The sequence below is a fragment of the Ectothiorhodospira shaposhnikovii genome, from assembly GCF_022227765.1.
In the GTDB taxonomy this organism is placed as follows: domain Bacteria; phylum Pseudomonadota; class Gammaproteobacteria; order Ectothiorhodospirales; family Ectothiorhodospiraceae; genus Ectothiorhodospira.
Genome location: NZ_JAJMLZ010000007.1, coordinates 112,613 through 170,283 on the forward strand (window position 1 = coordinate 112,613; position 57,671 = coordinate 170,283).

General features: G+C 63.7%; 51 protein-coding genes and 1 tRNA gene (2 of these 52 running past the window's edge). 23 read left to right on the plus strand and 29 right to left on the minus strand.

The genetic code is table 11. From position 1 onward, the window contains the following. The 4 genes in view from LQD11_RS10975 to LQD11_RS10990 are tightly spaced (at most 55 nt apart) and all read left to right on the plus strand, a layout consistent with a single transcriptional unit that may run on beyond the window. A protein-coding gene (locus LQD11_RS10975) for a hypothetical protein (RefSeq protein WP_238617579.1) crosses the window boundary here: on the plus strand, nt 1–203 show its 3' portion. The gene continues 361 nt to the left of window position 1, outside the view; 203 of the gene's 564 nt are visible here — the last part of the coding sequence; its start codon lies beyond the left edge, outside the window; its stop codon occupies nt 201–203. A 55-nt stretch (nt 204–258) separates the two neighbouring features. Continuing rightward, nucleotides 259–651, plus strand: coding sequence for a hypothetical protein (locus tag LQD11_RS10980; RefSeq protein WP_238617580.1), 393 nt, complete (start codon nt 259–261; stop codon nt 649–651). Nucleotides 652–697: 46 nt separating this feature from the next. After that, nucleotides 698–1,336, plus strand: coding sequence for a terminase small subunit (locus LQD11_RS10985; protein ID WP_238617581.1), 639 nt, complete (start codon nt 698–700; stop codon nt 1,334–1,336). Continuing rightward, nucleotides 1,329–1,649 carry a hypothetical protein gene (locus LQD11_RS10990; RefSeq protein WP_238617582.1) on the plus strand — a complete coding sequence of 107 codons (321 nt, stop codon included), beginning with the start codon at nt 1,329–1,331 and terminating at the stop codon, nt 1,647–1,649. The genes LQD11_RS10985 and LQD11_RS10990 overlap by 8 nt, the downstream gene beginning before the upstream one ends. Before the next feature lie 291 nt (nt 1,650–1,940). Here LQD11_RS10990 and LQD11_RS10995 read toward each other — a convergent pair whose 3' ends face one another. The 3 genes from LQD11_RS10995 to LQD11_RS11005 all read right to left on the minus strand — a co-directional run bounded on the left by LQD11_RS10995 (nt 1,941) and on the right by LQD11_RS11005 (nt 5,104). Then, the gene (locus LQD11_RS10995) at nt 1,941–2,939 is read right to left on the minus strand and encodes a hypothetical protein (RefSeq protein ID WP_238617583.1); all 999 of its coding nucleotides are present in this window, start codon (nt 2,937–2,939) and stop codon (nt 1,941–1,943) included. 1 nt (nt 2,940) lies between these two features. Further along, entirely contained in the window at nt 2,941–4,626 is a 1,686-nt protein-coding gene (locus tag LQD11_RS15710) for a type I restriction-modification system subunit M (RefSeq protein WP_238617584.1), read from the minus strand. 388 nt (nt 4,627–5,014) lie between these two features. Continuing rightward, nucleotides 5,015–5,104: transfer RNA gene (locus tag LQD11_RS11005), tRNA-Ser, on the minus strand. A gap of 100 nt (nt 5,105–5,204) precedes the next feature. Between LQD11_RS11005 and mltF the strand changes: the two genes are divergently transcribed. After that, entirely contained in the window at nt 5,205–6,677 is a 1,473-nt protein-coding gene (gene mltF / locus LQD11_RS11010) for a membrane-bound lytic murein transglycosylase MltF (RefSeq protein WP_238617585.1), read from the plus strand. Here mltF and tadA read toward each other — a convergent pair. Then, the gene (gene tadA / locus LQD11_RS11015) at nt 6,660–7,160 is read right to left on the minus strand and encodes a tRNA adenosine(34) deaminase TadA (RefSeq protein WP_238617586.1); all 501 of its coding nucleotides are present in this window, start codon (nt 7,158–7,160) and stop codon (nt 6,660–6,662) included. The genes mltF and tadA overlap by 18 nt on opposite strands. A 74-nt stretch (nt 7,161–7,234) precedes the next feature. Between tadA and LQD11_RS11020 the strand changes: the two genes are divergently transcribed. Further along, nucleotides 7,235–8,098 carry an HDOD domain-containing protein gene (locus LQD11_RS11020; protein ID WP_238617587.1) on the plus strand — a complete coding sequence of 288 codons (864 nt, stop codon included), beginning with the start codon at nt 7,235–7,237 and terminating at the stop codon, nt 8,096–8,098. Nucleotides 8,099–8,119: 21 nt separating this feature from the next. Here LQD11_RS11020 and guaA read toward each other — a convergent pair whose 3' ends face one another. Together guaA and guaB are read right to left on the minus strand one after the other, a co-directional pair. Further along, complete coding sequence (gene guaA, locus LQD11_RS11025) at nt 8,120–9,706, minus strand: glutamine-hydrolyzing GMP synthase (RefSeq protein ID WP_238617588.1); 1,587 nt, start codon at nt 9,704–9,706, stop codon at nt 8,120–8,122. 5 nt (nt 9,707–9,711) lie between these two features. Next, nucleotides 9,712–11,172, minus strand: a complete 1,461-nt coding sequence (gene guaB / locus LQD11_RS11030) for an IMP dehydrogenase (RefSeq protein ID WP_238617589.1) — start codon at nt 11,170–11,172, stop codon at nt 9,712–9,714. A gap of 151 nt (nt 11,173–11,323) precedes the next feature. Between guaB and xseA the strand changes: the two genes are divergently transcribed. Then, entirely contained in the window at nt 11,324–12,658 is a 1,335-nt protein-coding gene (xseA, locus tag LQD11_RS11035) for an exodeoxyribonuclease VII large subunit (RefSeq protein ID WP_238617590.1), read from the plus strand. Between the two features lie 4 nt (nt 12,659–12,662). Here the strand turns inward: xseA and LQD11_RS11040 are convergent, their stop codons facing one another. Next, on the minus strand, nt 12,663–13,421 hold the full coding sequence (locus LQD11_RS11040; protein ID WP_238617591.1) for an HAD family hydrolase: 759 nt from the start codon (nt 13,419–13,421) through the stop codon (nt 12,663–12,665). 126 nt (nt 13,422–13,547) lie between these two features. On the opposite strand from LQD11_RS11040, the gene dksA reads away from it, so the two are divergent. The 10 genes from dksA (at nt 13,548) to acs (ending at nt 27,258) form a co-directional block, all read left to right on the plus strand. Then, complete coding sequence (dksA, locus tag LQD11_RS11045) at nt 13,548–14,003, plus strand: RNA polymerase-binding protein DksA (RefSeq protein ID WP_238617592.1); 456 nt, start codon at nt 13,548–13,550, stop codon at nt 14,001–14,003. Nucleotides 14,004–14,094: 91 nt separating this feature from the next. Next, nucleotides 14,095–14,955, plus strand: coding sequence for a tRNA glutamyl-Q(34) synthetase GluQRS (gene gluQRS / locus LQD11_RS11050; RefSeq protein WP_238617593.1), 861 nt, complete (start codon nt 14,095–14,097; stop codon nt 14,953–14,955). Between the two features lie 67 nt (nt 14,956–15,022). Beyond that, nucleotides 15,023–15,202: a hypothetical protein gene (locus tag LQD11_RS11055; RefSeq protein WP_008930735.1), complete on the plus strand. Its 180-nt coding sequence runs from the start codon at nt 15,023–15,025 to the stop codon at nt 15,200–15,202. After that, on the plus strand, nt 15,192–18,155 hold the full coding sequence (locus LQD11_RS11060) for a sensor histidine kinase (RefSeq protein ID WP_238617594.1): 2,964 nt from the start codon (nt 15,192–15,194) through the stop codon (nt 18,153–18,155). The genes LQD11_RS11055 and LQD11_RS11060 overlap by 11 nt, the downstream gene beginning before the upstream one ends. Beyond that, nucleotides 18,152–19,474 carry a sigma-54-dependent transcriptional regulator gene (locus LQD11_RS11065; protein ID WP_238617595.1) on the plus strand — a complete coding sequence of 441 codons (1,323 nt, stop codon included), beginning with the start codon at nt 18,152–18,154 and terminating at the stop codon, nt 19,472–19,474. Before LQD11_RS11060 ends, LQD11_RS11065 begins: the two co-directional genes overlap by 4 nt. A gap of 149 nt (nt 19,475–19,623) precedes the next feature. Then, nucleotides 19,624–21,552, plus strand: a complete 1,929-nt coding sequence (locus tag LQD11_RS11070; RefSeq protein ID WP_238617596.1) for a putative nucleotidyltransferase substrate binding domain-containing protein — start codon at nt 19,624–19,626, stop codon at nt 21,550–21,552. 266 nt (nt 21,553–21,818) lie between these two features. Beyond that, entirely contained in the window at nt 21,819–22,073 is a 255-nt protein-coding gene (locus LQD11_RS11075; protein ID WP_238617706.1) for a DUF4212 domain-containing protein, read from the plus strand. Between the two features lie 21 nt (nt 22,074–22,094). Beyond that, nucleotides 22,095–23,861, plus strand: coding sequence for a sodium:solute symporter family protein (locus tag LQD11_RS11080; protein ID WP_238617597.1), 1,767 nt, complete (start codon nt 22,095–22,097; stop codon nt 23,859–23,861). A 197-nt stretch (nt 23,862–24,058) separates the two neighbouring features. After that, the gene (locus LQD11_RS11085) at nt 24,059–25,099 is read left to right on the plus strand and encodes a DUF294 nucleotidyltransferase-like domain-containing protein (protein ID WP_238617598.1); all 1,041 of its coding nucleotides are present in this window, start codon (nt 24,059–24,061) and stop codon (nt 25,097–25,099) included. A 215-nt stretch (nt 25,100–25,314) separates the two neighbouring features. Further along, nucleotides 25,315–27,258, plus strand: a complete 1,944-nt coding sequence (gene acs / locus LQD11_RS11090; RefSeq protein WP_238617599.1) for an acetate--CoA ligase — start codon at nt 25,315–25,317, stop codon at nt 27,256–27,258. A gap of 63 nt (nt 27,259–27,321) precedes the next feature. On the opposite strand, the gene LQD11_RS11095 is transcribed toward acs, so the two are convergent. Then, nucleotides 27,322–27,915, minus strand: a complete 594-nt coding sequence (locus LQD11_RS11095) for an NUDIX domain-containing protein (protein ID WP_238617600.1) — start codon at nt 27,913–27,915, stop codon at nt 27,322–27,324. A gap of 102 nt (nt 27,916–28,017) precedes the next feature. Between LQD11_RS11095 and LQD11_RS11100 the strand changes: the two genes are divergently transcribed. Then, nucleotides 28,018–28,323 (plus strand): hypothetical protein, encoded by a 306-nt coding sequence (locus tag LQD11_RS11100; RefSeq protein ID WP_008930726.1) that lies wholly within the window; start codon nt 28,018–28,020, stop codon nt 28,321–28,323. 11 nt (nt 28,324–28,334) lie between these two features. On the opposite strand, the gene arfB is transcribed toward LQD11_RS11100, so the two are convergent. Beyond that, nucleotides 28,335–28,748 carry an alternative ribosome rescue aminoacyl-tRNA hydrolase ArfB gene (gene arfB / locus LQD11_RS11105; RefSeq protein WP_238617707.1) on the minus strand — a complete coding sequence of 138 codons (414 nt, stop codon included), beginning with the start codon at nt 28,746–28,748 and terminating at the stop codon, nt 28,335–28,337. A gap of 119 nt (nt 28,749–28,867) precedes the next feature. Here arfB and LQD11_RS11110 point away from each other — a divergent pair, with 119 nt between their 5' ends. Further along, a complete protein-coding gene (locus tag LQD11_RS11110) occupies nt 28,868–29,065 on the plus strand; it encodes a YjfB family protein (RefSeq protein WP_008930724.1) in 198 nt (65 codons plus the stop codon). Between the two features lie 67 nt (nt 29,066–29,132). On the opposite strand, the gene LQD11_RS11115 is transcribed toward LQD11_RS11110, so the two are convergent. The 6 genes from LQD11_RS11115 to LQD11_RS11140 form a co-directional block, all read right to left on the minus strand. Continuing rightward, the gene (locus LQD11_RS11115; protein ID WP_238617601.1) at nt 29,133–29,402 is read right to left on the minus strand and encodes an Lrp/AsnC family transcriptional regulator; all 270 of its coding nucleotides are present in this window, start codon (nt 29,400–29,402) and stop codon (nt 29,133–29,135) included. Nucleotides 29,403–29,525: 123 nt separating this feature from the next. Then, complete coding sequence (locus LQD11_RS11120) at nt 29,526–31,121, minus strand: peptide chain release factor 3 (RefSeq protein ID WP_238617602.1); 1,596 nt, start codon at nt 31,119–31,121, stop codon at nt 29,526–29,528. A gap of 77 nt (nt 31,122–31,198) precedes the next feature. Continuing rightward, nucleotides 31,199–31,600: a DUF3106 domain-containing protein gene (locus LQD11_RS11125; protein WP_238617603.1), complete on the minus strand. Its 402-nt coding sequence runs from the start codon at nt 31,598–31,600 to the stop codon at nt 31,199–31,201. A 143-nt stretch (nt 31,601–31,743) separates the two neighbouring features. Continuing rightward, nucleotides 31,744–32,130: a hypothetical protein gene (locus tag LQD11_RS11130; RefSeq protein WP_238617604.1), complete on the minus strand. Its 387-nt coding sequence runs from the start codon at nt 32,128–32,130 to the stop codon at nt 31,744–31,746. Continuing rightward, a complete protein-coding gene (locus LQD11_RS11135; RefSeq protein WP_238617605.1) occupies nt 32,127–32,732 on the minus strand; it encodes an RNA polymerase sigma factor in 606 nt (201 codons plus the stop codon). The genes LQD11_RS11130 and LQD11_RS11135 overlap by 4 nt, the downstream gene beginning before the upstream one ends. A 43-nt stretch (nt 32,733–32,775) precedes the next feature. Continuing rightward, the gene (locus LQD11_RS11140; protein WP_238617606.1) at nt 32,776–33,441 is read right to left on the minus strand and encodes a type 2 periplasmic-binding domain-containing protein; all 666 of its coding nucleotides are present in this window, start codon (nt 33,439–33,441) and stop codon (nt 32,776–32,778) included. A 274-nt stretch (nt 33,442–33,715) separates the two neighbouring features. On the opposite strand from LQD11_RS11140, the gene LQD11_RS11145 reads away from it, so the two are divergent. Then, nucleotides 33,716–36,760 (plus strand): ATP-binding protein, encoded by a 3,045-nt coding sequence (locus tag LQD11_RS11145; RefSeq protein WP_238617607.1) that lies wholly within the window; start codon nt 33,716–33,718, stop codon nt 36,758–36,760. Here LQD11_RS11145 and LQD11_RS11150 read toward each other — a convergent pair. From LQD11_RS11150 to LQD11_RS11165, 4 genes are all read right to left on the minus strand, one after another. After that, nucleotides 36,715–40,875 carry a chemotaxis protein CheB gene (locus tag LQD11_RS11150; RefSeq protein WP_238617608.1) on the minus strand — a complete coding sequence of 1,387 codons (4,161 nt, stop codon included), beginning with the start codon at nt 40,873–40,875 and terminating at the stop codon, nt 36,715–36,717. The two genes, LQD11_RS11145 and LQD11_RS11150, sit on opposite strands and share 46 nt — an antisense overlap. A gap of 114 nt (nt 40,876–40,989) precedes the next feature. Then, on the minus strand, nt 40,990–41,457 hold the full coding sequence (gene rimI / locus LQD11_RS11155; protein WP_238617609.1) for a ribosomal protein S18-alanine N-acetyltransferase: 468 nt from the start codon (nt 41,455–41,457) through the stop codon (nt 40,990–40,992). Beyond that, on the minus strand, nt 41,454–42,188 hold the full coding sequence (locus tag LQD11_RS11160) for a uracil-DNA glycosylase (RefSeq protein ID WP_238617610.1): 735 nt from the start codon (nt 42,186–42,188) through the stop codon (nt 41,454–41,456). The genes rimI and LQD11_RS11160 overlap by 4 nt, the downstream gene beginning before the upstream one ends. Nucleotides 42,189–42,194: 6 nt before the next feature. Next, nucleotides 42,195–43,745, minus strand: coding sequence for a 2-isopropylmalate synthase (locus LQD11_RS11165; protein ID WP_238617611.1), 1,551 nt, complete (start codon nt 43,743–43,745; stop codon nt 42,195–42,197). Between the two features lie 435 nt (nt 43,746–44,180). Between LQD11_RS11165 and folD the strand changes: the two genes are divergently transcribed. Continuing rightward, nucleotides 44,181–45,056 (plus strand): bifunctional methylenetetrahydrofolate dehydrogenase/methenyltetrahydrofolate cyclohydrolase FolD, encoded by an 876-nt coding sequence (gene folD / locus LQD11_RS11170; RefSeq protein ID WP_238617612.1) that lies wholly within the window; start codon nt 44,181–44,183, stop codon nt 45,054–45,056. Nucleotides 45,057–45,113: 57 nt separating this feature from the next. Here the strand turns inward: folD and cysS are convergent, their stop codons facing one another. Further along, a complete protein-coding gene (gene cysS, locus LQD11_RS11175) occupies nt 45,114–46,496 on the minus strand; it encodes a cysteine--tRNA ligase (RefSeq protein WP_238617613.1) in 1,383 nt (460 codons plus the stop codon). Nucleotides 46,497–46,647: 151 nt separating this feature from the next. On the opposite strand from cysS, the gene LQD11_RS11180 reads away from it, so the two are divergent. Then, nucleotides 46,648–47,220: a peptidylprolyl isomerase gene (locus LQD11_RS11180; RefSeq protein ID WP_050814174.1), complete on the plus strand. Its 573-nt coding sequence runs from the start codon at nt 46,648–46,650 to the stop codon at nt 47,218–47,220. A 10-nt stretch (nt 47,221–47,230) separates the two neighbouring features. Further along, entirely contained in the window at nt 47,231–47,950 is a 720-nt protein-coding gene (locus LQD11_RS11185; protein ID WP_238617614.1) for a UDP-2,3-diacylglucosamine diphosphatase, read from the plus strand. 12 nt (nt 47,951–47,962) lie between these two features. Here the strand turns inward: LQD11_RS11185 and LQD11_RS11190 are convergent, their stop codons facing one another. The 9 genes from LQD11_RS11190 to rpsR form a co-directional block, all read right to left on the minus strand. Continuing rightward, nucleotides 47,963–49,423: an HDOD domain-containing protein gene (locus LQD11_RS11190; protein WP_238617615.1), complete on the minus strand. Its 1,461-nt coding sequence runs from the start codon at nt 49,421–49,423 to the stop codon at nt 47,963–47,965. 80 nt (nt 49,424–49,503) lie between these two features. After that, nucleotides 49,504–50,733 carry a glycerate kinase type-2 family protein gene (locus LQD11_RS11195; RefSeq protein ID WP_238617616.1) on the minus strand — a complete coding sequence of 410 codons (1,230 nt, stop codon included), beginning with the start codon at nt 50,731–50,733 and terminating at the stop codon, nt 49,504–49,506. A 23-nt stretch (nt 50,734–50,756) separates the two neighbouring features. Continuing rightward, nucleotides 50,757–51,962: an O-succinylhomoserine sulfhydrylase gene (locus LQD11_RS11200; RefSeq protein ID WP_238617617.1), complete on the minus strand. Its 1,206-nt coding sequence runs from the start codon at nt 51,960–51,962 to the stop codon at nt 50,757–50,759. Between the two features lie 203 nt (nt 51,963–52,165). Then, complete coding sequence (locus LQD11_RS11205; RefSeq protein ID WP_238617618.1) at nt 52,166–53,416, minus strand: EAL and HDOD domain-containing protein; 1,251 nt, start codon at nt 53,414–53,416, stop codon at nt 52,166–52,168. 61 nt (nt 53,417–53,477) lie between these two features. Then, entirely contained in the window at nt 53,478–54,557 is a 1,080-nt protein-coding gene (gene alr, locus LQD11_RS11210) for an alanine racemase (RefSeq protein WP_338081488.1), read from the minus strand. Continuing rightward, on the minus strand, nt 54,557–55,951 hold the full coding sequence (gene dnaB, locus LQD11_RS11215; RefSeq protein WP_238617709.1) for a replicative DNA helicase: 1,395 nt from the start codon (nt 55,949–55,951) through the stop codon (nt 54,557–54,559). Before dnaB ends, alr begins: the two co-directional genes overlap by 1 nt. 116 nt (nt 55,952–56,067) lie before the next feature. Continuing rightward, the gene (gene rplI / locus LQD11_RS11220) at nt 56,068–56,520 is read right to left on the minus strand and encodes a 50S ribosomal protein L9 (protein WP_008930697.1); all 453 of its coding nucleotides are present in this window, start codon (nt 56,518–56,520) and stop codon (nt 56,068–56,070) included. 63 nt (nt 56,521–56,583) lie between these two features. Next, a complete protein-coding gene (locus LQD11_RS11225) occupies nt 56,584–57,492 on the minus strand; it encodes a DUF2232 domain-containing protein (RefSeq protein WP_238617619.1) in 909 nt (302 codons plus the stop codon). Nucleotides 57,493–57,535: 43 nt separating this feature from the next. After that, nucleotides 57,536–57,671: the 3' portion of a 30S ribosomal protein S18 gene (gene rpsR / locus LQD11_RS11230; protein WP_090208543.1), read on the minus strand. The gene runs 89 nt beyond the window's last position; only the last 136 of its 225 coding nucleotides appear in the window; its start codon lies beyond the right edge, outside the window; its stop codon occupies nt 57,536–57,538.

Below are 57,671 nucleotides of genomic sequence, written 5' to 3' on the forward strand. Positions count from 1 at the left end.
TGCCCGCTGATGCTGACGCCATCCCGATGGCTGACCGCCCCGGCCGCCTGGCCGAACTGGACGCCCGCGTGCGGGAGCTGGAAGCGGAGGAAGAACGCCTGATCGAGGAAGCCGAGGCCGCCGGGGTGGAGATCACCCGCCGACCCGACGCAAGCCCGGAAGCGATCCTCGCGGTTGAATGGCCCGAGGCTGCGGAAGCCTGACCCACGGCAGGGGTGGCCCCGGCTGCCCCACCGTCACCACTTGGAGGACCAGACCATGAACACGCCAACAAACTGGGCAGGCATGTTGCCCCGAACCCCGAGACAGCGACCGCAAGCGCAGACCACCACCGGCACCCCCGCCACGCCTTCCACCAGCAATGCCGGTGGCGGTTTCGATGCCTTAGCCGCCCGGACATACCGGGCCCGCCAGGAAATGGCACACGGAGCTTCTGTGGGCGCGACAGAGCCAAGCGCACCCATTGCCACGGGAGCCGACCAGGGCCAGGCCCTGGCGAACCTGGCGGCCAGAACGTACCAGCGCCGGGCGGCAGACCGTGCCGCGTTCCGCGAACGTGCCGCCGATGATGCCTTTCGCCTGGCAACGGAGCGCGGCCCGGACGGGGGGCGGGGGACCCTGGGGCCAGGGATGAGCCCTGCGGGGCGTTGAGGCGCGATTTAGCTAAAAAATATGGACCTCAAAAAATGGCTGTAGGTTGTTGTTCCAAGGGGGTTATCTGATGGGGCTGAAGCTGAGCAAGACCGACCTGGCGGCAGCCTTGGACGTGTCGGTGAACACCGTCACGAACTGGCAGCAACGCGGATGCCCCGTGGAGGGACACGGCGGCAACGGCCGCCGGTATTCGTTCGATCTGGCAGACGTGGTGGGCTGGCTCACTGCCCGCCCCGGAAGCGGTGCCAGCGAGACAGCCGAAGCGGAGGCCGAAGCCCGCGCCAGCCTGGCCCGGGAGCGGGCAGAGCTGATGCGCATACGCCGCCAGCGCGGCGCCCTGGAGCTGGAGCGGGAACGCGGGGACCTGGTACCGAAACGCGCCGCCATGCAGGCAGCGGCACACGCGGCCGCCATCCAGCGGGAGGCCATGCTGCGGGTGCCGTACCGGCTGGCCCCGATGGTGGCCGGTATGGACCAGCGCGAGGCCTTCCTGGTGCTGACCGATGAAATCCGGGTGGCCATGGAGTCCGCGGCCAAAGCTATGGCGAAGCCAAAGACCGGCCCGGACGGCCACCCGCTGGCGGACCTGGGGGAGCTTGGCGGCTACCCGGACGACCAAGACTTGGAGACCTTCGGCAGCCTGCCGGAGCTGGAACAACTGGAGGGCACGAACGATGACTGAACGGGAGCCTTTGCGGCTGGTGATGAACATTGCCGCCGAAGACCGGGACGAAAACATGGCGGACCTGCTGGGCGCCTGGCGCCGGGGCTACACGCCACCGCCGCGCAACCTGACCGGCGCCGAAGTGTTGGCCAGGCTGCAAGCCCGGATCATCAACGCCAGCGACCACGAATTGCAGGCCTTGGCGGCCCTGATCCACGAAGACCCGATGGCGGCCCGGTTGCGCCTGCTGGATGCCATCCAAGACACCGAGACGGCGGCCAGGAAGGCGGCCGCACAGACCGACCGTTGCATGGCGGCGGTGGCGGGATAGAACCAGGCGGCAGCCGGTCCCGCCCCCTGCGGGGGAGTAGTGCCCCCCGCTGGTTTCCTCCCGGTTGCCGCCACCCGATAGGGGGAGAGTTTGGTTGCTTCGACCCCCTCACCTTGCCCGCCCCGGCTGCTGTCCGGTGGCGGGCTTTTTTTCGTCCTGCTGGACCGTGGACGCCACCACTAGAACACGCGACGATAACCCCGGCGGTGGTGTCGGCAAACCCTCACGCCGGCGGCGGGCCACTGCCACCAGGGCCGGTTCCCTTAACGGGGCCGGCCCAACCTTTAAGCTTTACTCGTCTGCTGGGGCTTTTGCGACGCCTTCCTCTTCCTCGTCAGGCGGCTCCGTCCCCGACACGAAAAAGTGGTGGTCCCCTGCCTCACTCAAATAGGCGGCGAGCCTTTCGCGGGCTCTTGCAACAGTCGTGAAGTAGTCCCGAAACTCCGCGGACACCGACTCCCCAACTTCCTTGGAGGTCGGCACTGGGACGGAGATCTCCAGATACCGCTTCCCCACGTCCTCTCGGTTTGTCTGCATGAAGATAACGCGGCGCCACTGGTCACGAACGACCTTAAGAGTCATAGCCCATAGCAAGTAAAACGCATCGAAATTCGCCTTCTTCCCTGGCCGCATGACGATAATTTCTTTAGTTAACAGGACTTGCTCCTGCCCCGGCATGAGAACGCAGAAATCACCAATATTTTTACTTGTGCGTTCCGGACAAAGGAGGTCGAATGCACGAAGATCAGGCTTTCCACCTTTCCAAAACTTCTGCGCAACCTGGTAAGGCACACGGTTCGTCGGGTTGATATTCACTAGCCCGGCACGAAGGTCCGAAACCTTGATATAGGGTACGTCTCCAACTCGTTGATCCGCAGAAGGGGAGCCGTGCCCGTTCTGTATTTCAATCACACCGCCTTCGAGAAGTTCCCCAATCGTAGCGGATGTGAAACCTGCGAATCGTTCCGTTTCCATTGCTTCATGAAAGGCTTCATCGAAGCGCCGGTCGTAATAGATCGGGACAGCGTTCCGCATGGAAACCGAATCGCGCGGGATGAACCTTAATGTATCGGTAGTCCTACCATCGACGAGGGCTTCCATGTCATCCAACAGCCGGTCGTTTACAGCGTCAACCAGTTCTTCCGTTTCCGGATCCTTAACTTGAACACGGTTACCTGTTGTCCTGTCAACCAAGGGAAGCAGTCGCCCCCCTTTCGTAAGCCCGCAAGTAGGCGCAGTGCTCACCATCACGCTTTCTTCTGAGAACCACCAAGGCTTATGAAGCGCCATTCTATTGCCCCTCTTCCGATTCGTTGTTTTCGTGCTCTGTGCCGTAACCAACCTTTTCAAAGATGTAGAAGTTGGTCTTAGCTCGACAGAATTCCTCGAATGCTTCCATTGCAATGTTCATCATTCCGCGAAGAACAAAGCGGCCTTCGAGCCAATCAGGCAACCAGCGGTATTTGTGCGAAAAGAAGTAAGTTTCTGGAAGAACGATACCAACGCGGCCTCCAACTTGAAGGAGCCTATGAGCTAACTCCAAATAAATCAGGCCAATCTCCAAATCAACATGCTCTTTCTTTTTGGCCCTCGAAGCTGAGGCGGCGGACTTGGTTATGGTATAGCCGGCCGCCCTCGCATCCGCGGCGCTTACCTTTAAGTCCTCCCCAAAAGGTGGATTCGTGAGCACTACGGTAAACTGCTCTGCGATTTCTCCCTCGTTGCTGGGGGAACCAAGCTCCTGTTGAATCTGAGGAAACTGGCTCCTCCATAGATGCCGCCTCACAGCGTCCCCGATTAGCGTGTGAGTTGACCCGTCTTGCATTGCAATCATCATTGCTTTGGTGAGCTTCACCCCTATCGGGTCCATATCGACGCCATATAACCCATCATTTGCGAACTTGACCATTCGCCATGCGTCGCCGTTTTGAAACTCTCGTTCTTGCACCTGCCTGAGTGCTTCGACCAGGAAGCCACCACTACCGCACGCCGGATCAATGACCTTGTCTTCTGAAGTAATGTCCATGGCCATGACACATGGCCGGATGATTCGCTGAGGTGTGAGAAATTGGCCCTCGCCAGACTTCATCGCCTGAGTTCTAAAAATCTGAAACGCTTTGGCAAGTAGGTCTACCTTGTCGCCCAGGATGCGCCAAGGTGCCAGCGTATCGACTACGGCAAAGACTGTTTCATCGTTTAGCCGGATATGGTCCACGTCATCCCGATGAAATACGCGAGTGCGTTGTTTGTTGAAGTAGTCCTTGAACTGATCCTGGATAGCCTTCGCCGTCAGCTTCACCATCGTGGCTTGGTCGCCGTATATCCGGAAGCTGACCGCCTTCTCACGGTTGCTCTTGACGCTTGCAACGTTGTCGCTTTCGACCTTCACGAGTAGGACGTGCAAGAGTTCGCGCAGCTGGTCTTCACGGCGGACCGAGCGCGAATCACCGGAGACCACAGTTGCGACGAGTCTTTTCAACGCGGTGGAGAGCTGCGCCTCCGTGGGTTCACGAAGGTCTTCCCAGGTAGGCGGGTGTTCTGGCGGCGCGGTAAGATCATCCCCCGGATGGGGAAGAGGTGCGTCCTTGACCTCAATCCAGTCGTTGGTGTGCGACTTGTAGACGGCCAGGCTGGCCGTACCATTAGTCCAATATCCCATTCGCACCACTGGCTCACTCGCCAGATAGCGCATGAGCTGGTCGCGGCCCTGGTCAATGGTGGGTTCTTTGAACTCGAAGATGACTTGCAAGGCGTGCGGTTGCCCAGAATCATCGGCGAAGGCCACAAGGTCCGCCCGACCGCACGCCTTAAATGATTGCCCTCTCTCCCTTTTCGTCAAATCGTGGGGCGTGTCCGGCACTCGCCATTCCGGTGACCACTGAAGACGGGCCTCCTTCCATCCAAGCCGCTTTAACTCCGCCACAACGTTCTGCCGGACAACCTCTTCCGGTCCCATCTGTTTCTGTTTCGTCGCCACAATTCACCCCGCGCGTTGTTCTAGATAGCGGGAGCATGGTATCGCGCTGGACAAAACGAGTCACCCGTTTTTGTACAGTTTACCCCAATTATTCGGTCATATAGCCAGCGTGCAACTGAGAAACATAGGCGAATCAATTAAATATGTCGCCATAATACTTTTTGCGAGCTTCTCGTTTTTCCGCCCCAGGGGCCATCCAGGCGCCCAGCCGCTAGTAGAAACCGAAAAGCACGGAGCAAGCGAGCAAAGTAAAACGCCCCGGAAGCCGAAGCCGCCGGGGCGTTTCCTGCTGGGCCGGAAGCACCGGCCACAAGCATTTCAGGGTTGTTGGTCACTTTGATGGACAGATTGGGAATCTGACTCTAAGTGATTGTTTCCCTTTGGAATATGGCGGAGAGGGAGGGATTCGAACCCTCGGTACACTCGCGTGTACAACGGTTTTCGAGACCGCCCCGTTCGACCACTCCGGCACCTCTCCAATACGGTCGAAAAGCTACCGACAGGGCACGACCACATCCCGGTGCGGCCCGACGGTAAAGTGGGTTATCATAGCCGATTACAAAATTTTTTTTAAGCCCTTGAAACGTCGCCGCCCCCGTTGGACGCTCAACCAGCGCCTGGAAGCGCTTGCCTTTGTGCTGCTGCTGACGCTGGTTCTGCTGTTTGCCTTCATACGGCCGATGACGGAACTGGAGCGGGTGCTCGCGCACGGCGAGCTGGTGGTGGCCACCCGCATCAGCACCACCACCTACCGACCGGGTCCCGAAGGTCCCGATGGACTGGAATATGACCTGGCCACCGCCTTTGCCGACAGTCTGGGCGTCCGTCTCAGACTGGTCACCCCGGAGCGATTCGATGAGATCCTGCCCATGGTGGCCAGCGGCCGGGTGGACATGGCGGCAGCCGGCATCACGGTGACGCGCGCCCGTCTTAGCAAGGTCAGGTTCGGTCCTGCCTACCATCAGGTCACGGAACAAGTCGTCCATCGCAATGGTGAACCTGCTCCCGAGTCACCGGAGGCGCTGCAACAGCATACACTGGCGGTCATTGCCGGCAGCAGTCATGTGGAAACCCTGCAGGCGCTCAAACAACAGTATCCCGACCTCCAGTGGGAGGAGCTGACGGACATCACGCCGGCGGAACTGCTCAGACAGGTCCGGGAAGGCGACAGGGCGCTGGCCGTCGCAGATTCCATCGAGTTGGCTTCCCTGCGCCGATTCTATCCGGAACTGAGAGCGGCCATGGACCTGTCCGAGCCCCACTTCCTGGCCTGGGCCTTCCCCCGGCACAAGGATCAGACCCTGGTCCAGGCCGCGGAACGCTTCTTCGAGGAATACGCCGCCGATGGCCGGCTGGCACAGTTGCTGGAACGGCATTACGGCCACATGGAAGTGCTGGATTACCCAGGCATCCTCACCTTCATGAACCGTCTTCGCGAACGGTTGCCCCGCCACGAACCCCTGTTTCGGGAGGCCGCGGAGCAGTTTGACATGGACTGGCGACTGCTGGCCGCCATCAGTTATCAGGAGTCCCACTGGAACCCCAACGCCGTCTCCAGAACCGGGGTTCGCGGACTGATGATGCTGACCCTGGCGACCGCCGGCCAGCTCGGCGTCCAGGATCGGACCGACCCACGGGAATCGGTATTCGGCGGTGCGGAATACTTCACCAATCTGCATGAGCGACTACCCATGGGCATCGAGGAGCCGGATCGCACCTGGATGGCCCTGGCGGCCTACAACGTCGGCATGGGCCATCTGCATGACGCCAGGCGCATCACCCGCTCACAGGGCAAGGACCCGGACCGGTGGATCGATGTCATGGAGCATCTGCCTCTGCTGAGTCAGCCCAACTGGTATCGTAATACCCGCTACGGCTATGCCAGGGGTTGGGAACCGGTCCAGTATGTGCAGAACATCCGCGGGTTCTACGACATCCTCACCTGGTTCACCACCCCAGAGCAGGGCCGCGAGCAGATATCGCCACGGGACCCGGGCCCGTCCAACCCCCACCCGCCGGATCCACTTGAGATATTACCCCTGGGATTGTGACTGTCCTGAACCAGCCGCACCCCCGGACTTGCGGCGAGCGCGAAAGAAAGACCTGAGACGCTCACCGCAGACATCCGCCAACACCCCGCCCGTCACCGTCAGGTCATGGTTGTAAAGCGGCAACCCCAATGCATCGGCGGCACCACCGAGCGCCCCCGTCTTGGGGTCATGGGCGCCGAACACCACCCGCTCCACCCGTGCATGCACCATCGCCCCCAGACACATGACGCAGGGCTCCAGGGTCACATAGAGCGTCGTGCCGGGCAGACGGTAATTCCCCGTCGCCACGGCCGCGGCCCGCAGAGCCTGGATCTCCGCATGGGCGGTGGGATCGCACTGGGTGATCGGACGATTCCTGCCCTCCCCCAGTACCTGCCCGTCCCTGACCAGCACGGCACCGACGGGGACCTCTCCCTCGTCGCTGGCCCGGTCGGCCAGTACCAGCGCCCGTGTCATCCAGTAGCGATCCTGTTCCTCGTCCATCATCACTCCGCACGCGCCTGGAGCGCAGTTATGTCATACTGGAAACCCTTGTCACTCTCCCGTCCCTGCCCCACGTGAACAAGCGTCTCGACCCCAAAGAAATCGTCGACGAGTTCATCAGCGACCTGCGCCAGGACCTGCAGAACAACGGCATCCAGATTCCCACCCTGCCGGACATCTCCATCCAGGCACTGTTCACCATCAACCGGGATGACAGCTCCATCGATGAAATCACCGCCGTGGTGGCGCGGGATACCGCCATGGCGGCACGACTGATCCGCTATGCCAACAGCCCCATCTACCGGGGACTGAGCCGCTGTACCACCATCAAGTCTGCCATCACCCGGCTGGGCCTGGAGAAAACCAAGAACGTGGTACTGACCCTGGCCATGCGGGACGTCTTCAACACCGGGCATCGGGGCATTCGCAGCCGCATGGAAGCGCTCTGGAACCACAGCGTGGAAGTGGCCATCCTCAGTTCCCTGCTGGCCTGGCAGTACCGGCACCTGGATCAGGAAGTGGCCCTGCTGGCCGGCCTGGTCCATGATGTCGGTGTCATCCCGATCCTGAACAAGGCCAAGAACATCGACGTGATCGTGGAAAACGAAAAGTACCTGGACATGATCATCGCCAGCCTGCACATGAGCGTGGGTCGCGCCATCCTCAAGGCCTGGAACTTTGATCAGCAGATGATCGACGTGGCGGCCGAGCACGACAACCTGAAACGGGACCCCGGCGACGACGCCCCCATCGACTACGTGGACATCGTCCAGGCCGCCAACATCGAAAGCTATCAGTCCACCGGCCATCGCCTGGCCAAGGTAGATCGCCTGAGTGTCCCATCACTCAGGCGCCTGGGCTGCACCCCCGAAGATCCCACCCTGCACTGGGACGCCGATCAGGCCGTCATGGAACAGGTGAGCCGGATCTTCATGTAGGACCCGGCCCTTTCAGCGGGATCACTCCCACTCAATCGTCGCCGGCGGCTTGCCGGAGATGTCATAGACCACGCGGGAAATGCCCTTCACCTCGTTGATGATGCGCCGCGAGACCTTGTCCAGGAACTCGTAGGGCAGGTGCGCCCAGCGGGCAGTCATGAAGTCGATGGTCTCGACGGCGCGCAGGGCCACCACATAGTCATAGCGACGACCGTCCCCCATCACGCCGACGGATTTCACCGGCAAAAAGACCGCAAAGGCCTGGGACACCTGGTCATACAGGCCGGCACCGCGCAGTTCCTCGATGAAGATGTGATCCGCCTGGCGCAGCAGGTCCGCGTAAGGCTTGGTGACCTCGCCCAGGATGCGCACCCCCAGCCCCGGCCCCGGGAAGGGATGCCGGTAGACCATCTCCGACGGCAGCCCCAGTTCCACGCCGATGCGCCGCACCTCGTCCTTGAACAGTTCCCGCAACGGCTCCACCAGACCCATCTTCATGGTCTCCGGCAGACCGCCCACGTTGTGGTGGGACTTGATCACATGGGCCTTGCCGGTCTTGGAACCGGCGGACTCGATCACATCGGGATAGATGGTGCCCTGGGCCAGCCAGCGGGCATTCTTGAGCTTGGCGGCCTCTTCGTCGAAGACCTCAACGAACAGGCGACCGATGATCTTGCGCTTGGCCTCGGGGTCCGACTCCCCCGCCAGGGCCTCAAGGAAACGGGCTTCCGCATCCACCCGGATCACCCGCACGCCCATGTGACGGGCAAAGGTGGCCATGACCTGGTCACCTTCATGGAGACGCAAAAGGCCGGTATCGACGAACACACAGGTGAGCTGGTCGCCGATGGCCTTGTGCAGCAGGGCACCCACCACGGAGGAGTCCACGCCGCCGGACAGGCCCAGGATGACCTCGTCGGTGCCCACCTGTTCCCGCACCCGTTGGATCATGTCATCGATGATGTTGCCGGCGGTCCAGAGATTCTCGCAACCGCAGATATCATGGACGAACCGGGACAGGATACGCTGCCCCTGGCGGGTATGGGTCACCTCGGGATGGAACTGGACGCCGTAGAAACGACGCGCCTCGTCGGCCATGCCGGCCATGGGGGCCGAGTCCGTGGAGGCCATCAGGGAGAAACCTTCCGGCAGGGCGCAGACCCGGTCACCATGGGACATCCAGACATCCAGCAGGCCATGGCCTTCGGGGCTGGTGTGGTCTTCGATGTCCGTCAGCAGGCGGGTATGGCCGTGGGCCCGGACCTGGGCATAGCCAAACTCCCGATGATCGGAACTCTCGACCCGCCCGCCCAGTTGGGCCGCCATGGTCTGCATGCCGTAGCAGATGCCCAGCACCGGCACCCCCAGTTCGAACACGCACTGGGGAGTGCGGGGCGGATCGCTTTCGATCACGGACTCCGGACCGCCTGAGAGAATGATGCCGCTGGGGTTGAAGTCGCGCACGGCGGCGGCGTCCATGTCCCAGGGGTGGATCTCGGAATAGACCCCGGACTCCCGCACCCGCCGGGCGATGAGCTGGGTGTACTGGGAGCCGAAATCGATGATGAGAATGCGATGGGCGTGAATATCCGGGGCAGACAGGGGCATCTTCTTCAATCCATCCGGTAGTTGGGGGCTTCCTTGGTGATGGTCACGTCATGGACGTGACTTTCACGCATCCCCGCCGAGGTGACCCGCACGAAACCGGGACGGGTCCGCATCTCGTCGATGTTGCTGCAGCCCACATAGCCCATGGAGGAACGCAGTCCCCCCACCAGCTGATGGATGATGGCCACGATGGTGCCCTTGTAGGGGACACGACCCTCGATGCCTTCCGGCACCAGCTTGTCCACCACGCCGCTGCTTTCCTGGAAATAACGGTCCGAGGAACCCTGCTGCATGGCGCCCAGGGAACCCATGCCCCGGTAGGACTTGTAGGAACGGCCCTGATACAGCTCCACTTCACCGGGCGCCTCTTCGGTACCGGCAAACAGGCTGCCGAGCATGACGCAGTGGGCACCGCCGGCAATGGCCTTGGCAAAATCGCCGGAGAAGCGCACGCCGCCGTCGGCGATCAGGGGCACGCCCGTACCTTCCAGGGCCTGGCGCACGTTGTCGATGGCGGTCATCTGGGGGACGCCCACGCCGGCCACGATACGGGTGGTGCAGATGGAGCCGGGGCCGATACCCACCTTCACGGCATCCGCGCCCGCCTGTGCCAGAGCACGGGCGGCCTCGGCGGTGGCGATGTTGCCGCCGATGACCTGGACGTCCGGATAGGTTTTCTTCACCCAGGCCACCCGGTCGAGCACGCCCTGGGAATGGCCGTGGGCGGTATCCACCACTACCACGTCCACCCCGGCTTCCACCAGCGCGGCACAGCGCTCCTCGGTACCGGCACCCACGCCCAGGGCCGCCCCCACCCGCAGACGACCGCGGTCATCCTTGCAGGCGCTGGGGAAATCGGTGGATTTCTGGATGTCCTTGACGGTGATCATGCCCCGCAGGTGGAACTGATCGTTCACCACCAGCACCTTCTCGATGCGGTGCTTGTGCAACAGGTGCTGAACCTCTTCCCGGTCGGCCCCCTCGCGCACGGTGACCAGACGTTCCTTGGGGGTCATGATCTCGGACACCGGGGAATCCATGCGGGTCTCGAAGCGCAGGTCACGACTGGTGACGATACCCACCAGATCGACGCCCTTGACCACCGGGACGCCGGAGATGGAGTTGGCGCGGGTGATGGCCAGTACGTCACGGATGCTGGTGTCCGGGGTGACGGTGATGGGATCGCTGATGACGCCGCTCTCGTATTTCTTGACCAGACGCACCTGCTGGGCCTGGGCCTCGATGCTCATGTTCTTGTGCACGATGCCGATGCCCCCCTCCTGGGCAATGGCGATGGCCAGACGGGCCTCGGTGACCGTGTCCATGGCGGCGGAGACCAGGGGAATGTTCAGAGTGATGTCGCGGGTGAGGCGAGTGGTGAGGTCCACGTCTCTGGGTAGCACCGCCGAATGGGCGGGGACCAGGAGGACGTCGTCGAAGGTGAGGGCTTCCTGGACGATGCGCATGATATGTCTCGGGGGGAGGTATTGTTGAATCGTACAATTATAGAGAGGCACCCGGGTGGGGTAAACCCGACCAGGCCTGTGGGGACTGGATATGATGCCGGTTTCCGTGGCATGGTTCCCGGTTATTTTCATCCACTACGGAGCGCCTGCCTTGCCCGAGCCGTCAACGGAAAAAGAGGTCTACAGCGTCTCTCGTCTGAATCAGGCGGTGCAGGGACGCCTGGAGAGCGGTTTTCCCCTGCTGTGGGTGGAAGGGGAACTGTCCAATCTGGCCCGACCCGCCTCCGGTCACTGGTATTTCTCCCTCAAGGATGAAGGGGCCCAGGTGCGCTGCGCCCTGTTCCGCAACCGGGCCCAGGGGGTGCGCTTTCGACCCCGGGACGGCATGCAGGTACTGGCCCGGGCCAGGGTCAGCCTCTATGTGCCCCGGGGTGATTATCAGCTCATCGTCGAACACCTGGAGGAAGCCGGGGACGGCGCCCTGCGACGGGCCTTTGAGGCCCTGCGTCGCCGGCTGGAGGCCGAAGGGCTGTTCGACCCCGCCGGCAAACGTCCCCTGCCCCGGTTTCCCCGCCGCGTGGGGGTGATCACCTCCGCCACCGGCGCGGCGGTCAGGGATATCCTGGCGGTCCTCGGGCGCCGCTTCCCGGCGCTGCCGGTGATGATCTATCCGGTGCCGGTACAAGGCGGCGAGGCGGCCCCGCGCATCGCCGCGGCCCTTGCGACCGCCTCGGACCGCGGCGACTGTGACGTAGTGATCCTGGCCCGGGGCGGCGGTTCCCTGGAGGACCTTTGGGCCTTCAACGAGGAGATCGTGGCCCGCGCCATCCGCGCCTGCGCCATCCCCGTGGTCAGCGGCATCGGCCATGAAACGGATATCACCATTGCCGACCTGGCCGCCGATCACCGTGCCCCCACCCCGTCGGTGGCCGCCGAGCTGGTCAGTCCCGACGGCCGTGAACTGCTGCAGCGGGTGAATCAACTGGAGCGGCTGCTGTGTGAACGTTTTTCCCGTCGGCGGCAGGCACAGGGCCTGCGGCTTCAGGGCCTGGAACAACGATTGCGGCACCAGCATCCCGAGCGGCGCCTGCAGGCCCGCGCCCAGCGCCTGGATGAACTGGAATCCAGACTGCGCCAGGCCCTGGCCCGGCGGCTCCGGGAGCAACGCATCGAGTTGGCCCATCTGTGGACCCGCCTGGGGCAGTGTTCTCCCCGGACCCGCCTGACCGGCATGGTGCATCGGCAACAGGATCTATCCCTGCGCCTGGAGCGGGCCATGGCCCTGCGCCTGGAACGCCTGCACGCCCGGGTATCCCTGCAGGCACGGACCCTGGATGCGGTGAGTCCCCTGGCCACCCTGGGCCGGGGTTACAGCATCCTGCTCAGTGCCGAGGGTCAGGCCATTCGCGCCCCGGAGCAGGTGAAGTCCGGTGAACGACTGGAAGCCCGCCTTGCCCAGGGACGGCTGTGGTGTCGGGTGGAATGATTGTTCAGGGAAGCAGGGCATCCAGATAACCGACATCGACGATTCCGCGCTTTGGCCCCTGCCCCCGAACGACCCGCCCGGGCATCTCCGGCTCCCCTAGATGCTCCAGCACCGCGGCGGCCCCGGAAAAATCATCCTCCACCGTATATCCGCTCACTGTGATCACCGTGACAATCCCCGCTCCCCGCGAGGCCCGCAGCCCCTGGGCGGAATCCTCGATGGCCACACAGTCCCGGGCCGACAGACCCAGGCGCTCCAGCACGTGATGATAGATATCGGGCGCGGGCTTCTTCGCCGGCACCACGTCGCCGGCCCCGATCACCCGGAACCAGTCCAGTGATGCCTCTCCCAGGTTGGCCCGCAGCAGGGACTCCACGTTGGTCAGTGATGTGGTGGTGGCGATCGCCAGCAACAACCCCGCCGAGCGCGCCTCCTCGATCAGCCGCAAAACCCCCGGCCGCAGGGGGATGCCACCCCGCTCCAGCATGGCCACGAAGTGCCGGGTCTTGCAGGCGTGCAGATCACCGATGAACCGGTCCAGGTCGGCGGGCGGCGTGAATTCGGGCGCGAATGCATCCAGGTAATGGCGGATCCGCTCCTTGCCGCCGGCCACCTGCAGCAGCCGCCCGTAGAGCGGCACGGTCCAGTCCCAGTCCAGCCCCATCTCCCGGAAGGCGGCATTGAAGGCGGGACGGTGGCCATCCCGTTCCGTATCCGCCAGGGTACCGTCCACATCGAATATCAGGGCCTTCAGATCAGACATGCTGTCTCCGGTGGTGATCATCGTGTTCATGGGGTCGGCCGGGCGGGCCGTTCGGCCTTTTGCTTGCGCCCGGGCCGATTCTCTGGTATCTAGACTCGCCTTTTGACACTCAGGAGTTTGCGAGCGATGGCCTCCAGCAAGAGTACGCCAAACGGTTCCGGCAGTCTTTCCCAGTCTGGTCAGGGTATCGCCCCCTACCAGCCGGCCGAGGGCGAGGAGTACATGTGCAAGCCCCAGAAGGATCACTTCCGCACCATTTTGCTGGCCTGGAAGCAGGACCTGATGGAAGAAGTGGACCGCACCGTGGGCCACATGAAGGAAGACGCCGCCAACTTTGCCGACCCGGCGGACCGCGCCACCCAGGAGGAGGAATTCAGCCTGGAACTGCGCACCCGCGACCGGGAACGCAAGCTGATCCGCAAGATCGACGAGGCCCTCAAGGACATCGAAAGTGGCGACTACGGTTACTGCGAGGCCTGCGGCGTGGAAATCGGTATCCGCCGCCTGGAAGCCCGCCCCACCGCCACCCTGTGCATCGACTGCAAGACCCTGCAGGAGATCAAGGAAAAGCAGATGGCCTGATGACACAGCCGGTCAAGGCAATACGGCTGACAGCACCTTCCCGTGAGCAGGCGCCGCCCTGCCACGGGAGGGTCTGATTCGCCGGTCATCCATGACCTACATCGGTCGTTTCGCCCCCTCCCCCACCGGCCCCCTGCACCAGGGTTCCCTGGTCGCCGCTGTCTTCTCCTTTCTGGATGCCCGCGCCCACCAGGGCACCTGGCGGGTGCGCATCGAAGACCTGGACCCACCCCGGGAACAACCCGGCGCCGCCGATGCCATCCTGCGCACCCTGGAAGCCCATGCCCTGCACTGGGACGAAGACATCCTCTATCAGAGTTCCCGCCTTGAGGCCTATGCCGAGGCCATGACGGCGCTGCGGCACAAGGGACAGGCCTATGACTGCGGATGTACCCGCCGTGAGATCGCCGCCTCCGGCCTCGCCGGACTGGAAGGCCCGGTCTATCCCGGCACCTGCCGTCGGGGACTGGCCCCCGGACGGGCTCCCCGTGCCCTGAGGGTACGTACCCACGATGATCCCATCGGCTTCCACGATCGCTACCACGGCCTTGTCAACCAGCGCCTGAGCCGGGAGATCGGTGACTTCGTGATCCGCCGCGCCGACGGACTCACGGCCTATCAGCTGGCGGTGGTGGTGGATGATGCCTTTCAGGGCATCACCCATGTGGTCCGGGGCAGCGACCTGCTGGACTCCACCCCCCGCCAGATCCACCTGCAGCGACTGCTGGCACTGCCCACGCCGGTCTATCTGCACCATCCCCTGGTGCTGAATACCACCGGCGACAAGCTCTCCAAGCAGACCCACGCCCCGGCGGTGGACGACGCCACCCCCCTGACCAACCTGGCCGCCGTGATGGGCTTTCTCCACCTACCCCTGCCCCGGGACTGGCGGGATGCCACCCCTGCCGCGCTGCTGGACCATGCCCTGGCGCACTGGCCCTTCCGGACCTGATGCTGGCCTGAACCGGCCGGATGCTGCATCCTTGCGGGTTTGAAGGATCCATCCCAGGACCCAATCCATGTCATCCCAGGACAAGACACTGCTGCTGTTCCTGCTCGGCGTGCTGCTGTTCGCATCGCCGCTGGTGGCGTGGTGGACCCGTTCGGGCGCCCCCTGGTATCTGCCCTACCTGCTCTGGGGCGGGATCATCGCCCTGGCCTGGGTGGTGCAATGGCGACGGGGTCGCCATGATCTCTGAGATCGGTCTGCTCTACGCCGTCGGGGTCGCCTACCTGGCGCTGCTGTTCTTCATCGCCCACGCGGCGGAAAAGGGCTGGCTGCCGGGCCGACTGGTGCACCACCCGCTGGTCTATACCCTGTCCCTGGGGGTCTACGCCACGTCCTGGAGCTTCTACGGCAGCGTGGGGTTTGCCAACACCGAAGGCTATCAGTTCCTCACCATCTATCTCGGGGTCACCCTCGCCTTCCTGCTGGCACCGTTGCTGCTGGCGCCCCTGCTGCGTCTGGTGCGGGAGTATCAGCTCACGTCCCTGGCCGACCTGTTTGCCTTCCGCTATCGCAGCCAGTGGACCGGGGTCATCGTCACCCTGTTCATGCTGGCGGGCATCCTTCCCTACATCGCCCTGCAGATCAAGGCGGTCACCGAATCCGTTTCCGTGCTGACCCGGCAGGACACGCCTCACCTGCTGGCCCTGGGTTTTTGCGCCACCCTGATGCTGTTCGCGATCCTGTTCGGCGCCCGCCACATCACCCCCCGGGAAAAGCACGAGGGCCTGGTGGTGGCCATCGCCTTCGAGTCCGCCGTCAAGCTGCTGGCCCTGCTGGCGGTGGGCGGCTTTGCCCTGTTCGGGGTCTTCGGCGGCTTCGGTGGACTGGATGCGTGGCTGACCGCCCACCCGGAGGCCCTGGAGGCCCTCTATGAACCGGTGCGCGAAGGCCCTTGGATGACCCTCATGGTGCTGGCCTTCGCCGCCGCCTTCCTGCTGCCGCGGCAGTTCCACATGACCTTCGTGGAGAACATCAACCCCCGCTCCCTGCAGACGGCCACCTGGGCCTTCCCCCTGTTCCTGCTGCTGCTCAATCTGCCCATTCCCCTGATCCTCTGGGCCGGTCAGGCCACCGGCCTGCAGACCGCGCCGGACTATTACGTGCTGGGGCTGCCGGTGGCGGCGGACCAGGGCTGGCTGGCCCTGTTCACCTTCATCGGCGGGATTTCCGCCGCCAGCGCCATGATGATCGTCACCACCCTGGCCCTGGCCGCCATGTGCCTGAATCACCTGATCCTGCCGGCCCATTACCGCCAGCAGTCCCTGCCCCGGAACAATCTCTACGGCTGGCTGTTGTGGGGCCGGCGGGTGCTGATCCTCCTCATCATCGGCATGGGTTACGGCTTTTACTGGCTGCTGGAATTCAACCAGGGCCTGGCCCAGATCGGCCTCATCTCCTTCGTCGCCGTGGCCCAGTTCCTGCCCGGCATCCTGGGCCTGCTGTTCTGGCCGCGGGCCAACCGGGTGGGCTTCATCGCCGGCCTGATGGGCGGCATCCTGGTGTGGCTGCTGGCCCTGATCGTCCCGCTGATTCACGACTCCGGCCTACCCATGGTGGATTTCAACCTGATGCGCTGGATGGGGGCCGAGGAGGAAAACCGCTGGGCTTTTGCCACCTTCTGGTCACTGACCCTCAACAGCCTGCTGTTCGTTGCCGGCTCCCTGCTCACCCGGCCCACCCGGGAGGAACTGGAGGCCTCCCAGAGCTGCCGTCGGGAACAACTCACCCCGAGCCGGTTGCTGGGGGACGGCGAGATTCGCAACGTGGAACAGCTGCGCACCAACCTGTCCCAGGTGATCGGTCCGCAGACCGCCGCCCTGGAGATCCAGCGCGCCCTGGGCGACCTGAAGCTGGACCCCCGGGAACAACGCCCCAACGAACTGCGCAAGCTGCGGGCACGGCTGGAACGCAACCTGTCCGGCCTGATGGGGCCTCTACTGGCGCGCATGATTGTGGACAATCGCCTGGAAGTCCCGCCCCAGACCCAGGTAGCCCTGGCGGACAGCCTGCGCTTCGTGGAGGAGCAACTGGAACACTCCACCGTGCGTCTCAAGGGACTGGCGGCGGAGCTGGATACCCTGCGTCGCTATCACCGCCAGGTACTCCACGAACTGCCGCTGGGAGTCTGTTCCATTTCCTCGGGGGGCGACATCCTGATCTGGAACAACACCATGGCCGCCATCTCCGGCATTTCCTCCTCCTATGCGGTGGGACAGACCCTGGACGGACTCAAGGACCCCTGGGACGGGGTGCTGCGCACCTTCATCAACGGCGATGACCGGCACCTGTACAAGCTGCAGCTCACCGTGGACGGCCGCCAGCGCCGGCTGAACCTGCACAAGGCCGCCATCGAGTCCGCCGGGCTGGGCAGTTCCGTGGCCCATGGCCTGGGGGGGATGGTGGTGCTGGTGGAGGATCTGACGGAACTGCACAATCTGGAAAGCGAGGTGGCCCACAACGACCGCCTGGCCTCCATCGGCCGTCTCGCCGCCGGGGTGGCCCATGAGATCGGCAACCCGCTGACCGGCATTGCCTCCCTGGCCCAGAACCTGCGGTACGAAAAGGACCCCGCGGAGGTGGACCTGACTTCCCGTCAGATCCTGGAACAGACCCGACGCATCAACGACATCGTTCAGTCCCTGATCACCTTCAGCCATAGCGGTGAGGTGCCCCGCATGCGGCCCGCGCCGGTGAACATGCGGGCCTGCGTGGACGAAGCGATTCATCTGGTACAGTTGAGCGACAGCGGTCGGGACATGCGCTGTTTCAACGAAGTGCCCGACACCCTCATCGCCCGGGGCAACGCCCAGCGCCTGTTGCAGGTCTTCGTCAACCTGATCAACAACGCCCTGCAGGCCGGCCGTCCCGGCGACCGCATCGTCATTCGCGGCGAGTACGTCCTGGGCAGCGTGGAGATCCAGGTGGAGGACGAGGGCAGCGGCATTCCGGAATCCGTGCTCGACCGGATCTTTGAACCCTTCTTCACCACCAAGCCCCCGGGCGAAGGGACCGGTCTGGGGCTGTCGGTGGTATACAGCATCATTCAGGACCACGGCGGCATGGTCTACGCGGACAACCTGCCCGAGGGCGGAACCCGCTTCCATATCCGGCTGCCGGCCGTCGAAGAGGAGACCCTGGCTTGAACCGAATCCTGATCCTGGAAGACGAAGCGGTGATTCGCCGTGCCCTGCGGCGTCTCCTGGAACACGAAGGCTATCGCATCGAAGAGGCGGCCTGCATCGCCGACGCCCGCCGGCTGTGCGAGGCCTCCCGCTTCGACCTGCTGATCTGCGATCTGCGCCTGCCCGACGGCGAAGGCATCGAGATGCTCGGCCACTGCGGCGACACCCCGGTACTCATCATGACCAGCTATGCCAGCGTCCGCTCCGCCGTCGATGCCATGAAACAGGGGGCCACGGACTATATTGCCAAGCCCTTCGACCATGACGAGATGCTGTTGTGCGTGGCCCGCATCCTCAAGCAGCGGCAGCTGGAGCGGGAAAATGCCCAGCTCCAGTCCCAGCTCGGCCAGGTCTATCCGGTGGAGGGCATGGTGGGCGAGTCGCCCGCCATGCAGCAGGTATGCAGGACCCTGGACAAAGTGGCGCCCACCGATGCCACGGTCCTGATCCGGGGCGAATCCGGCACCGGCAAGGAACTGGTGGCACGGGCCATTCACAAGAAGAGCCGCCGCGCCCAAGCCCCCCTGGTCTCGGTCAACTGCGCCGCCATTCCCGAAGGACTGCTGGAATCGGAGCTATTCGGTCATGAAAAGGGGGCCTTCACCGGTGCCGCCCAAAGCCGCCAGGGATTGGCGGAAGCCGCCGACGGCGGCACTTTGTTCCTGGACGAGATCGGTGAACTCACCCCGGCTGCACAGTCCCGGCTGCTGCGGGTGCTGCAGGACGGCGAGATTCGAAGGGTCGGTGCCAACAGCAGTCGCAAGGTGGACATCCGCCTGCTGGCGGCCACCCACCGGGATCTGGAGCTGATGGTGCGGGAAGGGGACTTTCGCGAGGACCTCTACTACCGGCTCAAGGTCATGGAAATCGGCCTGCCGCCCCTGCGTGAACGGCTGGAAGACCTGCCCCGGCTGGCGGATTTTCTGCTGGAAAAGGCCTGTCGGCGTCTCAAGCAGGCACCGGCACGACTGGCACCGTCGGCCCTGGCGGCCATGCAGGCCCATCGCTGGCCCGGCAACGTGCGGGAGTTGGAAAACGCCCTGGAACGGGCGGTGATCCTGGCCGACGGCGACTGCATCGCCGCCGAACACCTGGGCCTGACCCCCGGACCGAGCCAGGAAGCGACCCCGGACACCAGCCTGGAGGACTACTTCCGCCGCTTCGTGCTGGAAAATCAGGCCCGGATGACCGAAACGGAACTGGCCCGGCGGCTGGGCATCAGCCGCAAGGCCCTCTGGGAACGGCGCAACCGCATGGGCATCCCCCGCCCCAAAGCCTGAGCCTGCCTGTTACCTTGGGTAACATCCGTTACCCAAGGTAACAGGCATCCCGCACACACCCGTCACAAGTCCTTGTTTCCACAAGGAACAAAAACCTGGCACGCCTTCTGCAATGGTAGCCGTCAAGACCACGGCCATCCATGGATACCATGCAGACAGATCCAGGCAACAGCGCAGACCGGCAACGGGGCGTCCTCATCCCCGTGATGGAATTCCTGGGGCGCCACGAGCCCTTTGCCCGGATGGACCCGGTCCATCTGGAATTCCTTGCCAAACGCCTGCGTCTGGTCTTCTACACCCGTGACGAGCAGATCCTGAACCCCAAGTCCGGGCCCGCCGACCGATTCTTCATCGTCAAGCAAGGTCGGGTACTGGGAGAGTCCCTGGACCCCAACGGCAATCCCGTCAGCACTGCCTGGGTGCTGGCACCGGGGGAATGCTTTCCCATCGGTGCCCTGCTGGCCCGCCGGCCGGTGAAAACCCGCTACCGGGCCGCCGAGGACACCTTCTGCTTCGAGATGGACCGGGACGATTTCAATCATCTGCTCAAGATGTGCCCCGAGTTCCACGATTTCTGTACCCGCCGCCTGGCCAGCCTGCTGGACACGGTGCAGCGTCACGTGCAGTTCAGCACCGCCTCGGGGCTGGGCGGCGACACCTCCCTCAACACCACCGTCGGCGAACGCCTCCAGCGCGAACCCGTCACCTTCCGGCCGGACGCCCCCATTCGCCGGGCCCTGCAGGCCATGCAGGATGAACGCATCGGCAGCGTCATCATCACCGATGACGAGCAAAGGCCCCTGGGCGTCTTCACCCTACACGACCTGCTCAAGCGGGTGGCCTTGCCCGAGATCGGCCTGGATCAGCCCATCAGCGCGGTGATGACCCCCGATCCGGTCACCCTGCCCTCCAGCGCCTTCGCCTTCGAGGCCGCCATGCTGATGGCCAGCCACGGCTTCCATCATCTGTGCATCGTCGACCGGGGCCGGCTGCGGGGCGTGATCTCCGAGGGCGACCTGTTCTCCCTGCAGCGGGTCAGCCTGGCCAACCTGAGCCGCTCCATGAGCCAGGCCGAGGACGTCAATGCCCTGGCCCGCCTGGGCACCGACGTGCACTTGCTGATCGGCCAGATGATTGCCCAGGGCGTTCGGGTGGACCAGATCACCCAGATCATCGCCATGCTCAATGATCAGCTCACCCGCCGCATCATCACTCTCTGCCTGCATGAAACCGGCGGCGACATCCCCGAGTTCGACTGGCTCTCCTTCGGCAGCGAGGGCCGTCAGGAACAGACCCTCAAGACCGACCAGGACAACGGCATGCTGTTCTTGCCCCAGGACGGCATGACTGCGGACCAGATCCGTGCCCGGCTGCTGCCTCTGGCGGAACGGATCAACGAGGCCCTGCGGATCTGCGGCTTCCCCCTGTGCCGAGGGCGGGTCATGGCCAGCAGCCCGGAGTGCTGCCTGAGCCTGGAAGAATGGCGTACCCGTTTTTCCCGCTGGATCGACCAGGGCACGCCCGAGCACCTACTCAAGGCCAACATCTATTTCGATTTCCGGGTGCTCTACGGCGGCGAGCAGCCGGGTGCCGGGCTGAGGGCCTGGTTCCTGGAAAAAACTTCAAAGAATAGCCGTTTTCGCCGCCAGATGGCGGAAAACGCCCTGCGCCTGCGCCCCCCGCTGGGGCTGTTCGGTGACTTCAAGGTCAGTTCCGGCGGCGGGCGCCACCCGCGCAGCCTGGATCTCAAGGTCAACGGCACCACCCCCTTCGTGGACGTGGCCCGCATCTTCGCCCTGGCACTGGAGATGCCCGACAGCAACACCACACGCCGTTTCGAGGCCTGTGCCGAGGCCGGGGTGATGAAGCGGGAAGATGTGGCGGCCTGGCTCAACGCCTACCACTACATCCTGCTGCTGCGCATGCGTAATCACCATGAGCAGGCCCAGGCCGGCCAGCCCCTGAGCAATTTCATCAACCCCGAGCGTCTGGACGAACTGGAACAGCGGATTCTCAAGGAGGCATTCCGGCAAATCCGCAAACTGCAGTCACGCCTGGCGCTGGAATATCAGCTGTAAGGACATCAGGGCAGAACCCGGGCCCAAGGGAATGCAGAGCCCATCACCCACAACAGGACAAGGAACCCAACCCCTTGATTCACGCATTCAAGATGGAGGCAAGACCACATGCAGTCCGACCCTAACCCGGCATACCGAATGTATCGGAGGAGTCCATTATGAGTGAAAAAATGAGAGATCTTCTCAAAAAGATCCTGGCGGAAGAAAGCGGCATCAGCGCCAAGACCCGGGAGCAGATTCAACAGACCCTGGCTTCCGCCGGTAGCCTGGAAGAGCAGAGAAGCGCCTACTGGAAGGCCAATCTGAGCATCCTCGGCTGGTGTCTGGGGGTGTGGTTCATCGCCGGCTACCTGCTGCCCATCTTCATGGTGGACGCGCTCAACACCATGTCCATCGGCGGTTACCCGCTGGGCTTCTGGATGGCGCAGCAAGGCTCCATCTACACCTTCCTGGTGCTGATCTTCTTCTATGCCTGGTGGATGAACCGCCTGGACAAGAAGTTTGACGTCCACGAAGAATGATAACGACTGGGGGATAATCCTATGGATCTTAAATTAATGATCTACCTGGTGGTCGGTGCCACCTTTGCGCTGTACATAGGCATCGCCATCTGGGCCCGGGCAGGCAGCACCGGGGAATTCTACGTGGCCGGCAAGGGCGTCAACCCGATCGCCAACGGCATGGCCACGGCGGCCGACTGGATGTCCGCGGCCTCGTTCATCTCCATGGCGGGTCTGATCGCCTTTTTGGGCTACAGCGGCTCGGTCTACCTGATGGGCTGGACCGGCGGCTACGTGCTGATGGCCCTGCTGCTGGCGCCATACCTGCGCAAGTTCGGCAAGTTCACGGTGCCTCAGTTCGTGGGGGATCGCTTCTACTCCAACGGCGCGCGCATCGTGGCGGTGATCTGCCTGCTCATCATCTCCATCACCTACGTGATCGGGCAGATGCGCGGCGTGGGTATCGCCTTCTCGCGCTTCCTGGAAGTGGACATCCTCTGGGGCCTGATCGCCGGCATGAGCATCGTGTTCGTGTACGCCGTGCTCGGCGGCATGAAGGGGATCACCTACACCCAGATCGCTCAGTACGTGGTACTGATCTTTGCCTATACCGTGCCCGCGGTGTTCATCTCCATCCAGCTCACGGGTCACTTCCTGCCCCAGACCGGCCTGGGCGCCACCCTCTCCGGTGACGACAGCCGTTACCTGCTCGACGCCCTGGACGGCATGATGGTGGATCTGGGCTTTGCCGAGTACACCACCAACGCCAGCTTCAGTACCCTCAACATGTTCCTGCTGACCATGGCGCTGATGATCGGTACCGCCGGCCTGCCCCACGTCATCATCCGTTTCTTCACCGTCCCCCGCGTGCGTGACGCCCGCAAGTCCGCCGGCTGGGCCCTGATCTTCATCGCCCTGCTCTACACCACCGCTCCGGCCGTGGGTGCCATGGCCATGTACAACCTGGTGAACACCCTCTACCCCGGCGGTGTGGGCAACGTCAGCGAAGCCATGGTCTACGACGAGCGTCCGGACTGGATGCGTACCTGGGAAAACACCGGCCTGCTGGTATTCGAAGACAAGAACGAAGACGGCCGCATCCAGTACTACAACCAGAACAACCCGCCGGCCTTCGTGGCCGAGAACGACCTGCAGGGCAATGAACTGGTGCGTCTGGACCGCGACATCATGGTGCTTGCCAACCCGGAAATCGCCAGCCTGCCCAACTGGGTGATCGCGCTGGTGGCAGCCGGTGGTATCGCGGCGGCTCTGTCCACCGCGGCGGGTCTGTTGCTGGCCATCTCCTCGGCCATCTCCCATGACCTGCTCAAGGGGGTGTTCATGCCCAAGATCTCGGAGAAGAACGAGCTCATGGCAGGACGCATCTCCATGGCGGCGGCCATCCTCCTGGCCGGTTATCTGGGGCTTAATCCACCAGGCTTTGCGGCCGAGGTGGTGGCACTGGCATTCGGCCTGGCGGCATCCTCCCTGTTCCCCGTGCTGATGCTGGGTATCTTCTACAAGCGGATGAACAAGGAAGGCGCCATCGCCGGCATGCTCACCGGTCTGTTCACCACCCTGATCTACATCTTCCTGTACAAGGGCTGGTTCTTCATTCCGGGCACGGCCATGCTGCCTGACAATGCCAGCGGCTGGATCATGGGCATCTCGCCCCAGGGCTTCGGTACCATCGGTGCCATTCTGAACGTCACCGTGGCACTGATCGTCTGCAAGCTGACGGCTCCGCCGCCGAAGGAAATCCAGGCCCTGGTGGAAAGCGTGCGCGTGCCGCGCGCCGACACCGCCTGATCTTCCACCCAACCGGGGGACCCGCACCGCGGGTCCCCTCCCCATGCACCGGATCAAGATGTCTGTGCCGGCGCCATCCCGAAAGGCGTGACGCCCACACAGACTGCTTGTTCAGAACCTGGCCGAGGCAATGGCCAGAATGACGTCGGATGGGCATGATATGGGGTTTCCCCGCATCAGCCCGGAAGACAAGACGGATGGATGTAAAGACGCTGATCAGCCAGGTGAAGGAGGCTGAGGCACGACACGACCTTGAGCAACTGGGGCGCCGACTCCCGGCACTGCAGATCCGGCTGATCCGCGACAGCGCGGACGCCAACGCACTGGGGCATGCCATCTCGGACCTGGCGGACGCCTTCACGGGGCGTTTCATCCAGCTGGCGGAGGCCTCCCTGGGTCCTCCCCCCATGCCCTATGCCTGGGTAGCCTGCGGATCACAGGGGCGGCGGGAGCAAACCGTGCATACGGATCAGGACAACGCCCTGATCCTGGCAAGGGCCGCGGATCGGGAGGCGTCAGGGTATTTCGGCGAACTGGCCGAACAGGTCGCGACGGGACTGGATGCCTGCGGGTTCGTTCTCTGTTCGGGAGAAGTGATGGCCCGCAACCCGGAATGGCGTCAACCGCTGGAACACTGGGAGCGCAACTTCAGGGGATGGATCGAACAACCGGAACGAAAATCCGTGATGCTGGCGCAGAACTTCCTCGATCTTCGCTGTATTCACGGAAAAATCGATCTTCTGGAGCAATTGCGCCGTCGTATCCTGACCATGATCCGGCACAACGCGGGATTCATGGCGGCGCTGGCCATGGAAGCCCTGCATGACCGACCACCGCAGTGGTTGCCCGGCGGCCGGCTGTCACGACTGATGCGGCAATCGCCGGTGCTGAACATCAAGCGGGCCGGCATCATGCCCATCGTCGGCCTGGCTCGTCTGCTGGCCCTGGCGGACGGTGTGATGGTGCTGGGAACACGCGAACGTATCCGTGCGGCGGTCGCCAGCGGTCGACTGAGTGAGTCCGGCGGACGGGATCTGACAGCCGCCTGGGATTGCATCACCTTGATGCGCGCCCGACACCAGGTGCATTGCCTGGAACAGGGCGGGAAGGCGGACAACCGGCTTGATGTCGGCAACCTGTCGCAGCCGGAGCGGCGACAGTTGCGGGAGGCATTCAAGGTGGTGCGACTCATCCAGAACACGACGGGGCGGCGCGTTGCCGGTTTTTTGCTCCAATAAGGTGCGGATTCGCACAGGAATGTGGCAGCAATAATAAGCCCGGGTTATTCTGGAATAAGTCCGGTCATTGCCGGCCATGACAGGAACCAGGCATCCAGGGCCAACGCACGGCGACAGGACACAGACAGCACAGTCCGTAGAGACCCGGGAACAGGATTTCTGCCGACCCCGATGGTGGTTGGCTACGTTTCAAATGTCTTTTTGAGGAGGAACCCATGTCGGAAGTGAAGATTCACGAAGTACCGAAAGACTTTGCCGCGAATGCCCATGTCAACCTGGAGCAGTACGAGTCCATGTACCGCCGGTCGGTACAGGACCCCGATGCCTTCTGGGCCGAACAGGCCAAGACCTACCTGGACTGGTTCCAGCCCTGGGATTCCGTGCTGGAAGGCAACTTCGAGGGCGAAGCCCGGGTCACCTGGTTCAAGGGCGGCAAGCTGAACGTGGCCCACAACTGCCTGGACCGCCACCTGGATACCCGGGGTGACCAGGCCGCCATCATCTGGGAAGGCGACGATCCTTCCGAAGACCGCACCATCACCTACCGTGAACTGCACGCCGAAGTCTGCAAGTTCGCCAACGTGCTCAAGGCCAAGGGCGTGAACAAGGGTGATCGGGTCTCCATCTACCTGCCCATGATCCCCGAAGCCGCCGTGGCCATGCTGGCCTGCGCCCGCATCGGTGCCGTGCACTCCATCGTCTTCGGCGGCTTCTCTCCGGATGCCCTGCGCGACCGGATCCAGGACGCCGAGGCCAAGGTGGTCATCACCTCCGACCAGAGCCTGCGCGGCGGCCGCAAGGTGCCCCTGAAGGCCAACGCGGACAAGGCCGTTGCCCAGTGCCCCAGCATCACCACCATGGTCGTGGTCAAGCGCGGCGGCGAACCGGTGGAATGGAAGGAAGGCCGTGACGTGTGGTACCACGAGGAAGTGGCCGCCGCCGCCGCCGACTGCCCCGCCGAGCCGATGGACGCCGAAGATCCGCTGTTCATCCTCTACACCTCCGGCTCCACCGGCAAGCCCAAGGGCGTCATGCACACCACCGGCGGCTATCTGCTGCAGGCAGCCATGACCCACAAGCTGGTGTTCGACTACAAGGACGGCGAAGTCTACTGGTGCACCGCCGACGTGGGCTGGGTCACCGGTCACAGCTACATCATCTACGGCCCGCTGGCCAACGGCGCCAAGAGCCTGATGTTCGAAGGCGTGCCCAACTATCCGGACAACGGCCGTTTCTGGCAGGTGTGCGACAAGCACAACGTCTCCACCTTCTACACCGCCCCCACCGCCATTCGCATGCTGATGGGTGCCGGTGACGAATTCGTCACCAAGCACAAGCGCTCCACCCTGCGCCTGCTGGGCACCGTGGGCGAGCCCATCAACCCGGAGGCCTGGGAGTGGTATCACCGGGTCGTGGGTGACGGTCGCTGCCCCATCGTCGATACCTGGTGGCAGACCGAGACCGGCGCCCACATGATCGTCAACCTGCCGGGTGCCGTGGACATGAAGCCCGGCTCCGCCACCAAGCCCTTCTTCGGCGTGGAGCCCCTGCTGGTGGACGACCAGGGCAACGAGATCACCGAGACCCCGGCGGAAGGCAACCTGTGCATCAGAAATCCCTGGCCGAGCATGATGCGCAGCCTGTGGGGTGATCACAAGCGTTTCGTCGAGACCTACTTCAAGATGTACCCGGGTCTGTACTTCACCGGTGACGGCGCCCGTCGTGACGAAGACGGTTACTACTGGATCACCGGTCGCGTGGACGATGTGCTCAACGTCTCCGGTCACCGCCTGGGCACCGCCGAGATCGAATCCGCCCTGGTGCTGCATCCCAAGGTGGCCGAGGCCGCGGTGGTGGGCTATCCCCACGACATCACCGGTCAGGGCATCTACGCCTACGTCACCCTGATGGCGGGCGAGGAAGGCGACAAGGCCCTGGCCGATGAACTGGTGAAGCTGGTGCGCACCGAGATCGGGCCGATTGCCAAGATCAACCTGATCCAGTTCGCTCCCAGCCTGCCCAAGACCCGTTCGGGCAAGATCATGCGCCGCATCCTGCGCAAGATCGCCGCCAACGAACTGGAGAACCTGGGTGATACCTCCACCCTGGCCGATCCGGAAGTGGTGAACGTCCTGATCGACAACCGCCTGAATAAGTAAGCCAGGTCGGGCACAACAAGGATGGTTGCGACGGGGGCACGGCATGCCGTGCCCCCGTTCAATTTACCCGCCCCAACGCTCCCTGAGGCCATCCCGATTCAAGCGCAGCCACTGCAGGGCGATGATGGTCATGGCCGTATCCACCTGCATCCGGTCCAGGCGGTCAAATGCCTCCTCCGCGGGCAGCACATGCACCCGGATCTCTTCTCCCTCGTCGGCCAGGCCATGGACGCCTCCGGCCTCTCCCAGATCCGCGCGCGCCACGAACAGGGAAATCCGTTCCGAGGAACTGCCGGGCGTGGAATAGTAGTCATGGATGTGCACCAGTTCATCCAGCCGGCAGTCCGCCTCTTCCAGCGCCTCCCGGCGTGCCACGGATTCCGCCCGCTCTCCCGCGTCCATGAGGCCGGCGATGATCTCCATCAGCCAGGGACCGTGGGGCGACTCGATGGCGCCCACCCGGAACTGCTCCACCAGCAGCACGACATCGCGTACCGGATCATAGGGCAGCACGCCGGCCGCATGACCACGGTCCAGGAGCTCCCGCTCGATGACCATGGGCTCTCCGCCTTCAAACCGGCCATGGGACAGACGCAACCGGCGCAGGTGGAAGAAACCCCGATACAGGTCTTCGAGCTTGAGTATTTCCCATTTCATGCAATGATCACCTATGAACGGCAAGGATATCGGCACGCCCATCACACCATGACGCCGTGCTACCCCTCGGGCAAGCCCCAGACATCGAGTATACTGAGAGCCATGAAAGACCTGCTCAAACTACTGGAATCCCTGATCGGCCGCGAGGCCACGGTGGACGGCATCCACTGCGAGGTGATAGAGATCCTGGAAGCGGGCCCCCGGGTGGTGGTGGGCCAGATGGATGGCGAACATGTGATCCAGCCGGACCAGCATGGGGAACCCCACCGGCGGGTACTGCAGACCTTCACCCTGCCGGTACTCAATGACGAGGCCACCGACATTCACCCCGTGATCATGACCATGGCGGGCGAACCCCTGTCGAGCCGGATCCGCGAGGCCCTGCTGGAACAGCATCGGCTACCCTGATCCATCAACCGCTACGGCTCCACCCTGCCCCGCAGGGCCTTGACCCTACCCCGCTGAATCTTGCTCTCCAGACGCCGTTTTCGGGAAGCCAGGGTGGGACGGGTGGCCTTGCGCGCCTTGACCGGCTTCATGGCCTCCAGGATCAGATCCTTCAGGCGGGCGAGCGCGTCCTCCCGGTTCTGTTCCAGGGTGCGAAAGCGTTGCGCCTTGATGATCACCACGCCCTCCTTGCTGATCCGCTGATCGGCCCGTTGCAGCAGTCGTTCCTTGTACACCCTCGGCAGGCTGGACCTGGGAATGTCAAAGCGAAGGTGTACCGCGGAAGACACCTTGTTCACGTTCTGCCCACCCGCCCCCTGGGCCCGGATCTGGGTCAGTTCGATTTCCCAGTCAGCCAGTGTCACGCTATTGGAAATGATCAGCACGATGCCTTCCCGGGTCTTTTCCGATCGAGCCCTCAAGTCTGCGGCAAATCCGCCGATAGACTGATTGAGGGGCCTTGCAGGCGCCTCGGACACTCACGCAAAACCCAAAGGTTTTCATTATGGACGTCAACGCAATCGCCGCCCTGGCTACCCAGATGTCCCAGCAACAACTCGCGCAGGATGTCGGTACGGCGGTACTCAAGAAGGCCATCGACACCCAGGCCCAGGGTGCCCTGGCCCTGGTGGAGGCCCTGCCGGATGTGAGCAGTGCCGCACTCCCCCCCAACGTGGGCACCATCATCAATACCACGGCCTAAGCCGCATGTCAGGCCCCGCGGAGATCCGTCATGGGTCCCCGCGGGGTTAGCCACACACGCTTTCCCCCTATACCGAGAACATCGCCTCCAGGTCATGCCTGGAGTAGGCCTTGAAGGCCAGCAGGGTATTGGTCTTCTCCAGTCCCTCGATGGTCAGCAGATGGTGGGTCACCAGTTCGGCCAGATCATCGTTGCGCGGGACGCGGACGATGGCGATGAGGTCGTAATTGCCGCTCACCGAGAACACCTCGGATATCTCCTTCATGTCCGCCAGACGATCCGCGATCGCGTTGATCCGGCTGCGTTCCACATTCATGAGGATGATGGCTGTGACCATGCTGACTGGCTCCTGCTGGGTTGTTTGGTGATCCGGGGCAGGCTAACCCGAACCGCCCGGCAGGTCCATGCCCCGTGAAGCGCGAAACTCACGCCATAGCCTGAAAGGCTTGGCGGGAGTAGTTCATTGACTGATCCCATGCTCCCGGGTGGCGCTGAAGGTGATCTCCGGCCACTTCTCCATGGCCATCTGCAGATTCACCCGGGTGGGCGCGATGTACACCAGATCACCGCCATGGTCGATGGCCAGGTTGGCGGCGGCCTTGTCCTTGAACTGCTCCAGCTTGCGCTCATCCTCGCAGGTGACCCAGCGGGCGGTCTGCACCGAAACCGTCTCGAAGGCGGCGTCCACGTTGTATTCGGATTTCAGGCGATGGGCCACCACGTCGAACTGCAGCACACCCACCGCACCGAGGATCAGGTCATTGTTGGTCAGCGGCCGGAACAACTGGGTTGCCCCCTCCTCGCAGAGCTGCTGCAGCCCTTTCTGCAGCTGCTTCATCTTCAGGGGGTCGCGCAACTGGGCGCGCCGGAACAATTCCGGGGCGAAGTTGGGAATCCCGGTGAAGGCCAGGGCCTCGCCCTGGGTGAAGGTATCACCGATACGGATGGTGCCGTGGTTGTGCAGGCCGATGATGTCCCCGGGATAGGCTTCTTCCAGGTGTTCCCGGTCCGAGGCCAGGAAGGTCAGGGCATCGGAGATGCGTACATCCCGCTTGATGCGCACATGGTTGAGCTTCATGCCCTTGGTGAAGGTGCCCGAGCAGATGCGCAAAAAGGCAATCCGGTCCCGGTGCTGGGGGTCCATGTTCGCCTGGATCTTGAACACGAAACCGGAAAAGGTTTCCTCGTCCGGGGACACCTTTCGGGTCTCGGTGGGGCGAGGCTGGGGCGCGGGGGCGTGCTCGACAAAATCATCCAGCAACTCCTGGATGCCGAAGTTGTTGATGGCCGAACCGAAGAATACCGGCGTCTGCCGTCCGGCCAGGTACTCGTCCTTGTCGAACTCGTGGGACGCCCCCATGACCAGTTCCAGCTCCTCGCGCAGTTCCGCCGCCTGGCTGCCCAGCACCTCGTCCAGACGGGGATTGTCCAGACCCTGGATGATCTCGCCCTGCTGGATCTTGCCGCCGTGGGTGGGCGAGAACAGGTGCACCGCATCCCGCTTGAGATGGTAGACACCCTTGAAGCGCTTGCCCATGCCGATGGGCCAGGTCACCGGGGCACACTGGATCTTGAGCACATCCTCCACTTCATCCAGCAGTTCGATGGGCTCGCGGCCTTCCCGGTCCAGCTTGTTGATGAAGGTCATGATGGGGGTATCACGCAGGCGACACACCTCCATCAGCTTGATGGTGCGTTCCTCCACCCCCTTGGCCACGTCGATGACCATCAGGGCCGAGTCCACCGCGGTGAGGGTGCGATAGGTGTCCTCGGAGAAGTCCTGGTGACCGGGGGTATCCAGCAGGTTGACGATGCGGTCCTTGTAGGGGAACTGCATCACCGAGGACGTCACGGAAATGCCGCGCTGCTTTTCCAGCTCCATCCAGTCCGAGGTGGCGTGCCGGGCCGCCTTGCGGCCCTTGACGGTCCCCGCCAACTGGATGGCACCCCCGAACAGCAGCAGCTTTTCGGTCACCGTGGTCTTGCCGGCATCCGGGTGCGAAATGATGGCAAAGGTACGGCGGCGGGCGGTTTCAGTCGCGTATCTGGAGGGCATGGGCGGCACGGCCTGTGGGTAAAACCGTGCATTTTACGACAGATGGGAGGATGGCCCAAGGATTGTGGGCCCCGGCATCACCGCCCGGGAGACCCGCTTCGCTCCCGGATGGCCTGACGCTCCTCCGGACTCATCTGCAACCAGCGCTCCCGCAAACGCTCCCGCTCATCCGGCGGCAGGCGCTGGAAGTGCTCCAGACGCTCCCGGTGCAATCGACGTTCATGCTCGGGCATGGCCTCCATCCGACGACGTTGATCATGCAACTGCCGACGCTCCTCGGGCGAAAGCGACTCAAGGCGCCGCAGATCGCCACTGAAACGGGCCCGCTGCTCGGGCGTCATATCCTGCCAGCGATCGGCCACGCGCAGCAAATGCAGGCGCCGGTGCGGGGGCAGATCATCCCAGCGCTCCGCCAACGGCGCCAGTATGGCGCGTTCGGCACGGGTCAGTTCCGCCCAGTCCGGAGCGGGTTTGTCCATCGGCATCATCATCCGTTCGCCTCGCCCACGGTCACCGGGGCCCCGATCAGGGAAAGGACCCTGGCCAGGTTCGGGCGGCACACCGAAGGCCACTCCCGGCAGACATAACAAAAACATAACCAGCAATCCAGGCAGATACCGACTCATCCCGATTCCTCCATCACCCATTGCAGAAATGCCGGATCATTCATCAGGAAGGAGTCATCCATGTCCAGCACCCACTCGATGTCATCCATTTCAGCCAGGACCACCGGCAAGGGTGGATGCCCCATGGTGTCCAGATTGAGCACAAGCACCACCGCCAGCATCACCGAGGCCGCAGCGGCAAGGCCGCCCAGAGGCATCCATCCGTGCCTTTTACTGGCATCCGCCACCGACCTGGGCCCGGCCCCGGCATCCGCCCTTGCAAAGGCTTCACGGCGGGCCCGCTGCAGACGCATTTCCTCCTGCAAGGACAGGCCAGCCTGCCGATCAAGGGTCTGCCGGACCCGGCAGAGCCAGGGCTCCATCTCGCGATCTTCGGGACTCATCGGTAGGCCTCCAGGTGCTGTCGAAGGGTTTGCAGGGCGCGGTGCAGATGGGTCTTCACACTGCCCTCGCTGACGCCCAGTGCCGCCGCCGTGGCGGCGGTATCCAGCCCCTCCCAGTGACGCAACAAAAAGGCCTGCTGCTGTCGAAGGGGCAGTTGTCTCAGAGCCGACTCCAGATCCACGGCAAAACGGCCATCCTCCAGGGACTGGTCCGGGCCGGGGGTGAAGGTGTCCGGCAGCGTCAGCATGGGATCTTCCTGGGCGTCATCCCCCAGCCCCAGCACAGCCATCACCCGCTGCCGCACCCGGCGACGCCGGTAAACATCCCGGATGCGGGTCTGCAGGATGCGCCAGAAAAGGGGTTCCCATGCCTCCGCCGACCGGTCGCCGTAACGGGAAATCAGCGCGGTCATGGCATCCTGAACCACATCCAGCGCCGCCTCCCGATCCCCCAGGGCCAGGGCTGCCATCCGTACCCCGCGACCCTGAACCTGTTCCAGGAACCGTTCCAGGGTCGCGGGTGATGCCGCCTCGGCGGGCGTGTCGCCATGCACGTCGGCATCATCCACATACACCTCCGTTCGCAGGGCAAGACCTTGCATCACTGTGACTCCGGCTCGGCATCATGGATCCTTGTCATCGTTTTCAGCCTCGCTGCTGTTCAAACCAGGCGCGACGCTCATCGGGTGTCATGTCCCGCAGTCTTTCCCGAAGTTCGAGGCGTTCCTGCGGGTCCAGGCTGCGCATCTGTTCACGCATGCTTCGCATATTCTCCCGCATGGACTGACGTTCTTCAGGACTCATGGCCTCCCATGCCTGACGCCGTTCCCGAATCTGTTCCTGCATCGCGGCCCGTTTTTCCTCATCCATGCCCCTTGGACCGAATCGCTCGGCACGCTCTGCCCTGAAGGCCTCCCGTTCTTCAGCCGACATGGCCTCCCATGCCGCGCGCTGTTCTTCGCGCCATGCAAGGAATGCCTGGCGATCTTCCGGTGACATGCGGGGATGCTTTGCCTCGCCCCACATCGGATCACCCCGGCGATCCTGTCTCCAGGAACGCTCCATGGGCCTGTCTTCCGCCACCGGACACTGTGCACGACGCTCGCCACGGGTGGTCCGCATGGCCTCGCGGCAGGCCGCCCAGGCGTCATCGGTCAGATCCCGGCACACCTGCCGGGGTGTATCACGATCCATCGCACCAAGACCACCGGGAGCGGCCATGGCGCCCATGGACAGGGAAAGTGCAACCGCGCCCACCAGTATGGCAGCGCCCGTGACACGGCGGGAAAAAGGCAGTTGGAATGATTTCATGATGGATCTCCTGGTTGAGCCGGCCTCATCATCCGGCCTTCAACCCGCAATACGCATGAGCATGACATCGGTTGACTGGACCGATGCGCATGCCGGGACAATTCCATCGTCACGGCACGGCCTGTGTTGATAGAATCCAATCTCGTTTCCCGCTGGTTTCACCCCTGAAGAAGGCGCCATGCCTGAAGACAACTCCCCTCAATCAGATGCAGATGCACGCACGCACGCGACCAGGGCCATCAGGGAAGGAGACGTCGATCAGTTACGCAGGCTCATGGAGGCAGGCCATCTTGATCTGACCGAACTGCTGGAAACCCTGCGGATCTATCAGAGCGAGCTGGAACTGCAGAACCGGGAACTCAGGGATTACCAGGCCCTGAACCAGCGTCTGCTGGACAATTACGCCGCGTTCCTGGGCGGACTGCCCATCGCCGCCCTGGTGGTGGATCGGTATGGCCTCATCCTCCAGGCGAACCGTGAAGCCGAAGCACGGTTCGGTTTCAGGCTACAGTCAAGCCGACACATGCTGCTGCGACGCCTGGTCCACCCCCAGGATGAGCCAAAACTCAACCTCGCCCTGCTGCAGGCGGAGGCCAAGGGGCAGGCCAGCCTGTATCAGATCACGCTGCTGTCGGGAGGCGAGCGAACCGAATCGTTCCCCGCGGAACTGCACATCGCCCGCCTGCCGGGACGGGAGGAACGTCCTTGCGAATTTTCCTGTGCCGTGGTGGACCTCACCGAGCAGATGCGCCATGAGGAGGCGCTACGCATCGCCCATGTCCAACTGCGTGAACAGGAAACCTGCTACCGCATTGCCGCCGACCATTCCCCGGACTGGGATTACTGGTACCACCCGGAAGGCCGGTATGTCTATGTCTCCCCTGGATGTCAGGATATCAGCGGATTTCCACCCCAGGCCTTCAAGGATGACCCGCAGCTGATGGAACGCCTGCTCATCCCCGAGCATGTCGAACGCTGGCAACGGCACCTGCAGGAAGTCCATGAAGGTTGCGAAAGCCCCCATGTATCCATGGAGTTCAGCATCCGCCGTGCCGATGGAGAACTGCGACATATCGAGCATCAGTGTCAGGGCATCGTGGACAAGGACGGCACCTATCTGGGCCGGCGCGGGGTCAACCGCGACATCACCGCCCGCAAGAAGGCCGAGGCCCAGGTCACCCAGCTGACTCGGCTCTACAGCACCCGCGCAGCCGTCAATCAAGCCATCACCCGACTGGAAGACGAAATCCGTCTGCTCAAGACCACCGCCCGCATCGCCGTGGAACAGGGCGGCTTCAGTGCCTGCGTCTTCACCGCTCGCGCACGACCGGGGCAAACACCCAGGATCTGGGCCTCCCACGGCCTGACGGCGACGCAGCTGGCGGACATTCCCCTGGAAACCCTATGGGAGTCGATCCGAAAGCAGCCCTGGCATTTCATCAACGAACAGCCCCTGATCTGCAGCGATTGTAAGGAACATGCTCCCCATGTTCCCGACCGCTGGCGGTCGTGGGCGATTGAGCGGCGGATTCACAGCTGCGGGCACTTTCCCGTCTTTGTCGGTGACGAGTTGCTCGCCGTGGCCAGTTTCCTCGCCGGTGAACCCGAACATTTCACCCCCCAGATCACCGACCTGCTCAAGGGCGTGGTGGAAGATCTGTCCCATGCCCTGCGGCAAATGGCCCGGGAGCGGCAACGCAAGGCCAAGGAGGCGGAATTCCAGAAGCAGGAGAGCGAGGCCCGGGCCTTTGCCCAGGGTATCATCGACTCACTCAGCGCCAATATCTGCGTACTGGACATGTCGGGAACCATCGTCGCGGTCAATCGTTCCTGGCGTGAATACGGGCGCAAGGGGCAGGCACCGGAAGACCGGATCTCCCAGGGCATCAACTATCTTGACGTGTGTGACCGGGCCGCCGCCCGGGGCATTGCGGATGCGGCCCGTATCGCGGCGGGCATCCGCGGCGTCATCGCCGGGGATCTTGAGGTCTACGAAGATGAGTATCGCATTGATCCGCAGACTCACAGGATTCGGGTGACGCCCCTGAAAGCCGTCGCGGAGCAACAACGACATCACCTGGTGATCAGCCATTTGGACATCACCGACATCAAGCGCAACGAGACCGCCCTGGTGGAAGCCAAGGAGGAAGCCGAACGGGCCAGTCGGGCCAAGTCCGAATTCCTGTCCAGCATGAGTCACGAGCTGCGCACGCCCATGAATGCGGTGCTGGGATTTGCCCAACTCCTGGAAATCGATCCCGGACTCAATCCCGAGCAGCAGGAACACGTGCAGGAAATACTTCGGGGCGGACGGCACCTACTGCAACTGATCAACCAGGTACTGGATCTGGCCACCGTGGAGGCCGGCCGGGTCGAACTGTCACTGGAAAATGTCCCCCTGCGGGAACTGGTGGACGAATGCATCATGCTGGTACGTCCCCTGGCCCAGGAACACCAGATCCGCATCCAGAGTCGCTGCCCATCCCGTTGCGTTGCCTTCGCCGACCGGATGCGTTTCAAGCAGATCCTGATCAACCTGCTCTCCAACGGCATCAAGTACAACCGTCATGCCGGACTACTGGAAATTTGCGGCGAGGAGCACCCACGGGACGGCACCATCACCGTCAGTGTCACGGATACCGGTCGCGGCATCCCGCCGGATCGCCTGGCGGAATTGTTCGAACCCTTCAACCGGCTGGACGCGGATGTGCTGGAAACCGAAGGGACGGGCATCGGACTGGCCATTTCCCGACGCCTGGCCGAAGTGATGGGGGGCGATATCGAGGTGGACAGCCTGCCGGACAAGGGCAGTACTTTTCGGGTGCGCCTGCCACGGGGAGAATGGAACGATGACAGCGATGGGTCATCACCGGACACCCGGCCGCACCCGGTCCCGGATCGAGAGCATGCACCGCGCACCATTCTGCATATCGACGACAATCCGGCCAATATCAGGCTGGTCGCACAGATCCTGCGTCGTCATGGCCATCTGCGGCTGCTCAACTCGCCCAACCCCAGATTCGGCCTGGAACTGGCCGGTGCTCACCAGCCGGACCTGATCCTGCTGGACATCAACATGCCTGACCTGGACGGCTATCAAGTCCTCAAAAGACTGCGGGCCGCCCCGGCCACGGCCGACATCCCGGTCATCGCACTGACCGCCTTCGCCACCCGCAGGGACATGGAACGGGGGCATTCGGAAGGCTTCGATGCCTATCTCACCAAACCGCTGGACGTACCCCGATTCCTGCAGATCCTGGAAAAGCTGCTGGCTCAGTCACCGGACGAGGCCTCCGGACCCGCGGCGCCCCGACACTGACCGAAGGCCGACAGCACCTCATCCAGGTCCTCCAACCGAAAAGGCTTTTCGATGTAGGTGCAAAACCCCCGCTCCAGGGCCTCGGTGACCCGCAGTTCCCCGGCATCGGCACTGACGGCCACCACGGGAATGCCCGCCGTGGCCCTGTCCGCCCGCAATTGTCGCAATACCTCAAAGCCATGGATGTCGGGTAGCCCCAGATCCAGCAGGATCAAGCCCGGCAGTTCGGCGCGCGCCAGCGCCAGACCGGACTGCCCATCCCCGGCCTCCAGCAGCCGCACCCCGGGGCGGTGGGCCAACATGCGCCGAACCAGGCGCATATTGGCCCGATTGTCCTCCACGTAGAGTACCTTGAGTGCCCGCATACAGCCGGCGGCAACCGGTTTTTCCCGCAGACCTGTCTGCCTCTCATCCGTCGCGGCTTCGGAAGCGGCTTCCTCCGACTCGGAACCGGTGGTCACCCACTGCAGATCCAGGGTGAAGACGCTGCCTTGGTCCGGCACGCTCTCCACACGGATGTCCCCCCCCATCATCTGCATCAGCCGCTGGGACAGGGACAGCCCGATACCGATACCGTCCTCGGAGCAGATCTCACGGCTCATGCGCACGAACGGCCGGAACAGGTTGGCAATCTGTTCCGGGGTCATGCCGAGGCCATCGTCCTCGACCCTGATCCATACACGATCCCCGTGCCGGGTGGTAGACACCTTCACCGTGCCGTTCGGGTGGTTGTACTTGATGGCATTGGACAGCAGATTGATCAGTACTTGACGCAACCGGGTCGGGTCGGCGCGCACCAGCAACGCCTCACCCGGAACGACCGTCACCGTGATTTCCTTGGCCTGCGCGGCCTGCCGCAGGGTTGCCACGCACTCCTGAACGATGGCATCCACGCTGACGGAATCCGCCTGCACATGCAGGCGCCCACTTTCCAGCATGGAGAGGTCAAGAATGTCGTTGATCAGGGCCAGCAGATGCCAGCCCGCCCGGAGGATCTCGCGGATCGGCTCGCTCAGGGCGGGCTCTTCGGCATACTCATGTTCCAGGATCTGGCTGAACCCCAGAATGGCATTGAGCGGGGTTCGCAACTCATGACTCATGTGGGACAAGAATTCATTCTTGGCCCGGTTGGCCCGCTCCGCCTCGTCCCGCGCCCTGGCAAGACGGTATTCATCCCGCTTGCGCTGGGTGATATCCAGTGCCTGCATGCAGGCCGCATAGGCCAGTCCCTTTTCATCCCGCAGGGCAAAATGCTGCGCCAGCAGGATCACCTCCCCCGTCTCCAGATGCAGATGGTGCTCCCGTTCCAGCACATCATCCCGGCACATGGCCTCATGATCCGCTTGCCGGAACAATCGGGCCACCGCCTCGGGCAGGCATTGTTCGTCCACGTGTCCGACCACCTGCTCCAGCGCCACGTCCAGACCGGCCAGAAAGCAATGGTTGACCATCTGATAGGAACCGGCTCGATCCTTGACGTAGGCCCACAGGGGGGATTTGTCCATGATCTGCCGTAACCGGGACTCGCTCTCCCGCAGGGCCCGATGGGCGCTGAGCATGTCGGCGTTATCCCAAAAGGTCACCACGGCACCGCTGTGCCGGCCGCTCCTGTCCGTGAAGGGCTGAACCCGTACCAGATGCTCCGAAGGCAGACTGATCTGGGCCTGTGCCGGTGCCCCGGTTTCCATGACCTGCTGTACCAGGGTCACCAGTTCCGGCAGGCGCCGAAGGCGTTCCACCGCCGTGAAGGGGCGGGTCAGATCCGCCTCCGTCACGCCAAAGAGTTCCGTGGCCCTGGGATTCACCAGGGCAAGGCAGAGATTGCGATCCACCACCAGCAGAGCGTAGGGCAGGCTGTCCTTGACGTTGCGCAGGGTGGTGTTCAGGGCAGCCAGTTCCTCGGTCTTACCCTGCAATTCCTGGTTAACCGTGAACAGCTCCTCATTGGTGGCCTGCAACTCTTCGTTGGAGGTTTCCAGCTCCTCGTTGGCCGACTGCAATTCCTCGTTGGTGGACTGCAGCTCCTCATTGGCCGACTGCAGCTCCTCGTTGGTGGTTTCCAGTTCCTCCACCACGGTCTGCAGATGTTCGCGGGTGGCCGTGAGTTCGTGTTCCAGGGCATTCACCGCATCGGCTTCCGGTGGGCCGACCGGCATCATCTCCTCGGATCCTGTCTGCCCATCCCTGCCGATGCGCTCGAACATCACCAGGTAGAGGTCTTCATCATCGTCGGCCAACAGGGGGCGCACCACCAGCCGCAAGGGCTCGGACTCGTTGTCCCCCGGCAAACGCATCCGATGCCCGGGAGCCACGACACCGGTACGCTTGGCCCGGGACACCAGGGCACGCAGATCCAGCGCCAGGGGCCGGGGCAACAGTTCCTGGGCGTTGAGACTGGTCTGGCCGGCGCCATGACTCAGAAAGTCGCCCGCGTTGCCGAAGACCCGCCGGATATCGAGCTGCACATCCACCAACAGGCCCGGCGGCACATAGGCTTCCAGCAGTGCGTCCAGAATGCGCTGGATCTCGCGGCCGGAGCCGGCTCCGCGGCCACGGCCCGACGGGACGGCGCCGTCGCCGATGCCGCTGCCGCTGCGCCCGGTGGCGATATAACGGGACGTTCCGGGTTCACGCTGATACAGACGCGCCGGCTTGGATACCGGACTGAACAGATGTGAACGACCGCCAGGGGTCTCGGAACGCCCCAGGAACAGCAGACCGCCCACTTTCAGGGCATAGTGAAAACTTTCGAAGACCCGATCCTGCATGGGGGTCTTGAGATAGATGAGCAGATTACGGCAACTGATCAGGTCCAGGTGCAGAAAGGGCGGATCCTTCATCAGGTCGTGACGGGCGAACACGATGGAGTCCCGCAGCACCTGACTGACGCGAAACTGTTCCCGACTGCGGGTGAAATAGCGCTGCAGCCAGACCGGCTCCAGCACCTCCAGGGCACCGGCGGAGTAAAGCCCCCGGCGGGCCTGGGCCAGGGCATCCAGATCCACGTCGGTGGCATAGATCTGCAGCTTGAGATCACGGCCGCTGTTGCGCAGGGCCTCGTGCATCAGGATGCCGATGGAATAGGCCTCCTCGCCGGTGGCGCAACCCGGGATCCAGACCCGCAGGGCCTCTCCGGCGTTTTTTTTCTTCATCAGTGCATCGATGGCCCGCTGCAAGCCCTTGAATGCCGATTCATCCCGGAAAAAGCTGGTGACCAGGATATGCAACTCCCGCACCAGTGCCTCGGGTTCATCCGGATGATCATGCAGGTACTCAAGATACTGGAACAGGGAGTTGGCCCCGGTACTGGCCAGGCGACGCTGCAGACGACGCAGCATGGTGGCTTCCTTGTACTGGCCGATATCCACGCCGGTACGACTCCTGACCAGTCGCAGGATACGCTCCAGTTCGCCGGGATCCCCCAGATCCTCGGGACGGGGAGCGTGTCCCGCGGGAAGCTGGTATGCCGTCCGTGACAGGGCATCGGCGATCTCTTCCGGTGTCAGGACGGCATCCGCCATTCCGGTGGCTACCGCCGCCTGGGGCATCCCGGGATATTTGGCGGTCTGTTCGTCCTGCACGAATACCCTGCCGCCGGCCTGCTTGATGGCGGTGACGCCATCGGCCCCATCGGAACCGGTGCCGGATAGGATGACCCCCACGGCATGATCGCCCAGTTCGATGGCCAGGGAGCGGAACAGCAGATCCACGGAAGGCTTCGGGATGCCGCGGGTACTGGTTTCACGCAACCGCAATCGACCATCCTGAAACAATACATTGGAAGCCGCCGGGGTGATGTACAGAGTATCGGGACGAGGCGCCGTGCCATCAGACAGGGACAGCACCTTCAGGCGGGTCTCCCGGCCCAGTATCTCCGTCAGCATGCTCTGATAATCCGGCGACAGATGCTGGGCCACCACGTAGGACAGCCCGGAATGCTCGGGCAAGGTCCGCACCAGACGGCTGAGCGCCTCGATCCCACCGGCCGAGGCACCGATTCCCACCAGGGTCAGCACGGACGGGGCATCATCGCCCTTCCCTCCGGAGGGATCGGACGTCGTTTCCACAGCCGGCCCGGTCACACCCGCGGGGGCGGGCTCGGGCGGCGCCGACATCACTGGATGATCATCACTTTCCATGGAAGATGGAGAAACCCTTTCAACAGTGAACGCTGATGCTATAGGGTTGAGCCCGGGTTTCCAAGCCGCCTGCACGGGCACCGGATGGTGTCAAAGCTGCAGGGCCAGGACAAGGGCATCCTCCCGTCCCCGGTCAGCGGGATAGTAGCGCTTGCGAATGCCCACTTCATTGAATCCCAGGGAACGATACAGACCGACTGCCGGTGCATTGGACGGACGCACCTCCAAAAAGACCGTTTCCGCGTGGCGATCACGGGCGATGTCCAGCAACGTCCCGAGCAGATAGCGCCCGAACCCCTGCCCCTGGCGTTCCGGACGAACGGTGAGATTGAGCACATGACACTCACCCACCGCCAGGGACATGACGCCGTAACCGATCAGTTCACCGGTGGAGCGGCTGGTCAGGACCCAGCAGGAATAGCCCACCCGCAGGCAATCCCGAAAGATCCCCTCCGACCAGTAATAGGTGTACGCCCTGGGTTCTATCTCCATGATGGCCTGAAGGTCACCGGCACGCATGGGGCGAAGCTGCAATGGGATCGCGGTCACGGCATTCACGGAGATGATGATCGGTGCGGGGTACCGATCTGGTCAGCGGCACGGGTCATCAAGCGCCGCGCCAGGCACAAATCATCCCAGGCCTTGCGCTTGTCCAGGGGTTTTCTCAGCAGATAGGCGGGATGGTAGGTGACCACCACGGGAATGCCCTGGTAATTCAGCGGCTGCCCGCGCAGGGCGCCCAGGGCCGCGTCCGTCGCCAGCAGGTTCTGCGCCGCGATCCGCCCCAGGGCAACGATGACCCGGGGTCGGATCAGGGCAACCTGACCATCCAGGAAGGCCCGACAGGCATCGGCCTCTTCCGGCTTCGGGTCACGGTTGCCGGGCGGACGACACTTGAGGATGTTGGCAATGTAGACGCCCTCCCCCCGGGCCAGACCCAGGGCGGCCAGCATGCTGTCCAGCAACTTGCCGGCCCGGCCCACGAAGGGCTCGCCGCGACGGTCTTCCTCCGCCCCCGGGGCCTCGCCGATGAACAACCAGGGGGCCTGTCGATCACCAACCCCGAACACGGTCCGGGTGCGGCTTGACGCCAGTTCGGCGCAGCGGGTGCAGGTCTCAACCTGCCGTGACAGGGTTTCCCAGTCAGGCACCCTGTCGCCGGGGGCATCGGCCTGCCGGGGAACGGGTACCGCTTTCGCGGCCAAGGGTGCTTCCACACAGGGAGTACGGGGCACCCATTGCTGGATGCCCATGACCTCAAGATAACGACGCCGAAGCCCCTCTTCCATGTCGGATCAGACGTCACCGCGCTGGGGGTGAGCGCGACGATCCGGCATCACCAGACGGTTCAGGGCATTGAGATAGGCCTTGGCCGAGGCAATCACGATATCCGTGTCCGCACCCTGGCCGTTGACGATGCGCCCCGCCTTTTCCAGCCGGACCGTCACCTCGCCCTGGGCATCGGTACCGCTGGTGATGTTGTTCACCGAGTAGAGCAGCAACTGGGTGCCGCTGGGCACGATGGTCTCGATGGCCTTGAAGGCCGCATCCACCGGACCGCTGCCCTCGGCCTGGCCGCTGCGCTCGGCGCCGTCCACGCTGAGGGTGACATTGGCCAGCGGCGTCTCCCCCGTCTCGGAACAGACCCGCATGGACACCAGCTTGAGCTGTTCGCTGTCCATGGCCATGGTCGCCTCCGACACCAGGGCCTGAAGGTCCTCGTCGAAGATCTCGTGTTTCTTGTCCGCCAATTCCTTGAAGCGGGAAAAGGCCTCGTTCAGTTCCTCCTCGGCGGTGAACTCGATGCCCAGGTCCTTGAGGCGGGTGCGGAAGGCATTGCGACCGGAGTGCTTGCCCAGCACGATGCGGTTTTCCGACCAACCCACGTCCTGGGCCCGCATGATCTCGTAGGTATCCCGATGCTTGAGCACCCCGTCCTGATGGATGCCGGATTCATGGGCAAAGGCATTGGCACCCACGATCGCCTTGTTGGGCTGCACCGGAAAGCCGGTGATGCTGGACACCAGGCGGGAACAGGGCACGATCTGGGTGGTGTCCAGGGTGGTGTCGCAGGGGAAGACATCCTGACGGGTACGCACCGCCATGACGATCTCTTCCAGAGCCGCGTTGCCGGCCCGCTCCCCCAGACCGTTGATGGTGCACTCCACCTGACGGGCACCGTTGAGCACGGCGGCCAGGGAATTGGCCACGGCCACGCCCAGGTCGTTGTGGCAATGGACCGAGAATACGGCCTTGTCCGAGTTGGGTACCCGTTCGATCAGGTTCCTCATCAGCTCGCCGAACTGCTGGGGGATGTTGTAACCCACGGTGTCGGGGATGTTGATGGTCCTGGCACCAGCGTCGATCACCGCCTCGATCACCCGACAGAGAAAGTCCAGCTCGGAACGGCCCGCGTCCTCGGGGGAGAATTCCACGTTATCGGTCCACTGCCGGGCCCGCTTGACGGCGGCCACCGCCTGGGTGAGCACCTCGTCGGGGGACATCTTCAGCTTGTACTGCATGTGGATGGGCGAGGTGGCAAGGAAGGTGTGGATGCGGGCGGAATTGGCCTCCTTGAGGGCCTCGCCGGCGCGATCGATGTCCACGTCCTTGGCCCGGGCCAGACCGCAGACGGTGCTGTCCTGCACCGCGCGGGCCACCGCCCGCACGGATTCGAAGTCACCGGTGCTGGCGGCGGGGAAGCCGGCCTCGATGATGTCCACGCGCATCTTTTCCAGCGCCTTGGCGATGCGGACCTTTTCTTCCCGGGTCATGGATGCGCCGGGGCTCTGCTCGCCGTCGCGCAAGGTGGTGTCGAAGATGAAGAGTTTGTCTTTGCCTGCCATGTTCTGTGACCTCTGCGCGCCGGAGGGGTCCGGGCGCTTGCTCTCTGGGGGAAATTCTACATGACCCGCACCCGGCCTGGGGCGGATGTCATGGGATCAGCGAACGCGTTTGGCCTCGCCAGGCGTGAGAGAGTGTGCCGCTAGCGCGGCAGTCGCAGCAGGGATAGCAGACGGGCAATGCGGGACGCACGCATCCAGGCGCCGCTCCTGGAGGGCGGCGCCTGGATCACACCATGTTGTGCGCGCGGATCGGTCATGGGGGCATGATTTCTGGACTTGGTCTCGACTCTACCAGAGGCTCCACAAGGATGCAAAGCCTACCGCAACCATCAACCATTAGCGATGCCCCCCCGGGATTGGACGATCAGGACATTCGGTGGGAAAATACCTCCCGTTCCAGAGACATCCGTTCCCCCCTCAGTCAGGACCTCGCCCATGCCCGCCCGACTCATCGATGGCCGCGCCATTGCCCAGACCGTTCAACAGGAAGTCCGCCAGGCGGTGGAGGCCCGTCTTGCCGCGGGCAAACGGGCCCCCGGACTGGCCGTGGTGCTGGTGGGAGACGACCCGGCTTCCCATGTCTATGTCCGCAACAAACGCCGCACCTGCGAAGCCATCGGCATGGAATCCCGCTCCGTCGACCTGCCGGACAATGTCTCCCTGGGAGACCTGCTGGACGTGATCGATGAGCTCAATGCCGACCCCACCGTGGACGGTATCCTGGTCCAACAACCCTTGCCCGGACACATCGACACCGAGCAGGTGGTGGAGCGCATGGACCCGGCCAAGGACGTGGATGGCTTTCATCCCTATAACATGGGCCGACTGGCCCTGCGCCTGCCACGCCTGCGTCCCTGTACCCCCTATGGCGTGCTGCGACTGCTGGAAGCCACGGGGGAAACCTACAAGGGCCGTCATGCGGTGATCGTGGGCGCCTCCAACATCGTCGGCCGTCCCATGGCCCTGGAACTAATGCTGGCGGGGGCCACGGTCACCGTCTGCCATCGCTTCAGCGTCGACACCCCGGAGCATGTGGGACGCGCGGACATCGTGGTAGCCGCGGCGGGCAAGCCGGGGCTGGTGCGCGGGGACTGGATCAAGCCGGGGGCCACCGTGATCGACGTGGGCATCAACCGGCTGGAGGACGGCAGCCTGGCGGGAGACGTGGAATTTGATGCGGCGGCGGAACGGGCCGCCTGGATCACCCCGGTCCCCGGCGGCGTGGGGCCGATGACCGTGGCGATGCTGATGAAGAACACCCTGCAGGCCTGTGAGGACGCGGAACGGGTGGCCAGCTGTTTCTTGCCCTGAACCTATCCCCTCACCCCAACCCCTCTCCCACAAGGGGAGAGGGGCTTTGCTGTTCTCTCAGCCGCGGCGCCAGGTGGTGCCGCCCGGGCCATCCTCCAGTACCACGCCCTGTTCCTTGAGGACATCCCGAATCCGGTCCGCCTCGGCAAAATCCTTGCGCCGACGGGCCTCCAGACGGGCCTCGATCTGGGCCTGGATCTCGGCCTCGTCCGGTCCCTCGCCAGCCCCTCCCTGCAGATAGGCATCCGGGTCCGACCCCAGAATCCCCAGCACCCCGCCCATTTCCCGAAGCAATCCGGCCAGACGCCCCGCCGCTTCCGGCTGACTGTCCCGCAGACGGTTCACCTCATGGGCGATGTCGAACAGCACCGACAACGCCACCGGCGTGTTGAAGTCATCCTGCATGGCGGCATCGAACCGGCTCCGGAACGGCGCCCCCTCCCCTTCCGGCGGCAGCGGCGCCACCCCCCGCAAGGCGGTGTACAGACGGTTCAGGGCGGCACGGGCATTGTTGAGGGGCTCGTCACTGTAGTTGAGCGGGCTACGATAGTGACTGCCCAGGATGAAATACCGCACCTCCTCGGGCCGGTAATGCGCCAGCACTTGGCGCACGGTGAAGAAATTGCCCAGGGATTTGGACATCTTCTCCTCGTTCACCCGCACGAAACCGTTGTGCATCCAGTAATTCACATAGTGTTCGCAGGAGGCCGCCTCGCTCTGGGCGATCTCGTTCTCATGGTGGGGGAACTGCAGATCCTGCCCGCCCCCATGGATGTCGAAATGATGTCCCAGATAATGGGTGGACATGGCCGAGCATTCGATATGCCAGCCGGGCCGCCCCGGTCCCCAGGGCGAGTCCCAGGCCGGCTCGCCGGGCTTGGCCGCCTTCCAGAGCACGAAATCCAGCGGATCCCGCTTGGACTCGTCCGGCGCCACCCGCTCGCCCGCCCGCAGATCCTCGATCCGCTTGCCCGACAGCTTGCCGTACCCATCGAACAGGGAGACGCTGTAATACACGTCCCCGTTATCCCCCGCATAGGCAAAGCCCCGCCTGAGCAGGGTGCCGATCATGTGCAGGATGTCGTGGATGTGGGCCGTGGCCCGGGGCTCGAAGCTGGGACGCGCCACCCCCAAGGCATCGGCGTCCTCGTGCATGGCCTGGATGAAACGGTCGGTCAGGGCCTCGATGGATTCACCGTTTTCCGCCGCTCGGCGGATGATCTTGTCATCGATGTCCGTGATGTTGCGCACATAGGTCACCTCATAGCCCAGCGCCTTGAGGTAGCGGTAGACCACATCGAACACCACCAGCACCCGGGCATGGCCCAGGTGACAGTAGTCATACACCGTCATGCCGCAGACATACATGCGCACCTTGCCGGGTTCCATGGACTGGAACGGGTCCTTGCGACGGGTGAGGGTGTTGTAGATATGGAGCATCGAGGATTCTGTCTCTGGTTCGTCAGGGGATTGATCTTACCAAGCCGATGGATACGGGGCCATCACCCCGGGCTTTGCCCGTCCGCGTGGTAGCGGCTATCATCGCAGATCGTCAACCGGTATCACCGATGGACATCCACCAATGAAATCAATGATTCGACAGCTTGCCCTTAGCCTCACCCTGCTGTCTGCAACCATGGGAACTCAAGTCATGGCCGAAAACACTGCCCCCAGGGTCACCATCGAGACCACCAAGGGCACCATCGTCCTTGAACTCTACGCCGACAAGGCCCCCGAGACCGTCGCCAACTTCCTGGCCTATGCCAATGACGGCTTCTATGACGGCACCATCTTCCACCGGGTGATCCCCGGCTTCATGGTCCAGGGTGGCGGCTTCACCCAGGACATGCAGCAAAAGCCCACCAAGGACCCGATCCGCAACGAGGCCAACAACGGCCTGAGCAACGAAGTGGGCACCGTGGCCATGGCCCGTACCCCCAATCCCCATTCTGCCACAGCCCAGTTCTTCATCAATGTCCAGCACAACCGTTTCCTGGACTTCACCGCCGAGACGCCCCAGGGCTGGGGCTATGCCGTATTCGGCAAGGTGGTGGAAGGCATGGACGTGGTGGAAAGCATCGTTGCCGTGCCCACCGGCAACCATGGCATGCATCAGGATGTCCCCCGGGAACCCGTCATCATGACCCGCGTCAGCGCCGAGTGACCCCACGGCTGTGAGCGAGACGTTATTCATCTCGGATCTGCATCTGGACAAGGATCGTCCACACAGCCTGCGGCTCTTCGAAGGTTTTCTGCAAACCCGCGTACCCGGTGCGGACGCCCTTTACATCCTGGGCGACCTGTTCGAGTACTGGGTGGGCGACGATGACCCGGCGGAACATCTGAGACAGGCCTTCGACCTGCTCAAGTCACTGAGCGACCGGGGCATGCCCCTGTACTTCGTTCACGGCAACCGGGATTTCCTGGTGGGCGAGGCCTTTGCCCGGCGCTGCGGCTGCCGGCTGCTGGACACGGAGACGGTGGTAGACCTCTATGGTACCCCCACCCTGATCATGCACGGCGACAGCCTGTGCACCGACGACGTGGACTATATGGCCTTTCGCGCCATGGTTCGGGATCCGAAGTGGCAGGCCGCGTTCCTGGCCCGTCCCCTGCCCCAGCGCCATGCCGAGGCGGAAGAAGCCAGGGCCCGTAGCCGCTCATCCACCCGCGGCAAGTCCGCGGAGATCACCGACGTGAACAGCCGTGCCGTGGAAGATGCCCTGCGCCGCCATGGTGTCCACACCCTGATCCACGGCCACACCCACCGCCCCGCCATCCATGATCTCGATTTGGACGGCCACCCTGCCCGCCGCATTGTGCTGCACGACTGGTACGACACAGGGGGACTGCTGGTGTGCCGCCCGGACGGGATGTCGCTGGGTACCCTTTGAGGATTGCGACCGCTATCGCCCCTGCAGACGGTACAGGGCAAGACCGATATTGGCCTGCTGCACGAAATGCCGAAAGGCACGGAAATCCTCCTCGGTCAGCGGCTGGCCCGTATAGGCGCGATCACAGTAGATCAGCCCGATGGGTTTGTCCTCGGAATACATCGACATGAGAAAACAGGGATGCCTGCCCACCACCGCCACATCATGGGCGGTACGCAATCGGCCGTCATGATCCGAGGAGATCCAGTCACCCTCGCGGCTGTCGAGGGCCTGCTGAAACAGATTGGGTGGTGACTGAATCAGAGGGAAGGCAATGGTCTGCAACGGGCTGTCCCTGCGCCAGCCCAACGCCACTTTCTCCCGCAACGTCGCGCGGTCGGGGGAGAGCACCGCAAACATGGTTCGATCCATCCCGATGCCGCGCTGTATACCCTCCAGAACCATCTCCAACAGAAAACTGATATCCAGCGTGCCGCCACTGAGAATCCCCGAAATCTCCTGCAGGATCTGAAACTGCAGTTCCTTGCGGTCCGGCACCGCCGCGATGGCCGTGGACGCTTCCTCCGCAAACCGGCGCGCCTTGCGCTGGATCAGCTCCGCGGCCTCCACGGCCCCGAACTGACGGGCAATATGGGCGGCCGCATCGGTATGGGTCCGCAGACTTTGTTTGACCTCATCCCGTGTCTGTCCGGTGATCGCGGTGATTCGTTCCAGACAGGCATCATAGGACTTCGGATCGGCTTTCTCCTTCAGGACACCGACCACCTCGCAGCCCAGATTGACGATACGCATCCGGGGATCCATGACCTGCGGATGCTTGCGAATGGCCTCTTCGATCAAGCCCTTCAGATTCCAGCTCCTGCACAGGGACACATCCAGTTCCGATAGCTTGAAACCCAGCACCTGACGCTCCGCCACATCCTGGGGAATATGGCCGTCGGCCAACAACGCTTCCAGACGTTCTCCCTGCTCCCGGCAGAAACACCAGAAGGCGATACGCCCGATATTCTGCAACAGGGCCGCGATGAACACCTCCTCGGGATAATCATCGCCCGCGGCGACGGCGATCGCCTTGGCATGTACGGCGGCATGAATGGCCTGGGCGATCTCCTCATGGGCCCGGCGTTTGTTACGGGGGGAGAGGATGGCCTCAAAAAACGAACAGGCCAGCACCAGTTCGCGGATCACGTCGATGCCCAGGATGACGATGGCGCGACTGACCGTCACGATCTTCTTGCGATAAGGGTTGTAATAGAGACTGTTGCTCAGTTTGAGCAGCTTGGCGGTCAGGTTGGGGTCCTGAAGAATGGCGGTCGCCAGATCCATGGCGCCCTTTCTCTCATCCCCGATGATATCGTGGATGGTCTGAACGGTACTGGAGAAGATCGGCATCTCCTGTTCCCGCAGCATGTGTGTCCAGTCTTCCAGCGTGGAGGGATCCGCAGCGGTCGGAACGGTGGGAGTCTTGTTCATGCCTGTCAGGTCTGGGGACGGGAACGGGAAGCGCCAAGGCACGGCAGATGCGGCCGCTGCATGACATCGTCAATAATCCGTCAAGATTGCCTGATACCGATCACCAGGTCCATCACATTGGTGCCCGTCGGCCCCGTGGTCACCAGATCACCGCAGGCCTTGAGCAGCACATGGGCATCGGCACCGGCCAGGGCCTGTTCCACGTCCAGCCCCAGCGCACCGGCGCGGGCCGCCGTGCCGGCATCCACCAGGGCACCGGCCGCCCGGGTATTGCCGTCGGAACCATCGGTGCCGGCGGCCAGCAGGGCCATGCCGGGATGCCCCGCCAGCACCCGGGCCGCCGCCAGCGCCAGGTGCTGGTTGCGTCCGCCCAACCCCGGATCGGCCGGCAGGGTGACCGTGGTTTCGCCGCCCCAGATATGGATACCCGGCGGGCCGGCCAGCAGTTCCCGGGCCAGGCGCTCGCCGCAGGGCGCAGCCTCTCCGCGGAGGAATTCCCCATGCAGTGTCACATTCATGCCGCAGCGTTCGGCCGCGGCCGCGGCAGCCCGACAGGCATCCCGCAACGTGGCGACCACATGGACCGGGACGGCCACTCCCGATGTATCGGTGCAATCCGGCACCCGGGCCGCCATCGCGGTCACCCACTCACGGATGCCCGGCGGCAGCTCGGGCAGAGGGCGGGCCACCGAAGGCGGCACCAGCAGACCGGAGCCGATCACCGCCGGATCATCCCCGGGCACATCCGAAATCAGATAGGCCTCGGCGCGGCGCTGCCCCAAATGGCTTCGCAGGCGCCCGCCCTTGATGCAGGAGATGGCGGCGCGCACCCGGTTCATGGCCAGGATGTCCAGACCGGAGCCCAGCAACCAACCGTTGACCCGTTGCAGTTCTCCCAGCCCAGCCCCCGGCGGCAGCACCTCCACCAGAGAGGAGGTCCCGCCACTGATGAGAAAGACCATATGCCCCTGCTCGGGGGTCAACCGGATGAAATCCAGCAGCCGGCCGCCCGCCAGCAGACTATCGGCCCCCGGCAGGGGATGATCGGCCTGCAGGCAGATGAAACGCTGATCCCGCGACAGCCGGGGATCGGCATGACCATGCCGTGTGATGACCAGCGCGCGGACCAGACGTTCTCCCAGGATCGTTCGCGCACCTTCCGCCATGGCGGCAGCGGCCTTGCCGATGGCCACCAGATGGATGGGGTCCCGTCCCTTCAGACGCCCCAGTGCCCGACGGACCACCGTGCCGCCGTGGACCGCCTCCAGGGCGGAATGGAAACAGTGCAGCAGGCAGTCTCGATCACGCATCGGCGAACAGTGGCGGTCTCATCTCAGCACAGGCTGTCCAGGCCCCGGGACAGATCTGCCTGGATATCCGCCGGGTCTTCCAGGCCCACCGCCATCCGCACCAATCCTTCACGAATGCCCTGCTCCACCCGTTGCTCCGGCGTGATGCGCCCGTGGGTGGTGGTGGCCGGATGCGTGATCGTGGTCTTGGCATCCCCCAGGTTGGCGGTGATGGACAGCATCCGGGTGCTGTCGATCACCCGCCAGGCCGCCTCCCTGCCCCCCTTCACCTCGAAGGCGACAATACCGCCGAAAGCGGCCTGCTGGCGGGCGGCCAAGGCATGCTGGGGATGGGAGGCCAGACCGGGATAGTGCACCATCTCCACCGCCGGATGCTTCTCCAGCCAGTGGGCCAGGGTCAGGGCGGATGCGCTATGAGCCCGCATGCGCAGGGGCAGGGTTTCCAGCCCCTTGTGAAAAACCCAGGCGTTGAAGGGACTCATGGTGGGCCCGGCGGTACGCAGGAAACCGAAGATCTCCTTGCCCACCCGTTCGCCATCCCCAACCACGGCGCCGCCCACGCAGCGTCCCTGGCCATCCAGGTATTTGGTGGCGGAGTGAATCACCAGGTCCGCCCCCAGGCTCAGCGGGCGTTGCAGCACCGGGGTACAGAAACAGTTGTCCACCGCCAGCAAGCAGTCGTGGGTATGGGCCAGTTCCGCCAGGGCACGGATGTCTACCAGTTCGGTGAGCGGATTGGAGGGAGTCTCGGCGAACAGCATCCGGGTATTGGGGCGCAAGGCTCGCGCCCAGGCCTCCAGATCCGACAGGGGCACATAGCTCACCTCGATGCCGAAGCGGGTGAGGTAATTGCTGAACAGGTTGGTGGTGGAACCGAACACGGACCGGGACGAGATGATGTGGTCCCCCGCCCGGAGCAGGGACAGGCAGGTGGACAGGATCGCCGACATGCCGGAGGCCGTGGCCACGCAGGCCTCTCCGCCTTCCAGCGCGGCCAGCCGGTCCTGGAAGGCGCGCACCGTGGGATTGGTGAACCGTGCATAGATGTTGCCGGGCGTTTCGCCGGCAAACCGGGCCGCCGCCTCGGCGGCACTGGCAAAGACGAAGCTGGAGGTGGCGAAGATGGGATCGGAATGTTCCTGTTCCGCCGTGCGGGTCTGACCGGCGCGAATGGCCAGGGTATCGAAACCGGGATCACGGGAACCGGAGGTATCCAGAGGATGGGACATGGGCACTCCTGTAACACCCGCCCCGTCGGGCAAAGAAAAAGACCCGCCAAAGCAGGTCGTCACCCGCTTTAGCCGTATTTCTTGAGCGCCCGCAAGCTGGAATCAAATCGGCGCTGTCCGCTTGCCCGAAAACATCGGGACTCGGCAGGTGCCGGCCCCGGGGCAAGGGATCATTTCGATTCTGAAAAAACGGTTGCGAAGTGTCAATGCCTGGGCTTTCCCGTCAGGGAGACGGACAGCACCTCATCCGCCCATCGGCCTGCTTCCAGCGTCACTTCACTGATGTCCCGGGCGGACAGTCCGGCAAAACCCGCCGCCTCGATATCGCCCCGCTCGCAGGCCCCGGCACAGGCCAGCACCTCGGCCATCTCGCCCTCCCCCCGAAGCAGCGCCGCCTTGACCGCATCCCCCAGGGGCAGCGGCGGAATGATCTGCTCCAGCGGTCGCTCCATGATCAGGTCCAGGGCGGAGAACAGTCCACAGGTGAAATAATTTTCCACCGGCCCCCTACCGGCGCGCCCGGCCAGGCGCTCGCACAGGGCGGCCCGCTCCAGAGCCAGTTGTACCAGTCCCGCAGGCCGATCCTCCAGGCCACGGATCACCAGCATGCAGGCCCAGGTGGCCAGTTTGCGACGTCCCAGAATCAGGATGGCCCGGGCCAGAGAGTCCACTTCCCGGCTCAGGCCGAAGAACGGTGAGTTGATCAGCCGCAGCAGCTTGACCGCCAGTCCGGCATCCTGGGCAATGAGATGCTGCAGCTGATGGACATCCAGGGTCGGGTCCTGCAGGCCGGCCAGCAGGCGCAGTACCGTCAGCTTGCCTGCCTCCAGCCCGACCGCCCTGAACAGCCGCGGACGACTGAGAAAATAGCCCTGGAAATAGTGGAACCCCAGATCACGAAGAAATTCGTAGTCTTCCAGCGATTCCACCTTTTCAGCGACGATACTCACGTCATGGCGGGCCAGTCGCCTGTGAACGGACCTCAGGTCGTCCGGCTTGAGCCGGGCCGTATCCACCTTCACTTGATGCACCATGGACAGGAGGCGGTCATGGGGCCCGCCGGGCGCATAATCGTCCAGAGCCAGGATGTAGCCCCTGCCGGCCAGTCTTTTGAGGGTTTCCAGGGTTGCCTCATCCCCCGGCAGATCAGGGGGAAGATCCACGATCAGACGCCCGGCGGGCACGTTCAGGGATTCCAGTTCCCGCAACAGGCGCGGCGTCATGTTGATGGCGGCCAAGCGGGAACCGACGAGGGTATCGAGGCCGATCTCGCCAAAGACGCTCAGAATGACATGGGACGTCGCCGCATCACTGCCGGTGGCCGACCGCAGGCTGGAGGCGGAGCGGAACAACAACTCGTAGGCATACACGCCCAGTTGACGGTTATAGATGGGCTGCCGGGCGATATAGGTACTGTCGTTGTGTGAAGCCGCCTGTTCCATCGTCTCTTCCATTGACTCCCAAGACTTCCGCTGCTGATCCTCACCGGGCGGATACGACAGATACGGTATCCCCCTACCCGGTCACCACCTGTACCCGATCATGCACGCGACAGAGCAGATCATAGCTGATGGTCCGTGCCGCCGCCGCCACTTCATCCACCGGCAGCCCCTCGCCCCATAGCGTGACCACGTCCCCCACCTGGACCGTCTCCAGATCGGTCAGATCCAGGGTGATCATGTCCATGGAAACACGACCGATGAGGGGTACCCGCTGTCCGCGCACCAGTACCGGCGTGCCGTTGGGGGCGTGACGGGGATAGCCGTCGGCATAACCGATGGCCGCCACCCCCACTCGGGTGGGCCGCTCGCTGCGCCAGGTGGCGCCGTAACCCACGGCCTCTCCCGGGGCCAGGGCATGAATGGCAATCAGCCGGGTACTCAAGGTCATCACCGGACGCAGACCCAGGCCGGCGGCGGATTGGTCCGCCAGCGGCGAGCCCCCGTAGAGCATGATGCCGGGACGAACCCAGTCGGCATGGGCATCGGGCAAGGCCAGGATGGCGGCGGAGTTGGCCAGGCTGCGCTCGCCGGGCAGATGCCGGGTGGCGGCCTCGAATCGGGCCAGCTGGGCGGCGTTTTCCGGGCGCTCCGGCGCGTCGGCACAGGCCAGGTGGGTCATCAGCCCGGGCACCGCCGTCACATTGGGGTCCGAAGTCAGCGCGGCCACCAGCTCGGCGGCCCGCGACGGGGCGAACCCCAGGCGTCCCATGCCGGTATCCAGTTTCAGCCAGACCCGTACCGGACGATGCAGGCGGGTGGCCGCCAGCAGGCGCAGCTGACTGTCCTCGTGCACGGTCACGGCCACGTCGAGTTGGGAGGCGGCGCGCAGATCCCGTTCGTCCTTGAAGCCCTGCAGGGCGAGAATGGGTTGATGGTGACCGGCCTCGCGCAGGGCGGCAGCCTCGTCAAGGCAGGAGACCGCCAGGGCATCCACCCGGGGGGCCAGAGATTCGGCCACCCTGAGCATGCCGTGGCCATAGGCCTCGGCCTTGATCACGGCCATGACGCGGCTATCGGGAGCCGCTTCCCGGACCCGGGCCAGATTGGCCGACAGGTGGCCAAGACACAGGCGGGCCGAGGCGGTTCTTCTCACTAGAAACCCTCATTGGAGTAGATTTCGGGCACATAATTTTCGAAGCGGGTGTACTGCCCCAGGAAGGTCAGTCGCACGGTGCCGATGGGGCCATTACGCTGCTTGGCGATGATGATCTCCGCCGTGCCCTTGTCCGGACTGTCATCGTGGTAGACCTCATCCCGGTAGATGAAGACGATGAGGTCCGCATCCTGTTCGATGGCGCCGGATTCACGCAGATCCGACATCACCGGGCGTTTGTTGGGACGCTGCTCCAGACCTCGATTGAGCTGGGAAAGGGCGATCACGGGGACCCCCATTTCCTTGGCCAGGGCCTTGAGGCCGCGGGAGATCTCGGAAATCTCGTTGGTTCGGTTCTCCGAACTGCCGGGTACCTGCATCAGCTGCAGGTAGTCCACCACAATGAGGCTGAGCTGCTTGTGCTCTCGCATCAGCCGGCGGCAGCGGGAACGCAGGTCGGAGGGAGACAGCGCCGGACTGTCGTCGATATACAGCTGTGCCTCGGACAGCATGGACACGGCACTGGAAAAACGCGGCCAGTCATCATCTTCCAGACGCCCGGTACGCAGACGCTGCTGATTGATTCTTCCCAGCGAGGAGAGCAGACGCATGGACAGTTGCTCGCCGGGCATTTCCATACTGAACACCGCCACCGGCGACTTCTGCTTCAGCGCCGCATATTCGGCGATATTCATCGCGAAGGTGGTTTTGCCCATTGACGGGCGTCCCGCCACGATCACCAGATCCCCTGCCTGCAGACCGGAGGTCATCTCGTCGAAATCGTCATAGCCCGTGGACAGGCCGGTGATGGGATTGTCCCGCTCGAAAAGCAGTTCGATGTGCTCCACGGTAGACTTGAGCAGGGTACGCATGCCGCGAAAACCCTGACGATTGCGCGCGCCCTGCTCGGCAATCTCGAATACCCGCCGCTCCGCCTCGTCCAGCAGTTCCCGGCTCTCCCGCCCCTGGGCATTGAAACCGCTGTCGGCGATCTCCGTGCCCACACTGATGAGCTGACGCAGTACCGAACGCTCGCGCACGATGTCCGCGTAGGCCCGGATATTGGCGGCACTGGGGGTGTCCTTGGCCAGCAGGCCCAGATAGGCCAGGCCACCGGCCTCCTCCAGCTCGCCGTGTGCCTCCAGGCGCTCGGAGATGGTCACCACGTCGAAGGGGGCCTGCCGGTTCGCCAGCTCGGCGATGGTACGGAAAATCAGACGATGATCATGACGATAGAAATCCACCTCGGCCACATGGTCGGAGACCGTGTCCCAGGCATCGTTTTCCAGCATCAGGCCACCGAGCACGGCCTGCTCGGCTTCGATCGAATGAGGGGGAATCTTGAGGGCTTCGGTCCCGTTGCGGGACGCGGCGGCGCGGGGCTTTTCGGGCATGGTCAGGACACCACTGGACGTGACGACAGACATGGGGAGCTGTCTTGATCACCCCGGACCCGGACCGGTTCCGGCATGGGTCCCGCGGGGCATGAAGCCCCGCGGGCGGGGCGGCATTACTCTTCCACGCCCACCACAACCACCTTCACGGTGGCGTTGACGTCGGTGTGCAGGTGCACGGCCACTTCGAACTCACCGGCATGACGCAACGGGCCTTCGGGCAGGCGCACTTCGCGCTTTTCCAGCTCCACGCCGGCGGCCTTGGCGGCATCCGCGATGTCGTTGGTGCCGACGGAACCGAACAGCTTGCCTTCGCTGCCGGCACGGGCGTTGATGGTCAGGGTCATGGCTTCCAGCTTGGCCTGACGGGCCTGAGCAGCGGCCAGGGCCTGAGCGGCGGCCTTTTCCAGTTCCGCGCGGCGGGCCTCGAACTCGGCGATGTTCGCCTCGGTGGCGAACTTGGCCTTGCCCTTGGGCAGCAGGTAGTTACGGGCGTAACCGGGGCGCACGCGCACCTTGTCGCCCAGGCTTCCCAGGTTTTCCACCTTTTCGAGAAGAATCACTTCCATCGGTCTATACCTCAGTCAAAGATCAAATACGTTATCTGCCGGGAGGCACAGGATGCGCAGGCATCAGGGGGCGTCATTACCCGCATGCGCGATCCGTCCACGAAGATCCAAGAAGCTGTCCACCATCCCCAACGTGGCCAGGACGACCATCATCTGCGGCAAGGCAAAGGCCATCACCACATAGGTCATCACCAACCAGAGGCGGCTCAGGTTCAGCTTGCGATTGATCCCGTGAATCACCGCCAGCCCGTGCAGGAAAAAGGCGGCCAGAAACACCAGGGACAACTCGAACATCAGGGTCATGCCGGCAAACAGCCCCAGCACCAGCAGCACCAGCAGCAGGATGGCCGGAACCCGGCCCATGCTCAGCTGATGAAACTCCTGGGCAAAACCGCCAGGGTTGTAGAGCACCGACTGCCAGTAGCGGGCCAGCACTAGGGAGAGCGACAGCGCCAGCAGGGAGACGGCGGCCAGCATGCCCGTCATCACCGCCGCGGCCTGCCTGAAGGCCTCTTCCCGCTCCAAGGTCGTCATGCCGGACTGATCGAACAAGGGACCGACGGTCTGCTGCAGCACCGAGTGCCACATCTGCGTGATGTCGGGCACGGACAGGTGCAACATCAGCACCACACCACAGCCGATGACAATGCCGGTGACCAGTGTGGCGGCCCATGACACGGTGCTTCGCAGCACGGTGGCCAGGGCCAGGGCCGGTACCCATTGCACCAGGGCGGTCACCAGACCCACCACCGGCGACAGGCCGGCAATCCAACCGATCAGACCCACCACCACCGCGGCCAGAGCCACTACCGCCAAGGCCTGTTGCGGCCCCACGCGCAGGGTCACCAGGGCCACGGCGGCACTGCTGACCAGCGCCAGGGGCGGGATCAGCAGGCCGATCACGCCAAAGCCGACGGTTGCGGTCACGGCCCGCAGCCGGCTTTGCATGATGAATGATGCCAGTTGCCTCATGGTTTCATGCACCCGCGCCCAGGGGCGCGGATGTCTGACGTCCTCAGTGGTTGTCGGAGTACGGCAGCAGGGCCAGGAAGCGGGCGCGCTTGATGGCGGTGGCCAGCTGGCGCTGATAACGGGCGCTGGTGCCGGTGATGCGGCTGGGCACGATCTTGCCGGTCTCGGTGACGTAGTTC

Bases quoted from the DNA above. Each gene is read 5' to 3' on its own strand.
- LQD11_RS10990 (WP_238617582.1), top strand. From the start codon at position 1,329: ATGACTGAACGGGAGCCTTTGCGGCTGGTGATGAACATTGCCGCCGAA.
- LQD11_RS11095 (WP_238617600.1), bottom strand. From the start codon at position 27,915: ATGAAATGGGAAATACTCAAGCTCGAAGACCTGTATCGGGGTTTCTTC.
- cysS (WP_238617613.1), bottom strand. From the start codon at position 46,496: ATGCTCCATATCTACAACACCCTCACCCGTCGCAAGGACCCGTTCCAG.
- LQD11_RS11165 (WP_238617611.1), bottom strand. From the start codon at position 43,745: ATGGCAGGCAAAGACAAACTCTTCATCTTCGACACCACCTTGCGCGAC.
- LQD11_RS11125 (WP_238617603.1), bottom strand. From the start codon at position 31,600: ATGGACAAACCCGCTCCGGACTGGGCGGAACTGACCCGTGCCGAACGC.
- folD (WP_238617612.1), top strand. From the start codon at position 44,181: ATGCCCGCCCGACTCATCGATGGCCGCGCCATTGCCCAGACCGTTCAA.
- LQD11_RS11130 (WP_238617604.1), bottom strand. From the start codon at position 32,130: ATGAGTCCCGAAGATCGCGAGATGGAGCCCTGGCTCTGCCGGGTCCGG.
- LQD11_RS11225 (WP_238617619.1), bottom strand. From the start codon at position 57,492: ATGAGGCAACTGGCATCATTCATCATGCAAAGCCGGCTGCGGGCCGTG.
- guaA (WP_238617588.1), bottom strand. From the start codon at position 9,706: ATGCCCCTGTCTGCCCCGGATATTCACGCCCATCGCATTCTCATCATC.
- LQD11_RS11140 (WP_238617606.1), bottom strand. From the start codon at position 33,441: ATGAAATCATTCCAACTGCCTTTTTCCCGCCGTGTCACGGGCGCTGCC.
- LQD11_RS11060 (WP_238617594.1), top strand. From the start codon at position 15,192: ATGATCTCTGAGATCGGTCTGCTCTACGCCGTCGGGGTCGCCTACCTG.
- LQD11_RS11070 (WP_238617596.1), top strand. From the start codon at position 19,624: ATGCAGACAGATCCAGGCAACAGCGCAGACCGGCAACGGGGCGTCCTC.
- LQD11_RS10995 (WP_238617583.1), bottom strand. From the start codon at position 2,939: ATGGCGCTTCATAAGCCTTGGTGGTTCTCAGAAGAAAGCGTGATGGTG.
- tadA (WP_238617586.1), bottom strand. From the start codon at position 7,160: ATGGACGAGGAACAGGATCGCTACTGGATGACACGGGCGCTGGTACTG.
- LQD11_RS11195 (WP_238617616.1), bottom strand. From the start codon at position 50,733: ATGCGTGATCGAGACTGCCTGCTGCACTGTTTCCATTCCGCCCTGGAG.
- LQD11_RS11110 (WP_008930724.1), top strand. From the start codon at position 28,868: ATGGACGTCAACGCAATCGCCGCCCTGGCTACCCAGATGTCCCAGCAA.
- rplI (WP_008930697.1), bottom strand. From the start codon at position 56,520: ATGGAAGTGATTCTTCTCGAAAAGGTGGAAAACCTGGGAAGCCTGGGC.
- LQD11_RS10980 (WP_238617580.1), top strand. From the start codon at position 259: ATGAACACGCCAACAAACTGGGCAGGCATGTTGCCCCGAACCCCGAGA.
- LQD11_RS11145 (WP_238617607.1), top strand. From the start codon at position 33,716: ATGGAGGCAGGCCATCTTGATCTGACCGAACTGCTGGAAACCCTGCGG.
- LQD11_RS11055 (WP_008930735.1), top strand. From the start codon at position 15,023: ATGTCATCCCAGGACAAGACACTGCTGCTGTTCCTGCTCGGCGTGCTG.
- LQD11_RS11100 (WP_008930726.1), top strand. From the start codon at position 28,018: ATGAAAGACCTGCTCAAACTACTGGAATCCCTGATCGGCCGCGAGGCC.
- LQD11_RS11180 (WP_050814174.1), top strand. From the start codon at position 46,648: ATGATTCGACAGCTTGCCCTTAGCCTCACCCTGCTGTCTGCAACCATG.
- LQD11_RS11040 (WP_238617591.1), bottom strand. From the start codon at position 13,421: ATGTCTGATCTGAAGGCCCTGATATTCGATGTGGACGGTACCCTGGCG.
- acs (WP_238617599.1), top strand. From the start codon at position 25,315: ATGTCGGAAGTGAAGATTCACGAAGTACCGAAAGACTTTGCCGCGAAT.
- guaB (WP_238617589.1), bottom strand. From the start codon at position 11,172: ATGCGCATCGTCCAGGAAGCCCTCACCTTCGACGACGTCCTCCTGGTC.
- dnaB (WP_238617709.1), bottom strand. From the start codon at position 55,951: ATGCCCGAAAAGCCCCGCGCCGCCGCGTCCCGCAACGGGACCGAAGCC.
- LQD11_RS11150 (WP_238617608.1), bottom strand. From the start codon at position 40,875: ATGTCGGCGCCGCCCGAGCCCGCCCCCGCGGGTGTGACCGGGCCGGCT.
- LQD11_RS11120 (WP_238617602.1), bottom strand. From the start codon at position 31,121: ATGCCCTCCAGATACGCGACTGAAACCGCCCGCCGCCGTACCTTTGCC.
- LQD11_RS11080 (WP_238617597.1), top strand. From the start codon at position 22,095: ATGGATCTTAAATTAATGATCTACCTGGTGGTCGGTGCCACCTTTGCG.
- LQD11_RS11200 (WP_238617617.1), bottom strand. From the start codon at position 51,962: ATGTCCCATCCTCTGGATACCTCCGGTTCCCGTGATCCCGGTTTCGAT.
- LQD11_RS11160 (WP_238617610.1), bottom strand. From the start codon at position 42,188: ATGGAAGAGGGGCTTCGGCGTCGTTATCTTGAGGTCATGGGCATCCAG.
- LQD11_RS11190 (WP_238617615.1), bottom strand. From the start codon at position 49,423: ATGAACAAGACTCCCACCGTTCCGACCGCTGCGGATCCCTCCACGCTG.
- gluQRS (WP_238617593.1), top strand. From the start codon at position 14,095: ATGACCTACATCGGTCGTTTCGCCCCCTCCCCCACCGGCCCCCTGCAC.
- LQD11_RS11205 (WP_238617618.1), bottom strand. From the start codon at position 53,416: ATGGAAGAGACGATGGAACAGGCGGCTTCACACAACGACAGTACCTAT.
- LQD11_RS11115 (WP_238617601.1), bottom strand. From the start codon at position 29,402: ATGGTCACAGCCATCATCCTCATGAATGTGGAACGCAGCCGGATCAAC.
- LQD11_RS11085 (WP_238617598.1), top strand. From the start codon at position 24,059: ATGGATGTAAAGACGCTGATCAGCCAGGTGAAGGAGGCTGAGGCACGA.
- LQD11_RS11135 (WP_238617605.1), bottom strand. From the start codon at position 32,732: ATGCAAGGTCTTGCCCTGCGAACGGAGGTGTATGTGGATGATGCCGAC.
- dksA (WP_238617592.1), top strand. From the start codon at position 13,548: ATGGCCTCCAGCAAGAGTACGCCAAACGGTTCCGGCAGTCTTTCCCAG.